This window comes from Clostridium sp. YIM B02569, from assembly GCF_022320765.1.
GTDB lineage: Bacteria > Bacillota > Clostridia > Clostridiales > Clostridiaceae > Clostridium > Clostridium beijerinckii.
The window spans coordinates 1-54,066 of record NZ_JAKJJX010000036.1; the positions used below are offsets into that span (position 1 = coordinate 1).

A 54,066-nucleotide genomic window follows, 5' to 3' on the forward strand; every position below is an offset into this window, starting at 1 on the left:
TTTTATTCTACCTCCAACCTTATAAAATAAACATATTACTTTTTGAAGTTTACACGAAAGTCTTGACAGACTCCTTTAAAGCTATATTTATGTGTCAACTTACCAGAATCATAAATATTTTGTTCCGAAAAGCTATGAAAATATATTCACATACTAATTCTAATTAATAATTTAGGCATCTATATATACTATTACTTTAGTTAAACTCTTACTTTTATTTGATAATATTATTTCAATATTGAAACTTATGAATTAAATCTATATCCTGTTCCCCAAAGGGTTTCAATATACTCTGGATTTCCTGGGTCTTTTTCTATCTTCTTTCTTAACTTTTGTATATGAACTGCTACAGTCGCTGTATCTCCGTAATAATCCTCTCCCCATATTCTATCGAATAATTGATCTTTAGTGAAAACTATATTTGGATTAGAAGCTAAAAATACCATAAGATCATACTCTTTTGTAGTAAGAATAACCTCTTTTCCATTTACAAATACTTTATGTGAATCTGTTCTTATCTCCAATGCTTTATGGCTAATAATATTGAGTTGGGGTCTATTTCCTGATAATCTCTCATATCTAATCATATGAGACTTTATTCTTGCTACTAATTCTGCAGGACTAAAAGGTTTTGTTAAATAATCATCTGCACCAAATCCTAACCCCTTTATTTTATCAATGTCCTCACTTCTTGCTGATACTATTATTATAGGTATTTCATATTTTTCTCTAACTTCTCTTACTATTTCATACCCGTCTTTACCTGGTAGCATTAAATCAACTATTATAAGATCATATGTACCAATAAGAGCTTTTTTTAATCCTTGAATACCATCCTGAATTATTTCCACTTTATAACCATTTAATTGAAGATACTCTTTTTCTAGTTCAGCGATATTTATATCATCTTCTATAATTAATATTTGTTTCATATGCTTCCTCCTCTTTATTATTTATGCCTTAAATGACACATGTCAGATATCTATGATTCGTATCACTATTTAATCACGAATAACATCTGCACACTCCTTAGCATTGTGCCCCTTCTTGGTATAAATTCAGCTATAGTTCTCTCCATCTGAAAAGCTTCACTTTATTGGTAGCTCTATAGTAAACGTACTTCCTTTCCCCATTATACTTGATGCATAAATTTTTCCTCCATGAGCTTCTACCATTTCCTTTGCAATTGCAAGTCCTAAACCTGTACTCATAAAGTCTTTTGTACGTTCTGTATCTATACGGTAAAATCTATTAAATATATTTGAAAGTTTATCTTCTGGAATCCCAGCACCATTATCTTTAATTTCTATCTTAATCCATTCATTATTATTACTTAATTCTACTTTAATTATTGAATCTTTTTGCCTTCCATATTTTATAGCATTCCCTATAACATTCCTAATAACTTGATATATTCTTTTTCCATCTATGTTAATTTCTAATTCTTCCGACAACCTATCTTCAAATTTAAATTCAATATCCTTTTCTTTAAGAACAAAATCAAACTCTTCCATAAGATCACTCATAAATGCCTTAAATTTAACTATCCCAAAATTAAAATCTAATTTTTGCATATCTAATTTTGAAAATAAAAACAAATCATCAATAAGGTTATTTATATAAGTAGTATTATTATGAATTATATTTAGATAATTGTTCACTTTATCTGGTGAAGTAACAACACCATCCACTAAGGCTTCAATATATCCATTAATTGAAGTAATTGGTGTTTTTAAGTCATGGGAAATATTAGCTATCAATGCTTTTCTATTTTCTTCATATTCAAGTTTCATCTCTTCAGATTTTTTTAAGGTTTCAGACATCTTATTAAAATCATATATTAAAATTCCTATTTCATTATATACGTCGTTATCAATTTTCACGTCATAGTTACCTCTGGCTATCTGTTCAACACCATCTTTTAACTTTTCTATAGGTTTCATAATTCTTTTTTCCATTCTCAAAGTTATATATATATGAGAGCTTTGATGAATAATAAAAATTATTGCAAAAAATATAGTAATTGCTTTTACATCTACAAATTTAAATATGGAAAAAACAAGTAACATGCTTATTAAAATTCCCGTTGGACGCATCCATCTTAAATATCTATGTATCCTATTAAATTCATTAAATTGTTTATGATGAGAATCATGATGTATTTTTTGATGCTCATAAACTAACTCGTAACGCATTTCATTTAACTCTTTGAGTTTTTCAAAAAATTCCCGATGTTCTTCATCAATTCTATTATGAAAATGAGAATAAACTCTTCCTCTAAACCTTCTAATGCTTTCCACCACCTTAAAATAAATTTCTACCATTGTAATGATTATAACATTACAAATTAACTTTTAATAAATTAAATTAAAACTGTCTATTAATAATTCTAATAAAATCATTCTATGAGATACTTAAATTTTGATTTGGAACAAAGTTCCTTATTTACTTATTTATTTATAAATGAAAATCTCTAAATAATTGAATTTTACATCAATAATTTAGAGATTTCTGAATTTCAACCCCTGTTTACATTAAGAAATACTCATTTTTCTTAATAGATTTTTCACATCAGTTGCATATATATATTTATCATCTTCTTTAATCATCACTCTAGTGCGACATTTAAAGCATTTATTATCACAATGCGTTGTCTCAAATTGAATTCCTCTATTATTTAGAGCTTCAACTAATTCATTATACTTTCTAGTGTTAGTACAAATAAGATATTTGGGCATTTACTACTATCTCCTAACTCAATTAATTTACCAGACTAAATCTAGTGATCCATTTACAGCATTTTCGCCTTTAGAAGAAATTTCTACTTTCTCAACTTCATTATTTTTATTTGCGTATATTTTTAATATAGCATCGCTGTTTTCAGAACATAATAGTTCTTTTATAAATTTATGATGCTTATGAAAACCTCTATCATCACTTTCCTTCATTTGTCTTATATGCTCCATTATCTTTTCTTCATCCATTCCTTTATGGAATTCTTTATGCATGTCCTTGATTTCTTTAAATACCTCTTTCAATTCTAAAGAAATAATAGCCTTTTCATCTTTTTCCTCTACTTGCACATTATTTAATAAATTTAATATAAAAGTAACTTTTGAAAGTCCTCCTTTTATTCCACCGTGACCATGCATTCCGTGCATATTCATTCCATGATTATGCATTCCTCTATGAAATCCATGATGCGGGCACTCCTTTATATTAAATTCAGAATTACTATCATGTTTTACTTTTTTGCCTTCAGCATCTAAATCAACACTTATGTTAGCTTTTGTTTCCCCACTTTTAGTATTAGTTTCAAATTCATTGGAAAATGATAATACTTTTACATCTCCTTTAGTTGCTTCCAATTTTACACTTCCTTTAAACACTTCTTTTTCCTTCATAGTTTTAAATACATCATATAATACTTTAATTTTATTCATTTATAACGCCTCCCAATATTTTCAAAGATTTATTTCCTTGCTTGTTATGAATTCATTATAAAATCTAATTTTAAAAATCTTTTAAAGCAATTATAAAAATTTTATAAAAAAATAGAAATCCCTCAAAAGGGATTTCTATTTATACTATCTAAGAAAAGCATCGAGGCTTCTCTTACCAGGTTGCTAATTCTAAATTAACATATATAAATTGACTTATTTAATTACATTTTGCGGAGTACCTTTTAACCATTTTTTTATATTATCAAAAACAATAACCGCTCTCTTTTCGAAAGCTTCAGCTGTTGCAAATGCAACATGAGGAGTAACTATTAAATTCTTTGCTCCAAACAATACATGATCTGTAGGAATTGGTGGCTCAATTTCAAATACATCTACTCCCGCACCAGCAATTTTGCCATTATTTAAAGCTTCCGCAAGTGCTGAACTATCTAAAACAGGACCTCGTGCTGTATTTATTAAAATTGCACTTTCTTTCATTAATGATAATTTTTCATTATTTATTAATCCTTTAGTGCTTTCATTTAGCGGAACATGAAGCGATACTATATCACAAGTAGCCATTAATGTATCTAAATCTACAAATTCGATTCCTTCAACATCTTTTTTAGTTCTGCTATAAGCGTATACATTACATCCAAATGCTTTAGCAATTGCGGCAGTTCTCATACCTATAGCTCCTGCCCCTACTACTCCAAACTTCTTTCCTGCGAGTTCAAATCCCACAAGCCCATTCTTTGTTCCACCTTCTCTAGTCACCTTATCACATGGTATAATATTTCTATATAGAGAAATAACCATACCAAATACCAAGTCTGCAACTGCAGCCGTTGAGTATCCAGCACAATTGCATACTAAAATATCTCTTTCCTTACAGTAATCCATTGCAACATGGTCTACTCCTGTAAACGCAACACAAATCATTTTCAAATTTGGACAGTTTTCTATTACCTCTTTTTTATATGGAAGATTGGATAGTACTACAGCATCAGCATCTTTGCTTCTTTCTATTAATGTTTCGGTATCTTCTACTCTTGTATCATAATATATTATGTCTACTTCATTTCCTAAACTATCCTTTGCCATTCCCAACAACTTATCCTTATTTACACCTAATGGCTCTAATATCACTAATTTCATTTTCTTCATTCTCCTTTATATATTAATTTATATTTAAAAATGATTTGTCAAAAGTGCTTTATATATATTTATATGATACATCCCCATCAGAATCTTTTGAATAGATATATGCGAAATTTTTTATTTTAATTATCCTCAGATAAAAAAAGATTCGGATATTTTCTTCTAGAGTATCTAAGAAAACATCCGAACCTTTTTTCATATTAACCAACATATAAGTGATATTTCTGAATGCAATTTCGGAAATAAAATTGAAATATCAGTATATGATGAATTACATGAATTTGCAAATAGTATTTACATATCTTATTTGTTGCTTCAACTTACTAACTCTTAATTTTATTATTATAAATAAGACTTAGTAAGTTGAGCATATTTACGAACTTAGTTTTAAAATAATAATGTATAGATTTTGAGCAATATAATTCATTCGTTATAAGAGTGCTTACCTTGCATTGACTGATGACTTAATGCAGATTTTGATACTTATAATTCTTAGAACGTATTGCTCATAAATACAACTATTTTTCAAAATCTTTATACATTAAACTTGGCTGTATTCCTTTATTATTCTGATATTTTCCACTGCTATATAAATCATATTCTCCATGGATATCATGATAATATATTTGACATATTTCTACGTTAGGATAAACTTTTATTGGCTGAACACAAAAAATTTCTAACGTCCAGTAGCCTGAAAATCCAATATCTCCGAATCCAGCTGTAACATGAATAAATAACCCTAATCTACCTGTTGAAGAGCGCCCTTCAAGCATAGGGACATATTTACTAGTACTGGTAAATTCATTTGTTCTTCCTAAATATAATTTACCTGGTTCTAATAATAATCCATCCTCTGGAATTTTTATAACTTTTGTTGGATTTGGAGTTTTCATATCTAAAATATCATTTTCATAAACTAATAATTCATTATGTAAAGACAAATTGTAACTATTAGGATTTATTTTTTTCTCATCAAAAGGTTCAATTATTATATTACTACCAATATTTTTTAATATTTCTTTTCCTGATAATATCATTAGTTCTCCTCCAAACTATATACTTTAATAAATAGTTCATAATGTATTGTTTTAATGTATTAAAGCTAATAAATTCTAAATACCTAACCAATAATATCACAATATATAAGAAAATTTATGCATTTAAGATTTCTTTAAACTCAAACAATACTTTTTTAACATTCTCTTCATCTAAAGGCTTATAGCTATTTAAATATCCTGAAGCATCTAGAGCTTCATATGCTTTCTTACTCATTGAAATCCAATTTTCAGGTATATAAATCCACACTATATCCTCATATTTACAACTTAACAAAAAATGTTCCAATCCTCTAAATGCATATTCTTCAATTTCGTGAAGTTCATTTAGAATTTTATAATCCTCAACTATTTTAGAACTTAACTCACATTTATATATATCTACATAGAAGAAATCAAATTTATTTTTTTTGGCTTTAAAGGCATCACCCTTTATTATTCGTATCTTTTCATTTTTAGGAAAATTATTATTATATAATTTTATTATTTCTTCACTAATTTCATATACTATTACTTCTTCTACTCTATCTTTTCTTGCAATTTCTTGAACTACATATCCAATACCAAGTCCAATTACGCCAACTTTTCCGTGGGCAAAAGAAATTGCTCCATATGAACTTTCAACTAGCTCTGGTGTTAGCTTCATTAAATCATTACCATTTTTATATAATTGAACTATATCTATATCATATTCTTCTTCATTTTCATACATATAACCTTGTAATTCTTGCTTTAATATGGTATCTTTAACTATTTTATAGTCGCCACAAGTTCCTTGATTAATTAAGTCACTATATCGCTTTATCTCTTGGAACACAAAACTTTTATTATATGGTTTCATAGTTAATTCCCCTTCTTACAATATTTAATGCAAAATCTTTAGTAGTCCTATTTATTATAGCACATTTTCCAATTTATGTATAATATTGTATAATTTATTTATTAACATTATATATTCAATAAACCATAATATAATAGCACATTCTTAGCCATAATATAACTATTAATATTAACTTTTTATTTTAATATATATATGCTATACTTACTTTAATGATTTAATATCATTAATATTTCATAAAGTAGGTGTTTATATATGAAAAATGTTAATATAAGTGAAGAAGCTTATAATGAATTTAAAGCTTTTTTAGACGAAAATAAAATAACTGATTTCAATATTAGAATAAATTTTGCTGGTTATGCATGTAGCGGTCCAGTTTTTAACATATCTGTCTCAGAAGCTACTGATGCTGACGAAGTTGAAAAAATGAATGATATTTCATTTATATACGAAAAATCCCTAATAGAACAATTTGGTGGATTTATAATACTTTCGTCTGATGAAAATGAAGGTAATGGCTTAAGCTTAAAGCCTGTTATAGCGCCTGAAGGCGGATGTGGTGGTTCTTGCTCAGGATGCCACTAAAATCATAATAAAAATGTAGAATAAATGAAGAATATTTATTCTACATTTTTTTGTTGTTATGAGTTTTTGTACTATCTAACATTTCCCTTACAAAAAGCTTGATTCTTACCCTACAGTTAATCACTTTACTTATTTGTACTATCCCCCGACTCTATTTTCCACTGCACATTCCCATAGTCATCACTTATTTTATATATACCTTCCAAAAGATCTATCCAATAATGATTTTTTATAACCTTACTTTCCTTATCTTCACCTGTAGCTCCCTTTAAATTTTCTTCATTAAATTCATTAAAATATTCATATGTTTTTGAAGAAATCTCATACATATATTTAAAAGATTGTAAATCTTCACTTTCTAGCCTTATTTTATTTGATTCATTTTTCATCTCTTTACTTAAAGTAGATAGCATATACTCCTTTATCTTTTCATTTATATTATTTTCCATTATCTTATCAGTTTTAATCACCTTTGAAAAAAACGGTATCGCATTTTGAGTATATGCTCTATACTGTTGCCATAATTCTATTATGTCATCAGACATTTCATCATAATTCTTATAAAGTTTTAATAAATCTTCATTTTTTAAACTATTCTCTTCAATTCCTTTAGACAATATATCCATATTACTTTCATTTCTTTGCTTAAAATCCTCTATCTTAGTATAGGATTCCTGACCTAGTTTATATTTGTAATTATTTAATTTAAATACTACATATATATTAAGTACTATACTTACTACAAGAAGTATAGATAAAAACCTTGTATAATCTGTAATTTTCATTCCTTGGGTCAAGAATATCACTCCTCTATACTGTAATTTATTTTAACATATTACCTTATATTTGCCTATTTAAAATTAGTTAATAATTTCCCTATCTAGCCCAGTCGTGTATAGCTTCATTTACCATTTTCAATCCAATATTTCCACCTGAGCTTTCCTTCTTTTCAGTATTTATTCTTTTAATCTCTCCATAAGGATTTTTTAATGATAATTCTTCATTTCCAGATACAACCCATATAGTTTTTTTGTTAATTGGCTTTACTTCAAGTTCTCTTTCTCCAACACCATCTGTAAAATATATTAATACAGCACTTCTTAAATTATTTTCATTTATATACTTAAATACAGGTGTAAATTTCGTAGATCCATTATCTTTGCTTCTCTTTCTTATGTCATTCTCATTTCTTAAGTCATATACTTTTCTAATTTCACTATCACATTCGATAATTGTGATTTTATTTTTAATATTTGAAGTTATTGACAATATCTCCACTAGTATCTTATGCATGTCACTGTCCTTCATGCTAGCACTTATATCTATTGCTACAATTAATTCAGTTTGACTTTTAGGTAGCCTCCCTCTTAAATCTAATCTTTCCGGCTGTCTTCTATCCCTTCTTGTTATTGTCCTCTTATATCCTGATTTCACACTTGGGAGTATATTTTTAAGAACAAGTTGCCAAGGTATTTCTGCCTTTTCTTTATACGCTAAAATTATGTTTTCTAATCCTTTTGGAGTGTTTTCATTATAAGCACTTAGAGCCGTTTTCTTAGTCAAATTGCTAATATCTTCATCACTTATTTGAGCACTTTCCCACAAATCATGGACTTTTGACATATCCACTTCATATTTCGAATCATCATCTTTATCAACTTTATCTTGCTTTATTCTAGACTTAATTGATTTATGAATTTCTTCTGCATATTCCTCGACACTTCTATTTTCCTCAAGTGATAAATTATATTCCATGTTAACTGCATAAAGTCTTTTGCTAAAGGGTGGTAAATCTTTTATATACTGATTAATTGAAATATCTAAAGCAACATTTACCGCTTCTTTACTAAATCTAGCCTTCAATTTTCTTTCTCTTTCAAAATGAGAATTCATTATATGATATATTTCATGTTTAAATAATGCTGCCATTTCTTTTCTATTACAATCCAAAAATAAAAATGGATTAAAATACATCTCAAATCTATCACGCTTTGGAATAGTTGTTATTGGCGCTGTTAATGTAGTATTTATTTTCCGTTGAACTCTAAGCATGAATTGCCCAAAAAAAACATCTTGAGTTTGCAACAAATATAATATAATATCCTCTACTAGCTCAAAGAAATTTCTTTTATAATTATCACTAAATTTATCATCTTCACTCAATTGATAGGCTTCTTTTAAAAGTTGCTGTCTTTTTTCTTCAAAATCCATACTCTCCTCCCCCTCTTTTATTGATTACTTGCAATAAAATTAATTTGTAATAGCAATTTTTAGATGTAACTTTACTTTTTAAAGGAAACTCGACTCACGTTCGTTCGCTGAGTAAGTTCGATAAGCCAAATCATAGATTTGGATTCTCACTTAAATATATTAAAAAATGCTTCTAAGAACTCTTCAGTACCTAGTAACTTTTCATATAGTCCACTTTCCTTATAATCTCTTTTTATTTCCTTCATAATACCAAGTCTCAAATCTCTTGGATATAAATTTAGAAGTTCTGAAAATAGCCTTAAATTCCTTTCTATCGGCATATTTTCCAAATACCTTAACGAATTTTTAGACAATATGTATAATCTAGAATGATTTTCTTTTTCTATTTTTTCCTTTAGATCAAAATTTAAAATATCACTGCTGAATATATCTTCAACCTTTACTAAAGGTGTTTTTAGGTTTATCAAAAAGTTTCCAAAATCATTTGCAATACTAATCCCAACATTTCCTTTTACAACATTCAGTAGAGTATCTAAAGAGTATTTCCCCTTATTTTTTACAAATACCTTATATGCTTTTGATACTCTCTCCCAGCTTCTTGGAGTAGCCTTTATTGTTTCTTCTGAATCAGGAGTATGAAGATATTCAGGAAATGTAGACAAAAATTCTATGATATGTTCATCTATATTTCCATCATTACTCATTCCCCACTTAATCCATTCTTTAATATCCGAGTCTAACTTTACCCAGACAAATCTATCTTCTTGAGCTGGGTCCATATCAACAACATCATATTGACTATTATTAAAGCCATCATTTTTATTAGAAGGATTCATTGCAGCTATTACTTTAACTCTCTCATCCAAAATATATCCATTAATCTCTCTATTTAAGATAAGATTCATAAGTTCTTGTGCTACGGCATGATCGCATCTATTCAATTCATCTATAAATAAAATAACATCTCTATTTATATCTTCATCTAATGCTTTTTTGATTTCAATTAGCTTACTATGTGTCGCATATATAGTCGTCCTATTTTCAACTACAGGTAGTCCTCCTATTTCCCCTTCCTTTAGCAAGTTTGCATCTATTGTAACAAGATAATATCCATTTTCTCCTGCTATACGCTTAACTAATGAAGTCTTTCCAACTCCACTTTCTCCTATAATTAAAGGCACATCATTTGATGCGACTACTAAATCTACTGTATTTAAACACTCTAAATAATTCAATCTTTTCGCCTCCATTCTTATATAGATAATTTATAATCTACTAGCAACTTTTTGGCATTCTTGCTTCCATATTCTCTTACAAAATTAATTTTATCCATTTCCAAAACCTCTAACTCTAAGAAATCTTCAATATACTTCTTACTAATATCTTCCTCTTTGATTTTTTCTTGAATCACATCAATTACAAGTTCTACATCTATGCTTTCATAAATATACTTGACTACATTTATATTTTCATATATAAATTTCTTTATTTCATCTAAATCATAGTTGGAAATATAATTTATAGCTTCTCCATTTAGCTCTATTGCCTTTATTTTCGCCTTAAGGCTTGGATTCTTTATAAATCTAATTGCTACATAGTAGTTTTCTATAGCCTTAAGCTGAATTTCTTCAGAAGGATTCTCTATATATTTAATTGCATCATAGTCCCTACTAACAGCTAATAATTGAAGTTCCTCGCTAGGATTCTCTATAAATTGTATAGCCCATCCTTTAGTCTTAATAGCTTCCTCTATCACCTTTTTAGTAGGATTATTTATTAACTCTAAAGAGTTCCACAAGCTTTTAACACACATTATAGCAACTTCTTCATTAATGTCTTTAATATATTTTGCTGACAGCGGGGTATTTGCAATAGCTTGTTTTTGCACTTCCTTACTCGGGTTTTTAATATATTTAATATTGTTACCATTATTCTTAACAATAAATAACTCTAATTCCTCATCAACTTTGTCTATTTCCTGAATATATTCAGGATTGTTTCTCAATCTCAATAATAGTTGATCTCTATCCATTTTTATCTCCTTATTACATATATTAATTTCATACTATATTATTTCTATATAAAACATTATACTTGATATTACTGACATATTCACTATGCTTGATTAATAAATACAATATCCCCTAGAAAATAAAAAAATCGCAGGCGACTGTGGTTAAGTTCAGTATTGTGCATATAAGAACATTTTATGAAGGCGAATAAGATTTCTTTTTATTCTTTTTAAAATACCAAAACTATTAAATCAACCTTTTTTAAGTTACACACATATTTTACTAGAATATAAATTCCTAAAGAATAAAAAACATAGCTGCAGATATTTCTTTTAAATATTGAAAATCTACAGCTATATTTTAAACTATTTGAACAACAAAGCATAATTTTCCTTATGAATTAAATATACAAAAACTCTTAATCTGTATATTTTTCAATTTCTCTTTTAACAGAAAACAATAAACTATTTAGCTCCCAAACTTCCCCATCTTCTATTAACTTATTTAAAGTTTTTTGGAATCTGGCTGCCTCTGTTTCCTTACCTAGTGAAATTAAAGTTAATAGTAAATTCATTATATTTGAAATTAAATGTGATTTAACCTCAAATAATTTTTGTGCATCCTTAATTTCATCTTTGATTTCTAACATTTCTTCATCTAATCTAAATGCTGCATCTGCAGATCTTTTAAGTTTTTCCTTTAATTGTTCTGGTATATGTTGCTTATATTTGTAATTAAGAGAATGTTCAATAGTTGCCCAGAAATTCATTGCTAATGTTCTTATTTGAAATTCAGCCAAAATTTCAACTAGTCCTTCTGCCATATTTACAGGATATTTTATTATCATATGATAACTTCTATAACCACTCTCTTTAACATTCCTTACATAATCCTTCTCATAAAGAATCTGCATATCTTTACGTTCTCTTAATATCTGCACTACTGTGTCTATATCATCAACAAACTGACACATTATTCTTATTCCTGCAATATCCTCAAGTTCATATCTAATCCTATCTATTGGTATTTCAAATTTGTTAGCTTTTTCTAACATACTTGATACTTCTTTTACTCTTCCTGTTACAAACTCTATAGGTGAATATTCATTTTTTTTTCTATATTCTTTTCTAATTGATTTTAACTTAACTTTCAGTTCATCTACTGCTTGCTCATAAGGCATTAAGAAAACCTTCCAATCATTCATTGCCATTATATCACCCTTTAATACATTACTATCATTTCTCAATTTCATCCTTATCTATTATATCAAAAACTTTAAATTAAGTGTAATTAATAATAAATAAACTATTTAAAAAATATTCATAGACTATTTATGAATGCTTTTAATATGTTATAATCAATGTATAATATAGAATTTTATTCTAGATTGCATTTTTAATGGGGTGACTGAAAATGAGTGATACGAGTATATTAAATCATCTTTTTGACAAACAGATAGTCTGTCCTGTTTGTAATTCACATTTTAAAGCTAAAACAGTTAAATCTAAGTCACCACGAGTTATTTCTAAGGATTCAGATTTCTTTATAAGATACTCTGTAGTAAATCCGTATTTTTATGATGTATTAATATGTAATTCATGCGGCTACGCTGCAATGAGATCAGATTTTGAAAAACTAAAATCACATAAAAAAGAACTTGTTTTAAGTAACGTAACACCAAAATGGAAACCAAGAGAATATCCACATATTTTAGATGAAAAATTAGCAATTGAGCGCTATAAATTGGCTTTATTAAATGCTATGCTTATTGATTTGCCAAATAGTACAAAAGGTATGATTTCTCTAAAAATCGCTTGGTTGAATAGATTATTGGATAATAATATTCAAGAAACTTTGTTTTTAAAGCAAGCTCTCGAAGGATTCAACACTGCTTATATGACTGAGATTTTTCCTATATATGGCTTACAAAGAGATTCTTTAATGTATCTTTTGGGAGAATTAAACCGAAGATTAGGAAATAATCAAGATGCATTACAATGGTACTCTAAAACTATTGTTAATACAAATTCTTCTTATAAAATTAAAGAGATGGCTCGCGTTGGAAAAGATTTAATTAAAACTGCCAACACATAAAAATATATTTTTATTTATCATTTCAAGGGGGAATATAACATGGGATTTTTTAACAAAAACAATAATAAAAATACTACTATGACAGAAACTATTGTATCAAATGTTTCTAACAGTGGGGAAAATAATACTAACGCTAGTCAAAAAAATTTAACTAACATCAATGATTTAAGAGAAAAAGCTGTTTTAATTGATAGTTCTATAAAAAACGCTTCGTCTACTGCATCAGAATTAGTATCTTCTGCTGAAGCTCAAAGCAGAGAAATAAGTAATGTTAAGAATATCTTATCAGGTTTTCGTGCTAATATGGAAGACTTAGCAATTAACATTACTAATGTTCACATTAAAGTGTTGGATACTGATAAATTGGCTGATACAGGATTAAATACAATAGGAAATTTAGATACATCTCTAAATGAGCTTGAAGACGCTTTCACAATATCAACTTCAACAGTAAATGCTTTAGTATCAAAACTTGAATCTGTAAACAGTATAACTGATTCTATAAGCCAAATCGCAAGCCAAACGAATCTTCTATCATTAAACGCAGCTATAGAGGCTGCAAGAGCTGGTGAAGCTGGTAAAGGCTTTTCTGTTGTCGCAGGTGAAGTTAGAAAACTTGCAGAAAACTCAAAACTTGCTGTTCAAAGTATAACTAGTATACTTGAAGAAATTAAAATAGACATATTAAAAGCTTCTAATGCAATGAATTCTGGTAATTCAGCATTAACAACTCAACATAACTCACTACAAGAAGCTAAAACTAGTTTTTCCGATATTAAAACTTCTATAGAAGATGCCACTGAAGAAATTAGCACTTGCATAGAAAATTTGACTACTGCTTCTGAGGCAAAAGATACTGTTATTAATTCAATTGATAACGTAAGCGTTCTTTTCAAAGAACATGAATCTTTATCAAAAGAAATTATTACAGATCTTAATAGCCAAGAAGATGCTATTAAAAAGATGAGCAATTCAATAGAACATTTATCATAGATTTTAAAATTTATTTATTAATAAACAATAGAAAGCTATCTAATATTTTCAATTAGATAGCTTTTATTATTTCAATTATACTATAATTTTTACTCTTCAATAGAAATTATATAGCTACAGTTAAATTCTTTTCCTTCTTCTAAGAACATTATTCCTTCTTTATCCTTAAAGTCTCCATTAAAATCGCCATAGTCAGCATGACCAAACCAAGGTTCTATACATACAAATGGAGCGCCATCAACTGGAGCCCATATTCCCATGTAAGGAAATCCATCAAACTCCACACTTAAAGACTTATTATGATTCTTTGATTTTATTGTAATTTTATTTGATTTTAAATCATCAAATACTAATGCATCATCTTTAAATATATCTTTTTTAAGTTCAATAATATCACTATTAGTTAAATAATCTTTTTTTTCATGGGTAAAATATGTATTCTTATCAAAACACATAATTGAGCTATTCTCTCTCTCATTAAACTTAAGATAATAATCCTCTAATATCTCTGTTTTTTCAATTGGACACATAAATGCCGGATGAGCTCCAATTGAAAAATAGATTTTTTTATCATCCAAGTTGATAACTTTATAACTTACCTTTACACTATTTTCTTTAATAGTATAAGTAACCTGGAAAGAAAACTTATATGGATATACTTCAAGACTTTTATCTGAGAACTTTAACTCAAAAGTAATAGATTCATTGCTTTGACTTAGCAATGTAAATTGAGAAATTCTTGCTAATCCATGAGATGGTAATTCATATTCCTTTCCATCAACTTTATACTTAGAATCCTTTAGCTTCCCTATTATAGGAAATAAATGTGGTGCATGGTATTTCCAATATTCCGGATTCCCATTCCAGAGATATTCAGTGCCTTCCTTCTTGCCTGTTATAGAGTGTAGTTCGCCTCCATGTTCACTAGCAGTAATTTTAATTTTTTTATTTTCTAAGGAATAAATCATAAAACGTCACTCCAAATCTTATTATAATTATGTAAAGAAATATAACCTACTTATTCCAGTTATATTTATAATAATATATAAATACAATTACCTAATTGCTTATTATTAATATCATTTAGATTGATTTTAGACTCCAACAATTTTCTGTTTATATTTGTTGAATTAAACTTCAATTCTATATTATCTGCTTCATAATATCTTTTTGGGATCAAAATTCAAATAATCTGCTGATGTTAATATATATTCTACTCCATCTAAATATCCATTTAATACTTTCCCAAGTAGTATTGGACCATGCAAATGTCCATATATAACTTTTTCTACTTTGTATTCTTTAATCATTCGTGTAAATTCAGATTCCTCAAATTTATCATTTGTAGGAGGATAATGAAGCATAACAATTATCTTTTCAAATCCACTATTTTTCGCAGCATCTAACGAAAGTTTCAACCTTATCTGTTCTCTGGTATATATTTTCTCATCCTTGCTAGTATATTTATCCCCACCAGGGCACATCCATCCCCTAGTCCCGCATATAGCATAATCTTCATAAGTATAAAAATTATTTTGGAGAAACTTAGTATTTTCATACATCTTATTTAATTTTGATATGCTCCCCCACCAATAATCATGGTTTCCTTTGCTTATAATCTTTTTGCCTGGTAATTCATTTATCCAGTCCAAATCATATTTACTATCAGTCTCTTTTAAAGACCAAGATATATCTCCAGCTATAAGCACCATATCTTTTTCAGTTATTTTTTCAAGCCAGTTTTCTTTTATTTTATCAGAATGCGCTTTCCACTTATCTCCAAAAATGTCCATTGGCTTTTCAACATTAAAACCTAAGTGTAAATCTGAAATAGTATAAAGTGCCATTTTCTCACCTTCCGTGTTTCTTCTATCTATAATCTCTTCTTATCCAAATCAGTAAGAAAAGCAATTACATGAGCTACTGCTTCATATAATTCCGTAGGAATTTCATCTCCAACATCTACATTACACAATAAATCAGTTAGCTCTTTATTGTATACTATTGGTACTTCGTTTTGCGTTGCTTTTTCTATTATTTTATCTGCAATATGCCCCATTCCAGCTGCTGTAACTACTGGTGCATCGCTATTAAATTCATACTTTAATGCCGCGGCTTTCTTCCTCTGATTCATATTCCTGTACACTCCTAACCAATATTTTCAATAGTGCTAAAATGTACAATTAAAGCTAAAATTCCTTACGATCTAAAAGCATTATAATTAAGACTCCTTTATTGCACATTAACTGCGTATTTTAAATGAATACACTAATTATTATACCTTAATATCGATAGCAGAAATAGTTAAATCGTTAAAGAAATTTCTACAACTTACTAAGTCCACAGGCTTTTCCTTCATGGATACACTTATATTAACAAACAACCCAAGTGTTGATAACCCATCTGCTAACTTAGATTTATTATTGTTTAAAATAGATGCAAAATAACTTTCACATTTTAAATTTACATCAATTCTGTTATCTCTTAATGTCAAATATCCATCGATCTCTCCTAAATTAGCTGTTTTAACACTAACAACCATTTTAGCATTAGTCTTATCTATTTTTTTACCATCTTTTCTATTATCCTTTATTATTAGTTTACATGGATATTCTTGGCTATTTGCATTTATAGGAATATTTAAATAATAATACTCATTGCTTATGGAATTGAATACCTTAATATCATTTATATTATTTTTTATTAAATGCATTATTTTTTCATATCCTGCATCCTTTAAATCCACATGCGCTATTAAGTTCTTAACTATATCCCTTACTCCATCTATCTTGAATTTCATATCAGCTTTTATAGCTTCTTTGCTATCTAAATTACTTCTTAATAGTAAATCCTCATTTTTTAGATCAGCAAAGTTTTCCTTAAATGATGTTGACAATTCCTTAGGCTGTATATTTCCACCTTTATCATTAGATACTGTTTCTTCATAGTGATCTTTTCCTTCAATTCTATTATTCAATAATTTGTTGAATTCTTTATATTCACTATCAGTAAGTTTAACTTCCCTGCCTTCAATATTACTTAATAATATTTCTAATTTATTTTTATTTGATGATTCTATAAGACTTTGTGCTTGTGTCTTGGGTTCACTATCAGTTGTGATGCTATTACCCATTGTTTCCTTTATTAGCTCAACTATTTCTTTATTATTTAATTTTTCAACTAACGAAGGTGGAAGATTTACTTTTTGAGTATTCAAGTTATTTTTCTCATTATCAGCAAACTTTTGAGCCATATTTAATTCACTATCTTCACTTCCTGCTAATGTTTTTAATACATCCAGAACATTTATTTTCCTATTTGAAGGATCATTCTCATTATACAACTTCGATGCTATTGCTTTAGTTGCATCTGTAGTATTCTTCATCAGGTCAATTTCTCTATCTATTGTTTTATTTTTAACTACAGTCTCAAAGTTATTATTTGGTGATTCTATAAAATTTAATGACTCATTCATCTTTTTTAATATTTGCTCTATTGATGAATTTCCTTTAAATAACTTGTTAAAACTATCTATACTTTCTTCCGAAAAATCCAAGTTATTTTCTATAAATGTAAGTATATCGTCTTGTGACATATTCTTAAATTCATTCAGGAACTTGGTAAGCATCTCTTTAACAGCTTGACCTTCCTCACTATTACCAGATATATTTTTACTTTGAAGATATGTTTGAATAAATGCATCTATTTCTTTTGGATTGGAACTTACCTTTCCATTAAATTGAATTAATCCTTTAATTAAATTAATATTATCTCTAGTTAGAGGAAGATTACGCTTAACCATCTGTTTTAAAATATCAATATCATCCTTTGAAAGGCCTTCTTTATCGATTATTTCCTGAAAGCTTTCATCGCCACTTGATTTTTCATCTACAGAATCTTCTACTAGTTTTAATTTTAACTTCCCATTTTCAAATCCGTTTACTTGGAACTTAACTAACTTAAGATCATCCAAATTGATATTTCCCTCAAGCTCAGCAATAAATTGCCATCCATCTGATAACTTGACTGTAATATCTTTTCCATCTCCCTTTGCAACTACTCTTCCTGTAAAGCGTTCCCCTACTTCAAAAGTTAACTTGCTAGAAATTTTTTTTGTATTTATATTATATCCATTATTTATATTCCAAATTCCTGGCATATTATCTTCTCCCCTACTAATTTCATTCGTACTTTCCCGATCACTCTATTATACTTATCGTATGAACATAGCATAAGTTAACTAAAAAATAAAATGTTATTAATTACAATCTAGATATTCAGCATGATTAATCTATTATAATATTATCCGAGTACACACATATTCGATATAACATTATATCATTTATACTTGCAAATTTTAAGGTTATAAAAAATAAGGTGAAGCTTCCTTTTTAAAGAACCCTCACCTCTATCATTATCTTATTAAATTCAATTAATAATCTAGTTATATTCTTTAACTTCTTCTTCTCCGTTAAGTACTCTAATTACGCCTTGTGCTAAAGCAAGCATTTCATCTTCACCAGGATAGATCACTATAGGTGCTATAAACCCTACTCGTTCTCTTATTAGATTGACCATAGGCTTACCATATGCCATTCCCCCAGTTAAAATTATAGCGTCAACATTACCGTTAAGTACTGTTGCTGCCGCACCTATCTCCTTTGAAACTTGATATCCCATAGCATCGTGTACCATCTTAGCCTTTGGATCTCCATCTAGTGCAGCACTTTCTACAACCCTAGCATCGTTTGTGTCAAGATAAGCTACAAAGCCACCTTTTCCTGTTATTTTCTTTAAGATTTCTTCCAGTGTATATTTTCCGCTAAAACACATTCTAGCCAAATCGCCTGATGGAACTCCACCACTTCTTTCTGGTGAAAAAGCCCCTTCTCCATCAAGTGCATTATTAACATCCACTATTTTTCCTTTTTTATGTGCTCCTACAGAAACGCCACCACCCATGTGTGCTACGATAACATTTACATCTTCATAATTTTTAGAGTTTTCTTTAGCGTATCTTTTAGCTACTGCCTTTTGATTTAGCGCATGAAAAATACTCTTCCTTGGAAGCTCTGGAACACCTGACAATCTAGCTATTTCTTCCATTTCATCTACTACTACTGGATCCACTATGAATGCAGATTTACCAATAGATTTCGAAATTTGATTTGCTATTATAGCACCTAGATTAGATGCATGCTCTCCTTTAATACTTTCTTTTAAATCATTTAACATATTATCATTTACATTATATGTGCCACTTAGGATTGGTTTTAAAAGCCCCCCCCTGCCTACTACTGCATCTAATTCCTTTATATCTATTTTATTATCTTTCAATATCTTCAATATAACTTCTGTTCTAAAGTTTTGTTGATCAGAGATATGCCTAAATTTTCCTATTTCTTCTGAAGAATGTCTTATAGTTTCTCCAAATACTTCCTTTTCATCCTCAAATACAGATATTTTTGTTGACGTAGAACCTGGGTTTATTATTAATAATTTATAGCTCACACTTTTTCCTCCCTTAAGATTTTATTTTCAATATTCCAATATGACCTGTAAAATTAAATTTTATAGTAATTCAAAAATATTAATTGCTACTGCCATTAATGAAAATTTTGTAGAAAATACAAATATGTTGGCGATAATATTATATACTGTATATTGGATTGTTACAAGAAATAATTACTATATAATTTAAACCTTTTCATCACCTTACTATTATAACCTGAAACTATGTAAATTAACAAATACTTTTTTTCATATAATTAGGATATTCATTAAGCTTTTAAATAAAAATCACTTGTGACTTATAAATAATTCACAAGTGATTTTTATTTTACACCTAGTAACTTAATATATTTGAATAAGGTATACTATATATTAATAATATACTTTATACTTTATTTTTTTGTTAAATGCTATTAAATTTATGCTTATTTCTTCTACTTATATCCTCTTTCTTTATCCAATGCTTCATCTCTAATTTCTTCTCTCATGCCTCGAAGCGCTTCTTCTCTTCTATCATTCTTCTCTTTTAATGTTTCTTGCATTTTAGGATCATCAGTTTTTTCTATCATTTCATCTGCAAGTTCGCAATTCAAGATGGTTCTATCAATGTTATATTGAATTCTATCTACATTATCTTTTCTGTTATCTAGTTTACTTTTCATAATTGTATCTCTCCTTTGTTTAAATATTAGAATTACTTATATTCAAGTAATTTTCATTTTTTATTATTTACAAGATAATAATTTATTATGTACAAACATATGATACCCGTAAAAAATATAAATACTAATCTGACTTGCCGATACATCATCATAAAATATTATTAATATGTTTGTATGTATTATAGATGAGACTGCCATATATATGATTTATACTTATTTGGCAACAATATTTGAAAGCTTTTATTAGTATTCAAAAAAACAAAAAGTTGTTAACTAAAAGTCTTTACACCTTCAATTAACAACATATTTTATATAATAAAATTATTTAATTTCCATCTTATTATAGTTTTTCTTTCCTCTTTTAATTAATACAGCACCATCTTGGAAGTCTTCTTCAGTTAAGATTCTATTAACTTCCTCAACTTTGACTCCATTGATAGACAAGCCACCTTGCTCAATTAATCTTCTACCTTCTTTTTTAGATGGAATAATTTTAGTACTTGCCATTACATCTAATATAGGTAAACCAATTTCTTCTTTGGCTATAGTAACAGTTGGAACATTTGACATATCAGCTCCACCAGCAAATAATGCTGTTGCAGCTTCTTCTGCCTTCTTAGCTTCTTCTTCTCCATGAACAAGTTTAGTTATCTCATACGCAAGAACTTTCTTAGCTCCATTTATCTCAGCTCCTTCAAGCGCACCTAATCTCCTCACTTCATCCATTGGTAAAAATGTTAATAATGCCAAGCATTTTTCAACATCTGCATCATCTACATTTCTCCAATATTGATAAAAATCATATGGTGAAGTTTTTGCTGGATCTAACCATAACGCGCCTCCAACAGTCTTACCCATTTTTTGTCCTTGACTATTTGTAAGTAAAGTACAAGTCATAGCCATAGCTTCCCCTTGAGCTTTTCTTCTTACAAGTTCAACTCCAGCTATCATATTAGACCATTGATCATCTCCGCCAAGCTGCATTTTACAGTTATATTTTTGATTTAATTCATAAAAATCATATCCTTGCATTAACATATAGTTAAATTCTAAGAATGATAATCCTTTTTCTAATCTTTGTTTAAAGCATTCTGCTGTTAACATTCTGTTTACAGAAAAGTGCACTCCTACTTCTCTTAAGAAATCAACATAATTAAGATTTAAAAGCCAATCAGCATTGTTTGCTAATATTGCCTTACCATCAGAAAAATCTATAAATCTCTCCATTTGTTTCTTAATAGACTCTACATTATGCTGAATATCTTCTTTAGTAAGCATTTTTCTCATGTCAGTTTTACCACTTGGATCTCCAACCATAGCAGTTCCACCACCAATTAAAGCTATCGGTCTATGTCCTGCTCTTTGCATATGAGCCATAAACATCATTGCTATAAAGTGTCCTACATGTAAGCTATCTGCTGTAGGATCAAACCCTATATAGAAGGTTATTTTTTCATTCTCCAATAATTTTCTTGTTTCTTCTTCATGTGTAAATTGTTTTATGTATCCTCTCTCTAATAGCTCATCTAATACATTTGCCATTATATAGTACCTCCTAAAATTTTCTTATTTAAGTTAATATAAACTAATTGCAGATTACAAGTCCAGATTATAAAAACTATACGTATTTCTCAAAAAATATATTTTAGCTTCATGAATTTATTAAACTTTTCATCATAACTTTTTGTTACCTAAGTTTTTAACTTATACTGCATTTCAGGTTAATAAAGTAAGATTATTCTAAATTTCATATTAGAATTACTTATTATAGTATATCCTCAACCTTAAATTTTGGCAATAATTCATATTTTATATACACTTATTTAGATTTAAACTCCATGTCATTTAATTTCAACGCCCGGCAATATCACCTTGAAACTATGTTCTGCTCGTGAATTAATAAATTTAACTCTGCCTTTCCCTTTAAAAGAATTTTTAATAATTGCAAATCCTCTTCCGCTATTTAAAAATCTTCTTTTCTCATCTAAAGAAATTAGTTTTTCATATAACCAAATATTTCTTTTATTATAATTAGTTCTTTGCCCTTTTACATTTTCATCTATGAACTCACCAGGACTTGAAATAATAATCTTATTCCTATCTATAATTATTTCGATTATTTTATTCAAATCAAAGTACTCTCTATATAGAACTGCATTCTTTATTGCTTCAATTATTGCTTGCATTGGATAATTCTTTGGTAATATCTCTTTTATTTTTTCTTCTGCATTATCTATCATAGATAAAAGATTTCCTTGAATTATGTGCAATTCTCCATTAGCTTTTTCTAACTTATTAATGATTTTTATCATATTGTTAGGAATATATATATAATTCTTATCAGAAAATACAAGCAATCCTCCATATGTGCATTTAAGAGGTGCGCCTTCTTTATGTTCAAAGGCTATTCCTGCACTTAACAGTAAAAATCTCTTATTTTCTTCATTAATTTCTATGCCTTTTTTACTGAAATATCTATTAACTAATTCCATATTTAAAATATCAATGCTACTTTTTATAAGAGGGCATGTTTCAATAGTTAAGCTTAGATTTTCCTCAAATAATACAATTAATTCTTGCTTTCTCATTACATCTGTAGTAGAACCTCTCCTTATATAAAAAGCTCCATTATCCCTAACTTGATATGGCTTTTGTCCCCCATCATAAATTGATATTACGCCTATTTTCTTATTTTTAATCTCTACAAAATCAACTTCTATTGGTATTGGAGGCTCACATCTTGTCGTTATTATTTGCTGTATCTGCTCTTCTTTAAACATGTCATTTTCTTGTATGCCTATAATATTCTTTGTTTTATCTTCAACTCCAACAATTATATATCCTCTTCCCCCACTAGAATTAGCTATGGCACATATATCTTTAGTTAATTCTTTCTTACCTGTCTCACAGAAAAGCTCTAGTTTCAATTTAAAATCTAACTTTGTTCCTTCTTCTCTTTTTATCAAAGATAGTAACTTTTTACTATCCATAATATACCCTCCTTATATATTTATTAATAAATACCACAAGTTACAAAATATTTTACCGGATGCTTTAAAGATAATATAAATTTAGCCAATAACTACTTTTTAATTTAATAATAATTTTTTTACTTATCCACTATAAAATATTATTAGCCTAAATAATAAAAAAGCATTCTTATTAATATAAATAAGTTTGCTTTATAATATTATTATTAGATTTTAAATATATTTCCACTCAGAACTCTATTCTTACCACTTTTTTTAGCTTTATATAATAAATCATCAGCCTTACTTATAAGTTCATTTAAGTCTGTACCATTTAAAGGGAAAAATGAAATTCCAAAACTTGCTGTTATAGACTCATCTCTACCGTTAAAATTTATTTTACTACCTTCAATTGTACGTCGTATAGCTTCAATTTTGCTATATACATTATCCTCACTAGTAAAATCCGAAATATATAGGATAAATTCTTCCCCTCCATATCTGGCGAAGATATCATTTTTGTCTATTCCACACTTAATAATATTAGCTGTGTTAACCAAAATCTTATCACCAAATTGATGACCATATGTATCATTTACCTTCTTAAAATCATCTATATCTATCATTACTATGGCAAATTTATCGTTTAATTTTCTATTCTCCTTCTTTTCTAAGAATTCAAAAAAGTATTTCCTATTATATATTCCAAGTAGAGGGTCTCTTTGATTTATTTTTTCTAATTCTTTATATAGCAAAGAATTTTCTATTGCAATTGCAATCTGGTTTGCAATTGATCTAAGGAAAAGTTTAAGCTCTATGTTCATAAATTTATAGAGATTATGTTCTACTACTATATATCCAATAAATTTCTCTCTCAGCTTTATTGGCGATCCCATAATTGAATGTATGTCTATTTTATGTTCTCCAGTCTGCTTCAAAGGCTTTCTGGAATTAACTAAGAATTCTTCGCCCTTGTTTATATGCACAAACTCCTTAGAAGTTAGATTTATATTCATATTCTCAATATTGCTTGCCTTAACTATTAACTCACCATTTTCTATCATAAATATGGTTGAATATGTAACTCCTAGTATTCCAAGAATCATGTCATTAATTAGAGATATTAAATTATCACTGCTAAAAAATGTATTTATATATTTACTTACTTCTATTATATTAGATAAAGAATCTATGCTCTTTTCTAGTCTTACGTTTTTCTCATTTAGTTCTTGTATATGTTGTTCTGAAAACTTCTGATATGTTTCATATTCTATCTTTAGCGATTTATACAGCTTCTCATAATCCTGCATTTGTCCCACCATCCTCTAATCATACGAACTCCATGATTATATAACAACTTAAATTTACCATTATTTTATACTTAATACAATTATACTACAAGTAATAAAATAATTGAATACAATTACTTCAAGCTGTTTGTAAATTTTACTATATCTTTAAATTGCATATGCCAGCATGTACACGCCACAAAAAATTATAATAAGGTTAATTATAATTAGTTCTTTTTATAACGATTTTTACTATATTCTTCATCTCTCTTCAATTACTAGGAAAATTTTCATGAATTGCATCTTTCAATTTAGGATAAACTAATATTACAAAATTAATTTTACGAGGAGACAAAATAATGAGATTTATACAATGGCTTTTAGGTGTATTTATATTTTTATTGATATGTACACTATTTATACAATTTGGTAATTCGGTATTAAATATTGTATTACTTATTTCACTAATTATATTTGGTATAAGATTTTTAATTCAAAAGTATACCAATCGTTATTAGTTTTTAAAAGTTCAACTTCTAACATTGGATTTTTATATACATATCAAAACTACTATCGTTATGTATATTTTATAAATTAATAAATCCTAAAATATACTTTAGGATTTATTAATTTAATTACTCTTAATTTATTTTCTAATAGTTATTTTCCCATGGCTTAGAACTTAAATAATCTATAAATTCATCTCTTAATTCATCTTTCTTTAAGGCAAATTCTATTGTTGCTTGCAAGAATCCAAGTTTATCTCCCACGTCATATCTTTTACCTTCAAAGTTATATGCATACATAGCCTCAGTTCCAATTAAAGTTTTCAATGCGTCTGTTAATTGAATCTCTCCACCTTTTCCTGGCTTAGTATTTTCTAATATATTAAATATTTCTGGTGTTATAATATATCTTCCAAGTATAGCAACATTACTTGGCGCTTCTTCGGTATTAGGCTTTTCAACTAAATCTTTTACCTTATAAACTCTATCTTCAACATGTATTCCATCTACTATACCGTACTTGGAAACATTTTCTTTAGCTACTGTTTGAACTCCTAGGATAGTAGTTTTATATTCGCTATAACAGTCTATTAATTGTTTTAAGCATGGTTTTTCGCTATCAACAATATCATCACCTAGTAAAACAGCAAATGGTTCATTTCCAACAAAAGTCTTTGCACAATGAATTGCATGACCTAATCCTCTTGGTTCCTTTTGTCTTATATAATGTATATCAACCATATCAGATATATCTCTTACTAATTCAAGTAATTCTGATTTTCCAGACTTCTCTAATTCTAATTCTAATTCTACTGATTTATCAAAATGATCTTCTATAGATTTTTTGTTTCTACCTGTAATGATTAAGATTTCTTCAATTCCAGAAGCGATTGCTTCTTCAACTATGTATTGAATTGTTGGTTTATCAACTACTGGAAGCATCTCCTTTGGTTGTGCCTTAGTTGCAGGTAAAAATCTTGTTCCAAGACCTGCGGCTGGTATAATAGCTTTTTTTACTTTCACGATATATCATCCTCTCATCTTATTATTGGTAATTTAAATATATTAAGCCATAATAAACAATTCTAATTAATTTTGCCCAACACATTTTTTAAGTATTCCTATTTTATATATACTTTTTACATATTTATGAAATAATAGTTTAAATGTATTCAACAACTTAATACATTTAAACTAAAATCTTTGCTAATTCTCTTTCATATCTAATGTTTTAAAATCTGTTAATGGAAATTTTACTGGCATTCCTGTTTTTCTTGATTTATATGCTGCAAGTATTATAGACATTGCCTTCTTACCTTCTTCTCCTGATACTAGTGGATCTCTATTTTCATTTATAGCATCTATTACATCCTTAAATAACGGTGTGTGACCTTCCCCATATACGTTGTCTATTTTAACATTTACAGACTTCTTAACCGCTTCTTCATCTTCGCCTTCAAATCTCCATGTTTCAAGCTCATTAACTGCAAGACCACCAATTGATACTGCTCCTGTTTCGCCAAATATACTTAATGTTTCTTCTAGATTTTTAGGATAAACACAAGCTGATCCCTCAACTATTCCAATAGCACCATTTTTGAATCTTATTATTACAGCCCCAAAATCTTCAGCTTCAATATCTCTTAGATAAGTATCACATTCAGCATAAACTCTTTCGATTTCTCCACCCATCATCCATTGAAGTAAATCTATATTATGTATACACTGATTCATAAGTGTACCACCATCTAATGCCCAAGTTCCTCTCCAAGGTGCTTGTTCATAATATCCCATATTCCTATTCCAAAGTATTCTAGCTGTACCATTAACTAATTTTCCAAACTTTTTGTCTTCTATAGCTTCTCTTAATTTCTGTATAGGCTTATTAAACCTATTTTGATGACAAACTCCAAGCTTAACATCGTTTTCTTTAGCCACCTTAATCATTTCATTAGCATCTTCAATGGACATAGCCATTGGCTTTTCTACTAATGCACTAGCCCCCTTTTTCATGCTATGAATAGCAATTTCAGCATGATAACCACTTTCTGTTGCTATTGTAACCACATCTATATCTTCTTTTTCTAACATTTCTTTATAATCTGTATAGACATGCACAGAATCTTCAGCTGCTCCAGTTTTTTCTATGTATTCAGATTTCTTTGCTTCCGCTTTTTCTAAAACCACATCACAAGTCGCTACAAGTTCCGCTTCTTCTACATTTTTAGCTAATGCTTCAACATGCTTATATGAGATTCTTCCGCAACCAATAATAGCAAATTTTAATTTTTTCATATTAATCTACCTCTCTCAAATTAAATACTTTTAGTCAAATTCAATAGTTCATAATTTCCTTTAAAGTTAGTTTTACCAATGCATTTAGAACAATATTTTAAATACATACGCTAAAATCAGAAGTTAAGACACTAATTTTAAATAATAGTATTTTAACTTCATTAGCTATCGAAACGATTTTCTTTGATTTTTTAATTTCGAATTCTGTCTGAGATAATTACAAATCTATATTTTTCTTTGATTAAATGCATTTTACTATTGTTTTAAGTATTATATAAATATCTAAAAATATATTATTTTTATTTATATATTCTAGATTTAATGCAAGTTTATCTGGCATAATTGTGTTTATGTAAAAATCATCAGGATTTTCTGCTTCTCCAAGTAAATCATTTTCATCTCTATATCTAATTGATGCCAAATCTGTTATCCCTGGTTTAACTTCTAAAACCCTTCTCTGTTCCTCATTATACATCTTTACATATCTAGGAACTTCTGGTCTCGGCCCTACTAGGCTCATGTCCCCTTTAAATACATTTATTAATTGTGGAAGTTCATCAAGTTTATATTTTCTTAAGAAAGCACCTATTTTAGTAATTCTGCTATCATTCCCTACAGTAATTTGTCTTCCTAACTTTTCCGCATCCACAACCATAGTTCTAAACTTTAAAATCTCAAATTCTTTATTTTTTTCACCAATTCTTATTTGTTTAAAAAATACAGGTCCATCAGAATCTGTTTTTATCCTAATGGCAATAACTATCAAAATCGGACTTAAAACTATAAGTCCTAAAGTAGAACATATCAAATCAAATATTCTTTTAACTACTTTATTGAATGTATTCATCTATTTACTCCTAATTCATTTATTTCAGAACATATAATATTATATTAACTATTTTACAACTTTTTAGTCAATTCAGCTCATATTATTGAATTTCTTCATAAATTTTTAAGTTATTTTAGTGCATCTAAAAATTTCTCTGCAAGCCCGCGATAAGTATGATTTTCCAACACATAATCCTTACCATTTTGGCCCAAGTTATTTTTTTCATCTTCGCTTAAGTTTCTAATATCCATAACTGCTTTCACAACAGCATCTGGATCTTCTGCTGGTACCGTAATACCACAATTCGAATCCTTCACTGGATCATTCGAAGCCTCAACTGCATATATTACTGGTCTTGCTGCCATCATATAGTCAAATAATTTATTTGGACTTACGCCATAATTAAATAAATTTTGCTTTTTTAGTCCTATATAACATATGTCTAATAATCTTAGTACATTATCCATATTATCTTTAAGTACAGGATCTAGAAATTCAACATTCGTTACATTACTAGTTTTAGCATATTGTATTAATTCATTTTTCACGTTTCCATTTCCAACTAATACATACTTTATTTTTTCATCTGTAGTTTTCTTTGCAGCATCAATCATCGTATCTAATACATTAGCTGGCGAGTGATTTCCTGTATATCCAACTAAGAAATAACCTTCATCTTTTAGTTCTTGTAATCTTTCAATAGTTTTTTCCATAGGAGCATTTTTTTTCTCTCCAACAATTATTCCATTTGGAACATGAACATAATTATCCGCACTAAATCCCCTATCTTTCATATGACTATCTGCATTAGGTAAAATTGAAATAATTTTATCACAATTTTTAAAAGCAAAATCCTCTGCTCTTTGAAGCATAACTATAGCTGGATTATTCTTAGAATACCCTCCTATTTCCATTGGCGTTAAAGGCCATAAGTCATGTATCTCAAAAAACAGTTTAGCATTACTCCTCTTTGCAATCCTATGAGCTGGATATATATCTAAAGGATAAGTCGAAGATGCTATTACTGCATCTGGTCTATATTTATCGGCAAGTTTCTTATAATTCATTCTCAATTTGAACATGAATGTTGATATATTTTTAATTCTTCCAACTCCATTCCCCTGATATTCTGGAGTTTTAACCCATACATATGTAATTCCATCTATAATTTCTTCTTCGAAATCCTCTTTTATTTGTGGGTTTTTCTTTCGTAAATGTGAAAAATCAGCACCAAGTATGATTACTTTATGTCCCATATCAACCCATTCTCGCCCCATATAATAAGGTCTAAATTCCATTCCATGATAATCAGACCCTGCGTAATGATTTATAAGTAAGATATTCATCTTAATTGCTCCTTTTTTGCATTATAATGTTAATTAACGCTATAGATTATAACATAAGTGAAGCTCAAAATCTATGATTTTGCTATGTGAACTTACTCAGCGAGCGTATGTGAGTCGAGTTTCCTCTGAAAAATATCTTAAGAATTGCCCAAAATACTCTTTTCATACTCTCTACCACAATTATCTATTTTATGATTTTGCTAGTCAAACTTATCCAGCGAACGAAGGTGAGTCTGGAAAGTGAATGCTAAAATCTAACCTATCCGCAATCATCTTAGATAAACTTTCTGCCGCATTCTTCTTAGATAATCTATAATTAATATATACCAAAAAGTTCTGATAAAAATAAATCAGAACTTTTTAATTGATTTTATTGGACTGCTCTAATTCCATGTGCAAATTTTCTAAAATTACTATCTGCACAAAAATTTTCAGTCCAAAGTGAACGGCATCTATCACGGAATTTTTGTTTTTCTTCCTCTGATATTTCCGCCATATATTTAATTTTATTTCCAAGCTCCTCAGGATCGAAATCTTTATCCAATAACAATCCAGTTTCGCCCTCTTTAACAATCTCAGCCGTACCGCCTACATTAGTCGCAATTGTTGGAATTGAAAAAGAACATGCTTCCATGATACTAACCGGTAATCCTTCTGAACTACTTGTGTTTATGAACAAATCGACTGATTCATTTTTATAATATTCCATTAACTCGGAATTTTTAACACTCCCAGGAAAATTTGTCTCCATAAAATCAAGATTTTCTCTTGCATACTCCTTAATTTGATCCAAACCATCTCCTGCTCCAAAATGTGTCCATTTTAGATTTAATCCCGAATCTTTCAATGTTGCCAGTGACTTTGCCAATAAATCTATACGCTTTACTGGTGAAACATGGCAGCAACTCACAATTCTATATGTTAAGTCTTTTGATCCTTGAGAAGTTCCATAATCTTTTGTCCCAAGATATGCAGTTTTAATTTTATCTGAGTAATCTGGATAAAGCTTCTTTAGATAATTACTTCCATCGTCAGAACATGGATATACCGCGTCTAAATTTCTTAGGAAATAATATCTAAGTGGTATATAATTCATCGAGTTTTCATTAGCATAAAGATCATATCTATGTGTTCTACTTACTACTCTTGTAATCTTTTTACCATAAAGTTCTTTAAGTTTTATTGCCACAAAAGCAATATCATATAACCAATAACTATATAAAGTTATCCCGCTATACTCATCCATATTATATTTTTTAATGATTTCCAAAACTTCTTTTAAAACACTGTTTGCTTTTGCCGTAAAATATGTTAAATAAGCTTTCTTTTTTATGGAACCACTAATAGCATTGCGTTCTTCTTTATCTACACATCCATTATAATTATAAAATGGAAATAGCTTCACAGCACTAATAGGTAAACTATGCTTTATTTTTGAAGCCTTAATTTTATGTACTTCAAAGTTACTAGGAATACTTCTTGTTTGTACCGCATCATCAGCTACACTAGTTGCTATCACTATTACTTTTTCAAAAGCTTCAGAAAGCATTTTTATTTCGCCTTCTATAAATTCTTCTCCTTTATCAAAAGGAAAAACTTTAGTTAAAAGTACTAAACAGTTTTTCATCTTTTTCCCTCCAGAGTTATAATCAGTATAAGAATAACATATGAAATACTTCATTTCAACAATATGAATATAAGCTTTTACTTTATAATATCACCCATATTATTTCATTTATGAATTTTATATGATAAAATAACGTTATCTGATGTCTAGCCTCTATAGCACTTACTCTTTATGAGAGAGCCTTCTTTCAAAAGTCAGCTGAGTGATTATATAGCAATAAGCCAAGTACTCACAGGGAGATGGCGAAGGACAGAACATAAAAACTCTAAATCGAAATCTTATGTTTCTAAAATGTAAACTTTAGGAATTCGCTTTTGAGTGGTTCGCTTAGACGAGTTACACTAAATCAATTTTTAATTCTGCGTAAGTGTAATATCATTCGCATACACCTAGACATTGTGGTGATTATTTTTTATAAGTTTAACTAATATTCAGGTTGAGATAATTCTAATCTCAAATAAACTTCACTTTATATTTATTTATACGTAAATATAAATAATTTACAAATAAATACCTAAAATTTAAGGAGGCCTATTATATGAAAGTATTAACTGTTATAGGTGCAAGACCACAGTTCATTAAAGCCGCGACAGTATCTAATAAAATTAGAAGAAATGGAAACAGTGAGATTTTAGTACACACAGGACAGCATTATGATAATAATATGTCTGACATATTCTTTGAAGAGCTTGGAATTCCAAAGCCAGATTATAATTTAAACATTGGTTCATCTAATCATGGACATCAAACTGGCAGCATGTTAATATCTCTTGAAGAAATATACTTAAAAGAAAAGCCAGATATGGTTTTAGTTTATGGAGATACAAATTCAACTCTTGCAGGTAGCCTATGTGCAAGCAAATTATTAATTCCTGTAGCGCACGTTGAAGCTGGTCTTAGAAGTTTCAATAAGGCTATGCCTGAAGAGCAAAATAGAATATTAACAGACCATATATCCGATTTACTTTTCACACCTACTTTAACTGCTTTAAATAACTTAAAGGATGAAAATATTACAAAAGGTGTTCATAATGTCGGTGATGTAATGTATGATGCAATAAATCTCTTTAAAGAAAGAGCTAAAGATATATCAACAATACTTAACAAACTTGATTTAGCACCAAATAGTTATATACTTTCAACAATACATCGTGCTGAAAACACTAACAGTATTGAAAGATTATCTTCAATCATTACCGCTTTAAATAACTCTGGCAAGAGAATCATACTTCCACTACATCCTAGAACGAAGAAATTTATTGAAACGTATGATTTGCATGTTGGAGAAAATATAAGAATTATTGATCCTGTAGGATATTTAGATATGATTTCTCTTCAGGAAAATTCTCAAAAGATAGTTACAGATAGTGGCGGAGTTCAAAAAGAAGCATACTTCCTAAAGAAACCATGTATAACTATGAGAGATGAAACTGAATGGGTTGAAACCGTAACTAACGGTTGGAACGTTATAGTTGGAAGCAATTCTGATAAGATAATGGATGCTATAGAAAACTTCAATCCAACAGGTACTCCTGCTTCTGCATTTGGAAATGGAGACAGTTCTTCAATAATTACAGAAATTATTGAGAAATATTTAGGATAAGTGTAAATAAACATATTCTAAACATTTGAAATATAAAACTTTAACAACTCAAAATAATCAAATAAAAAATGGAAGGCATTCCTTCCATTTTTTATTTGATAATATATTAATATCTGAATTATGCTATATTTTAACTTATAAATACTCGTGTTCTCTATTATCCTATTCTATATTCCTTCATTGAAGATGATGATGTTGGTCTATACTCATCACTTTCCTTTTTGTAAACTTGTATACACGCTACTGCAAACCCCATAAGCATCCAATATGAAAATACATACGTTATGGAACTAGGCCCAAAACTTGCTGGTGCAAACGCTATAAGCCCAGTTGCAGCTGCAAAGCACATGGCACTTTTTTTCTTTATCCCAATAATTATATTTTGAACCAATAAATATAAATAGTATATACCATAAATCGCTAACCCTGGTAATCCAAAATCACCAAGTATCTCTATTGGATAGCAATGTGGACTATATATATTTCCCGTATTTCCTTGATCCTTAATATATTGTTCAACATTTCCTACTCCATAGCCTAGATAATGTTTCTCTTTTATTGTTCCTCTTAATACATCGCTTACTATTGTCCATCTAACATTAAGAGATCCATCTCCGCCTTCTTGAATTTCTTGCTCCCCTAGAGCATCAAGCTTATCTGCAAGACCATTTTTCTTCTGCTCCTGACCAGATTCTGTTTGTGCAATATTCATTATCATATAACTATATTTAAAGGCCAGAAAAAGAGAAATCACTAAAATTAATGGGCATACTATCCCCTTCAATCCTATCCTTTTTATATTTATAATTGAGTAAATCAAATAAACTACAACTCCAAATATAGCTGCTGCAAAACCTGTTCTTGATGTTATTATTGAAATTAGCGAAAAAGCAATAATTGAAGCAATTATACAAACTATCTTGAAAAACATATTCTCAACTTTGTATATTGCATAAAACCCAATTGGTAACAACATTGCAAGTGTAGCAGATAAATTATTTGGATTAAATGAAAATACTATTGGTCTTGCATTTATTAGATTTTGTTGATCTTTTGGCAAGAACTCAATAAATGCGTCAGCGTAATGTTTAACTGGCAATTGTCTTCCAAGAATAACTTCTATAAAACCAATTAATACGATAAGTAAAAGTAGCGACAATAATATAGCAATTGTTTTTTTAATTCTTTCCCTATTAATGTTATATACCATCATATTTACAATAAACGCAAACATCATCAAGTAGATAGCTATATACTTTATTGACAGGCTTTTGTTTAACGACCATATTATACTAACACACATATATATAAACCAAAGTACATATATTGCTAATACTTTTCTATCCAAGTCCATTAAAATCTGTCTGTCTTTAAATATTCTAAACAATGACATAAGTGTAAATATTCCCAAAACTATATGAAATAAATATACACTTTGCACTCTTGGTACATACAATGTATAGTCATAAAATGCAGAAATTAAAAGTAGTGTATAGAACATATTATATAAATCTTTATCTTTAAGAATAAAAACTACTAATATTACTACTGTCAATATGTACATTATAGATACTATATAACTTCCATTTGCTATTCCTAAAAATCCACTAATAGCAAATATAATAGCTAAAAATATATTTCTAATTACATCTTCTCTCGTCATTATTACTCCTTATCTGCATTTTCTGCAGCCACTTCATCTTCGTTTTTATAATGATATGTTGGAACTATCTTTTGCATTTGATGCTTAATCTCTGATATATCGCTAAGCTCCAATAACTTTTGTAATTGCTCCAGCTTAATTGTTAAGCTATTCATATCTTCAAATGTTGGTTTACCTACATATATTTTATTGTGAACCGTATTTTCTAATCCTTCTTCACTCATTAAAAGTTCTTCGTATAGCTTTTCTCCTGGTCTAAGACCTGTAACTACAATTTTTATATCTCTATTGGGTTCAAGCCCTGAAAGCCTTATTAAATCACATGCCAAGTCATAAATTTTAACTGGTTTTCCCATATCTAATACAAAAACTTCTCCGCCTCTTGCAAAAGCACCGGCTTGAAGCACTAACTGCGCAGCTTCTGGAATTAGCATAAAGTATCTAATAATCTTTTTATGAGTTACAGTTACAGGGCCACCATTAGCAATTTGTCTTTTGAACAATGGTATTACTGATCCATTACTTCCAAGCACATTTCCAAATCTAACCGCAACAAATTCTGTCCTAGACTGCTTATCCATGGCTTGAATGATCATTTCACATAATCTTTTTGTTGCTCCCATAATATTAGTTGGGTTAACAGCTTTATCTGTTGAAATCATAACGAATCTTTCTACGTTAGCCTCACTTGCTTCTAATGCTAAATTCAAAGTTCCAAAAACATTGTTTTTTATAGCCTCTTTAGGACTATCTTCCATTAAAGGCACATGCTTATGTGCTGCTGCATGGAATACCACATTTACTCTATATTTTGTAAATATTTCATGAAGTCTCTTTCTATCCCTAACTGAACCTATTAATACAGTAAGATTCATGTCTGGAAACTCTTCTCTAAGTTCATTTTGTATATCATATACATTGTTTTCATAAATATCAAATATTATAAGTCTTTTAGGATTATATACAGAAATTTGTCTGCAAAGTTCCGAACCTATTGATCCTCCCCCTCCAGTTACTAATATAGTCTTTCCTTCTATATAATCTGAAATCCCTTTATTATCAAGTTGAATAGGATCTCTTCCAAGCAAATCTTCTAAATCAACATCTTTTATTCTACTAACTGTAGCGTCTCCACTTAGTATTTCGTACATTCCAGGTATTATTTGAAGTTTACAATTTGTATTCTTACAAATTTCAATTATTTCTGCCTTATTTTTCGCATCAAGAGATGGAATCGCAATTAATATTAAATCTATTTCCTGATCTCCAACTATATAAGGTATATCGTATCTGTTTCCTTCTATTTTTACACCTGATATTCTTTTTCCAAGCTTACTTTTATCATCATCTATAAGAACTATCGGATTATACTTTAGTTCTCTTCTTGCCATCATTTCATTAATAAGCATAGTTCCAGCAGAGCCGGCCCCGACTATCATTACTCTTCTTTGGTCTGATGAGTATTTAAATGGTATGTACAAAAGAGTTCTTCTATATACCCTATACAATATTCTATATCCTAATACAAAGAAAATACTTAAAAGTATTCCGACAACCGAAACATTTAACGGAATTGTATTACCTAGAATTCTAGTATACCCTATTGATATTATTCCTGCTAAAATATTTCCACCAACACCTAACAAAAACTCGTCAGTACCAGTTAAATGCCATAGACTTTCATACATTTTAAACAAGTAAAAACATACTAAATAAATTAAACTTAACGCTATACAATCATGAGTGTATATTTTCGCAATTAATGTAAAATCTCCACTATTGGTTATATTTATTGAGAAAAGATATGCCATATTAACCATAAACATATCGATTATCATAACTATAAAAGTCTTCCAATTCTTCACTATACTTCCCCTCCTACTTCAGAGATTCTCACTAAAATGTCCTAATTTAAACTATTATCTTACTTTATCTAAAACTTTTATTAACAATTTAGGACAAGACAGCATTCCCTTACATTGAATAGAATATCTAATATTATTCTTATCCAACTTTTGCATTTTATAATTCTTTAAATATTTTCTTACATCCTCTTTATTTAAAAACTTAAAAAGTTCCTCATGGAAATTTGAATCCTTACCTAATACCGAAAAAACATGTGATATTGAATAAGGTATCTTAAATTCAACTAAAAAACTTTTTATCTTCTTTAAGCTTTCATCACCTTTTATATCATTTAATAGGTCAATATATGAATAATAGCAATCCAAATGCTTCAATGATACATTTTGAGTCACAGAATTTCCCCATATAACATAAAAAGCCAATACTTCATTTACGCTTATAACTTTTTTTGCATATAACAATGCCTTTACAACAAAGACCATATCTTCTCCATATTTTCTTTTAGTATCAAATAAAAGATTATTATCTTGTATAATGGAAGATTTATATATAGCACTTCTCATTCCTATTGTTATATCATCTTTTAACTGCATAAGAGCAGCTTCTTTTCCGCTAATGAACTCATTTAAATAGTTAGTTCTATTTTGGACTAGTACATTTCCTTTAGCGTCAACCTCACTATAATCACAAAAAACTATCTCACATTTACTTTCTTCGGCTTTTTCATACATACGCTCAACAAATTTATGATCAATATAATCATCTGAATCTAAAAAAGTTATATACTCTCCACTAGCTTCTTTTATTCCTCTGTTTCTTGCCGCACTAACACCCGAATTTTTTTGAGTTATGATTTTATAATTTATACTTGAATTTTCAAGTAATCCTCTTGCTATATCGATACTTTTATCCTTCGATCCATCATCTATAAGTAAAAGTTCAAAATCTTTGCAAGTTTGATTCATAACAGATTTAATACTTCTTTCAATACATTCTTCTACATTATAAACAGGAGTAATGATAGATACTTTTACCAAAACTATTCGCTCCTTTTATTTAATTATATTCAGAAAACAATAAGTCAGCATACTGGCCTATTTAATGCCATAACTTACTATAATATTGGACTAATAGACATTATGAACATATATATTCTTTTGTTTTAAAGAATATATATGTTAAAATTATCATTTTTCACATCAATTGTGGATATCCCAATAACAAACTATACTTAGCCCATGAAATATATTCCAACCAGAGATGAGTGATATACTTTTATATTTAAATACTGTACCGTCAAATAACTTTAAACTTTTCAACACTACTTGAATTATACTAGTATTGATGCCCATATGCAATATTAAGCCATTTTCTTAAGTAAATTTTCATTTTCATTCATTATAGCTAAGTAAAAATACTCTCATTTAGAGAAATAGTTTTACTACTATAAATAAATCTACATTCTTTTATAATTAAAACGAACATGCCTATTGGGCATTTTTTAACTTTTTAATTATTCTGGCATGCCACACTCTGTCTTCTTCTTTCGGAAGTGTCATATAATCTCCATACAATTGTGTTAAAACAGCATCATAATTCCTAGGCGCATTAAAATAATCTCCTTCGAATTCAACTTTTATTAAATCAAAAAAGTCCTCTTTTTTATATATGTACTGACTCCATACTGTATCCAACCCATATCCCATATATTCTGAATTTTTATCATTCCATTTAACTAAAAGATCAAATAACTTTTGTCTTCTTTTTGTTGTAAAAATGCTTGATACAATATTATAAACAAAATATGTAATTTTATTTTTTAATGTAAGCTTTTCAGGTTTTTCTCTAATTCTTATGAAACTTCTTAATACAAAATTGCTTATTTTTCTTTGAATATTGTATACCCATCTTTTTTTAGGAAGACTATCATAAGGTATAATATCTATAAATAAACCATTATGCATCTTTTCATTTTCTGCAATCTTATCTTCAATAAAAAGTGTATTATTATATCTTATTTTGCATGGAACTTGATAGATATCATAATTAGGATCATTGTCGTGAGTCTGCAAAAACAAATGATCAGGTAATTCATTTTTAACTACACTTAAAAATTTATTATAATCTTCTCTAAGCATTCCAATATCAATATCGTCATCCCATGGTATAAATCCTTTATGTCTAACCGCTCCTATAAGCGTTCCAGCATCTAAAAAATATCTAATATTATACTTGTCACAAATTTTTTTCACATCTTTTAAAATGCTTGCCATTATTAACTGCGCATCTCTTAGCCCTAAGTCTTCATAATTTGAATAATTAGTATTATTGTTCATCTTTTTCTCCTTTAATACATATCTACCTTTTATTATATCAATGTAGTCATAAAACTCAATAATACATATTAAATATTGACTTTTAATTTTCTATTACAATACCTGCTACAGATTATTAATTCTAAATTATGCCTTAATATGTTATAATTTATTACAGCTTAACCATCTATAGAGCAAATTTTAACCTTAGTAAAAGATTGGAGAATATATTATGGAAAATACTAAAGATTTAATTAGTGTTATTGTGCCTGTTTATAATGTTGAGAAATATTTACCTCAATGTATAGATAGCATTTTAAATCAAACTGAAAAGAATCTTGAAATTATTTTAGTTGATGATGGTTCATTGGATAATTCCGGAAAGATATGTGATGAATTCTCTAAAAAGGATGATAGAATAGTTGTTATACATAAGAAAAATAATGGTCTAAGTTCTGCTAGAAATGCTGGTCTTGAGATAGCTAAAGGAAACTATATTGGCTTCGTAGATAGCGATGACTGGTTAGATAAAAGTATGTATGAAATTTTGTTAAAATTATTGAAAGAAAATAATTCTGATATTTCATGTTGCGATTTTTTTAAAACAGCTAATAGCGATGGCTCAATACCTCATATTGATAATGAGATCATTAACTCTTACAATAATATCGAAAGCCTAAATAACTTCTATAATGACTTATATACACAAACAGTAGTAGCTTGGAATAAACTCTATAAACGAGAACTCTTTAAAGATATTTCTTATCCTGTAGGCAAAATTCATGAAGATGAAGGCACTACATATAAATTATATTATAAAGCTAATAAAATTACTTATACTAATATGCCTTTATACTACTACAGAATCACCCCTAACAGTATAACTACAAGTAAGTTTAATAAAAAAAGGTTAGATATAATAGATGTTTACGATGAAAAAGTTAAGTTCATTAAAAATATAAATAATGAAGAAATATATTCAAAAACATTAAAATGGTATTTATTTAAGCTTATAAATTGTTATTTTGAATGTTCTAATAATATTGAAAATAATACTGAATATTTAACCTTGATTAACCATAAGGTATCAGAAACATATAAATCTTATATTCAAAGCAATAAAAAACAGCTTCACTGGATAATTTTATTTTCTATATTTAAAATCAATCCTAAATTATATAAAAAGCTATTGAGAAGTTAAAAGATAACAATATAATTATGTTATTTATATTTTGTTTTGTTCAATGATTATTAGAGAAAATAACAAGTCTAAAATGCCTTGTGTATTTTGCGTCATACACGGAAAGATATCTATCTCATAGAGAACTATTAGCTTAGTCTCCGTACTAAACATAATGCAAAATCCACTAACATATTGACTTGTTATTTTTCTATTACCTCTAAAAATTTTTTCTTGATTTTACATAATGCGGAATAAATCCCGAGACTTGGCTTAAAATTTGCTTGATTATATGCTATAATATTTTGTATTGAATTTAAGGAGTGTTAAAAGATAATGATGACAAAATATTTTAAAAGTTTTATACTATTCTTTCTAATCTGTTTATCTTTTCATCTTTTTACAGAAACAATAGTATATGCTGAACAGCAAACAAATGAAATTTCACAAAAAACAAATGAATCAACTTTACATAATTCAACAAACGAAGATTCTTCAAAAAATACTAACAAAGATATCAGTACAAGCGTTTCAAGTAACGAATCAGAAAAAGATTCAAAAAAAGACACAGATAATAATAATAATAATAACAACGCAACTGCTGTACCGAATAAGCAAGAAGAAGTATCTATTCCATATGGATGGAAAACTATTGATTCTAAAAAATACTATATAGTTAGTGATAAAGTCCTCGAAAAAACTGGATGGTTCATGGAGAAAGATGTTAATCCTGATATAACTTCTAAAGATAAAGGCTATGATGATAAATATTATCTAGATAGTGATTTTTCAGTAGTAATTGGCTGGAAGGAAATAGACGGAACCTGGTATTACTTCAATAAAGATGGAATACTGCAAACTGGATGGGTTTATGATAATAATATCTACTATACAGATAAGAACGGTGCTATGGAAACTGGATGGCAAAAAATCAATGGGGATACTTATTATTTTGATCAATACGGTCACATGGCTACTCATAAAACATTAATAGATGATAATTGGTATTTCTTTAGCGATGATGGGCAACTTCAAAAAGGCCTTTACTATTATAAAAATAAAGAATATTATTCTGATGACAAAGGAATAATGGTTGTAAATACTTGGGTTGATTCTAGAAATCACAAATATTACATAAAATCCGATGGTTCTGTTGCGACTGGAAAGCTTTATTTAAACGGAACTATGGAAGATTTTAATTCAAATGGTTACTACCAAGGTTCAGATAAAAACGATAAAGATTATCTATTTGTACGTCATTTAAATGTAGGTAATGCTGACTGTGCATTTATAAGATTACCTAGTGGAGAGACCGTTTTAATAGATACTGGTGATACAACAACTAGTAGTACATTAATAGATTTCTTAAATAGCCAGAACTTAAAGAAAGATTTCTTCCAATCTACTACTAGTAGTAGTGTACAAGCTGTTGAATCTAACACTAGCAAGACTTCTAATGGAAAAGGAGTTGTAGATTACGTAGTGCTTACACATCCTCACTCAGATCACATTGGTGGAGTGATTGATTTGCTTAAAAACTTTAATGTCGGAAAAATATTAGTTCCAAAATACTTTGAAATGAAAGATTTTGCAAGTATGAATGATACTACTTCTAGTGCCAGTGAAAAAGAAATTATGAAACATGATTACGAAGTATATACAGCAACAATGAATGCTATAAAGAAAAGCGGAGTACCTTTAGTTACAGCTGAACCAAAATCATATATTGATAGCGAAAATATTTTACAATTTGTTCATGCTGATAAGGATTATCCAAGCTTTGAAGCATCCAACCCTTACCAAGAATACACATTGCTAAACAATAACTCTGCACTTGTTTATTTGAATTATCATGATCTTCAAGAATTATTTGCTGCAGATATTGAATGGGGCGCAGAAAACGACTTTGTTAGTAGAAAAGCCTTAGATGGAAAAGAAGTTGATGTATTAAAGATTCCTCATCATGGAAATCCAACATCTTCATCGTATCCATTTATCGGATATGTTAACCCAATTGTAGGAATAATTTCTAGAGCTAAAGAATCTATTAGCACTACTAATGAATCTTACAATGTTCTAACTACATGTGGTGTTAACATATTTGAGACAAGCAGTGATCCTGCTGGAATTTCAGTATACTCTACTAAAGATAATTGGAATGTGGAACCAGCAAATAGTAAATATTAATATTAACTCAAATTTAAAAAAAGCTTATCATTTGTACTTTTTTACAAATGATAAGCTTAAATCTAATTACCTAAAGTTTTAATCTTTCCTTGTCATAATAATATTATTTAGTAATTCTTATGCCTGAATATTATCACCATGTTGAGCTGCCAATTCATTTTTTAAGTTTATACTATCTTGTCTCTTAAAGAATGGAAGGTAAACGAAGAATGACATCACTAATACTAATAACTGTAATATTGCTGTTCTAACTCCACCTGTCAAAAGTCCTGATATTGGTGCCGGAGTTGTCCACGGAACCATTACCCCGCCAAATGGTGGAACTATTCCTGTTAATATTGCAAAATAAAGTATTGTTCCTGATAGCATTGGAGTAATTATAAATGGAATTGCCATAAATGGATTCATTACTATTGGTGTTCCAAATGTAATTGGCTCATTTATATTAAATATCCCTGGTACTATTGCGAGTTTTCCTAATTGTTTGCATTGTGCCGATTTTGCAAAAAATAACATACATATTACTAAACCTATTGTCATACCAGATCCTGTTACTGTCATAAATTGATCAAGAAATTGCTGTGTTACTATATGAGCTCCATTTGCTATTGATAATTCTTTTCCGCTTGTAACTATAGCTGCATTGTCTAAAGTATTTGATTGTAATATTCCTGACATTACACCGCTTACTATTGTTGCTCCATGAACACCAAACCACCATAAGAATGGAATTAAAAATCCCATGACTAAAACTCCACCTAATGAGTCTGTCATACCTTGTAATGGTGTTTGAAGTACTTTATATATCCATTCAATAAATGTTGTTTGTAATCCCCATTTAAATATCATATAAACTATTGTTGCTCCAAGCACTATAACTGCTGCTGGTATTAATGCTGCAAACGAATTCACAACTCCCTGTGGTACGCCATCAGGCATCTTTATTGTAATCTTATTTGCCATAAACCATGAGTAAACTGCTCCAACTATTAATCCTATTATAATTGCGGTAACCATTCCCTTTCCACCACACCATGCTGTTGGTATGACATCACCTACTGTTTCTCCGCTCTTAGTAGTTACTGAAGAGCTAGTTGTTAATATAAATACTACAAATGATATTATTCCTGCTGATAAAGGTTCATGACCTTCATTTTTAGCATAAGTGTATGCTATTCCTATTGTTGCAACAAGTGCTATCATGTTAAATGTTGCTCCATTTGCTTTAAACAGTGGATCAGTCCATCCTGCACCTAATGTAACATTTAGCCAATCATTTAACGGTTGGTATGGCAATTGAGCTAGCAATAAAAATACCGATCCTACCAAAGTTAATGGTAAAGTGAATAAAATACCGTCTTTTAATGCAACAACTCCCTTTAAACCAACAAACTTCATAACTATTGGCAATACTTTTTCGTTTAAAGTTGTCCCAGATGATGACATAATAATTCCTCCTTAAAAATTAGTAAATATAAATTAACAAGGTTTATTAGATAATTTATAAAAAATGATATTGTAAAAACTTTTTAACTATTTTCCTGCTAACTTCAAGGCAAAGTCTAAAACTTTTTGCCCATTCATCATTCCATAGTCAACCATTGGTATAACATCCACAGGTATTCCTTTAGGTTCACATATCTTTTTTGCTTTGTTCAATGTATATCCAACTTGTGGACCCAATAATGCAACATCAACTCCCTCTATATTTTTATCCATCTGGCTTTCTGGAAAAGCTTCAATATCTACATCTATCCCCTTATTCTTAGCTGCCTCCTTCATTTTGTTTACTAAAAGACTTGTTGACATTCCTGCTGCGCAAAATAATCTAATTATTACCATGGTTCATTCCTCCTGAAATATAAATTTATTTATATAAACTTTTAATAAGTATCCTCATAAAATTTTAATCTATTTGTTAATTATTTAACCAACGTATTTACAACTTTTCTTAGTTCGATTATTTGTTCAATTAAGTTTTTCTCTGTTATTGCTGTCATTAGATGATCTTGTGCATGCACAAACAAAACTGACATATCAATCTTTTCACCATTTGCTTCTTTATGAAGGAACATTGTTTGCCCATCATGTGCTTTTGCTAATGCATCATTCGCTAATTGCATTTCCTTATCAGCTTCTTCGTATTTTCCTTCATTTACATTGTTAAGTGCCATATACGCATGATTTTTACAATCTCCAGCGTTTATTATAATGTTCATGATTGCCATTTCTAACTCTTCCACTCTACACTCCCCCATTCAACGTCTTTTAGAATATTTTTCCTTTTATCCTATTGCATAGCATAAATTGTGCCAAACACTATTCTGCTTTTTAGTAGACATTATTTTAAATATATTGATATTATCTATATTAATCCTAATCCCGGATTTATAAAACGTTTACAAAATTTTTATGTATCCAAATTGTCATTAATCTTTTATATGTTTACTTAATATAATCAATATCTAATATAAGAGTTTGATTATTCTTATTAGCGTTTTGGTAATATTGCCCAGTGTTTAGATGAAAGTATATAATTGTGATTAGTGTTTGAACACTTCCAAGAACTGTTTAATCACTAAATTTATTTTAATCATTAAAAAATAATTTCTACAACTAGAAATAAAGCAAATTACATAGGAATAATAAAAAGCATCTTCTTAACTATAAGAAAATGCTTTTTATTCACAATATAAATAATTAAATTATATCTAATTTTTATTGTACACTAACTCCAAAATATAATACTTTTCCAAGTTCAGTATCTTTTATTGATTGTTTTGCAATTGCAGCCGCATTTTGTTGATCACTAAGGCTACACTCAAAAAGTATCTTAATTCCTTCTTTTCTAACAAATTTAAATACTTTCTCATTCTCAACTTCAATATTTTCTACTATATTTATTATATCGTCTTGTCTTAATGCACAGTTTATTAATATCATCTTTCTACCTCACTCCTATTTAATCTTTTGAAAAAAACAACTTTATCTTAATTTGATTTTTAATAATTCTTTATTATACTTTGATTATTAACATATTATATCATTTATTTTTCAGAATTATACTGAGTAAACTCTAACATTTCAATTATTTTCTCATTGAGCTTCTGCTATTGCAGAAATCATAATTTCAATAATTAGAAATGTTAGAGTTTTTAAATTTATTTTAAATTGTTAATAATAGGGCTAATTAATCGTATTTACGCTTGAGCACTATTTTCGTGTTTTTGTGCTGCTAATTCATCAGCATATGACATAGCATCAACTTTCTTAAAGAATGGGAAGTATATTGCCATTCCAATAAGTAGGAATACTAATTGAGCTATAGCATAACTAGGACCACCAATTATTAATCCTGAGAATACAGCTGGAACTGTCCAAGGTGGTAATGCTCCACCCATTGGTGCAAGTATACCTGTTGCAATTGCTAAATAAAGTAATATTGCATTTACTACTGGAGTAAGTATAAATGGTACACCCATTATTGGGTTCATTACTACTGGAGTACCAAATAATACTGGTTCATTAATATTAAACAAGTTAGCTGGAAGTGCTAATCTACCTAATTGTTTATATTGAGCAGATTTTGCAAGTACTAATAATAATATAGTAAATCCAAGTGTTTGACCACTACCTGCCAAGTTAATAAAGTTATCATAGAATTGTTGAGTTACTATATGAGCTCCGTGAGCAAGATCTAAAGTCCCTGCTTCTTGTAATTTAGCATTAGCTGCAGTATTAGCAGTTAATAAAGCACCTACCATACCTGATACTGTCATACCTCCATGAATTCCGAAGAACCATAAGAATGGAACAGCAAAAGCAATAAGTATAGCTCCTGGAAGTGAATCTGATGCAGCTTGTAATGGTGTTTGAACAACTTTATATATAATTTCTACAAAAGAAGTATTGAATCCAAACTTACATACCGCATATACAACAGTTGCACCTATAAATATAACTGTAGCTGGAATTAATGCTGAGAATGCATTAACAACACCTTGAGGTACACCTTCTGGCATCTTGATTGTAATGTTTTTCTTTACCATTGCACAATAAACAAATGAAACAACTAAACTTACAATAATTGCAGTAATCATGCCTGATCCACCAGTCCAGTCTTGTGGAATAACTCCACCAACTTGAATTGGAGTTGCATCAGGTGTAGCTTTGAACATAACAAAATCATTTGTTACAGTTAAGAATACACTTAAAGCAATTACTGCTGGTGAAAAAGGTTCAAGACCTTCATTTTTACAGTATACATAAGTCATCCCTATAACAGCTACCACTGCCATAATACCCATTGTTGAATGCTGTAATTTAAATAATGGATCATTCCAACCTGGTCCAAAAGCGCTAGTCATACCATCTGTAAATGCTTTTACTGGAAAGCAAGCAATTAATAAGAATATAGATCCAACGATATTTAATGGTAAAGTAAATAACATACCATCTTTTAATGCTTGAACACCTTTAAGATTAACGAATTTCATTACCGCTGGCACTACTTTTTCGTTCAGTGTTTGATTGAGTGACATAATAAATTTCCCCCTTATAACTAAATTGTGATTATAATATGAATAATTACAAATAAAAATTTGCTATTATTACTTATAAACCTACATATTTATTTTGTTTTCTTATAATTGTTGTTAAAGGTTTTCTTTTCTCATATAAAATATGAATATAAGTTAACCGATTAGATATATCTTTATATGTGCATTTGTATTTTTACTTAATCATGTAAAACTACAAATGCTATTTATTTTTGCAAATTATTTCTTATTGGTTAAGTTTATAAAAATAATTAATTTTTCAATTATTTATTTTTTGCAAGATTTAATGCTAGATCTAAAACTTTAGCTCCATTCATCATTCCATAATCAACCATTGGTATTACTTCTACTGGAATGCCATGTGGTTCACAAAGTTTCTTTGCTTTTCCTAAAGTATATCCTACTTGTGGTCCAAGTAATGCAACATCCATACTATCTAAATGTCTATCCATTTGAGATTCTGGAAATGCTATAATTTCTGCATCAACACCTTTAGCTTTAGCTGCCTCCTTCATCTTATTAACTAAAACACTTGTTGACATTCCTGATGCACAGAATAATTTGATTGTAACCATATTTCTTCCTCCTTGATTTAACTTTTATAAATTTTAATATGTTTCATATTTTTTATACGGTTTTGTGTTAATTTTAAAGTTACTTACGAATTTTATTTTCATAGTATTTACAAAATAATGCTTGTCTTATTTGCTTTTCCAAGTTTCAATTTGTTATTTTACTAAAGTGTTTACAATTTTTCTTAACTCTATAATTTGTTCAATAAGATTCTTTTCTGATATAGATGTCATTAAATGATCTTGTGCATGAACAAACAAAACTGATAGTTCTATTTTTTCTCCAGAAGCTTCTTTTTGAAGCATTTCTGTTTGTGCATCATGCGCTTTTCCTAACGCATCATTTGCTAGTTGCATTTCATTTTCAGCTTCTTCATACTTACCTTCGTTTACCAAATTAAGAGCCATATAAGCATGATTTTTACAATCTCCTGCATTGATTATAATATTCATTATTGCCATTTCTAATTGATCCATTTGTACTCCTCCTCCAATTCATCCGGTAGCTGGCATCCGTAATACCTTCCATAATATAAATAACGACTACATGCTCCTGGATAAGTCAAACTAAAATTCAGAAGATATATTAAACTCCAACTGAATAAAGTTTTACTTGATGCTTTATTGCTTCATGCCAATATATATAGCAATACCTGTGCCAAACACTATTAAATATTTAAATTTTTTTCTAATTTTTTTGCTGTTTAAATTTTACATACTATCGGATCACTCCTATATATCAATACTTATAAGCAAAATAGATAATATAATTTCATTTAAAAGTTATATCATTTTTATAATAAAAGTTATATATTTTATTTATTTTATGATATGTGTTTACTTAATACACTTAGTGTTTTATAATTATATATAGTGTTTAATTAATTTCAAAACTGTATATAAACACTAAATAAACAATGTTTAATAATAAATAGTTTTACTATAATAGTCCATTTACCGTGGGATTTTCAGCATAGCGTATGAGAATACTTAATCTATTTATAGTAGCTATAATATTTTTATTTATATAGGAGGACATATAATGGCTAAAAAAGATTTGATTTACCAAAAACTTCTCCAGCTTAATTCTCCAGATGGGATAGACACAAAAACGCTAGCCCCTCTAGTTAATATGACTAGAGCTAACTTAAGCCATGAACTAAATGAACTTTGTAAAGAAGGTAAATTGTATAAATCCTCTGGCAGACCAGTATTATTTTTTCTTGCTGAAAATAAGATTCAAAGCAATGAATCTCAGTTAGATTTGTTAGCTAAAAATAATATTTCTCTTAAAGATTCTGTGGAACAGGCTAAAGCGGCTATACTATATCCACCTAAAGGTATGAATTGTTTAATATTAGGTGCTACTGGTGTAGGAAAGTCTATGTTCGCATCTCTTATGCACAATTATGCATTGGAAATGAAGGTGAAAACAGAAGATTCTCCTTTTATAGTGTTTAATTGTGCAGATTATACTAATAACCCACAACTATTAACTTCTCAACTTTTTGGTGTAAAAAAAGGTGCGTATACTGGAGCTGAATCTGACAAAGTCGGATTAATAGAACAGGCTGATGGTGGTATTTTATTTTTAGATGAGATTCACAGATTGCCACCTGAAGGGCAGGAAGCTCTATTCATATTTTTAGATACAGGTACTTTTAGACGTATTGGGGATTCAGAAACCAGAAAATCAGATGTATTAATAATTTCAGCTACAACAGAGGACCCAAATTCTGCTTTATTAAACACATTTACAAGAAGAATTCCTCTTGTTATTAATATTCCCTCTCTTAAAGAAAGAACTTTAGATGAAAGATTATTTTTAATTAAAAGTTTCTTCAAATATGAAAGTATCCGTTTAAATAAAGAGATTTATGTATCTTTAAACTCTCTTAGAGCATTACTTTCTTATGATTGTCCTAATAATATAGGTCAGTTGAAAAGTGACGTTCAGCTACTTTGTGCAAAAGCATACTCTGAATACTTAACTAATATACGACGTGACGTAAGAATCCATAGTAAAATATTGCCTCCTTATATTAAAGAAGGTCTTTATAAAGAAAAAGAACATAGAGTTTTATGGAATAAACTTATGAGTGAAGAAATTGAATATTTTAGATTTAATGGTTCTAATGAAGATACAAACACTATATTTAATAATGGAGATAATACTATTTACGATTTTATAGAAAGTAAACTTGAAAAGCTTAAGTCTCTAGAAATCTCAGATATTGATATTGAAAACATTCTTGAGAAAGATATAGCCAAACATTTCAATAAAAATAACTCTGAAGTTTCCGAAGAAACAAGTAAACAAAACTTATTAACCATTATTGATGAAGATACATTAAAATGTATTGATAGTATAGTAAGTCATATAACTCGAAAGCTTCCTGTAATTTTTGATAGTAATTTATATACGGCTTTTGCTCTGCATATCAACACATTAATTAATAGAATAAATAGTGACAAAATAATAATAAACACTAATTTAAATAGAATAAAAGATCTTTATCCTTCTGAATTTGCTGTTGCACTAGAGATTAAGGAAATCATAGAAAACACTATTAATAAATCAATTCCAATAGATGAAGCTGGATACTTAACATTATTCTTGATACCAGATAATACTTTTAACGATAAATCTCAAGATAAAGTAAAAGTTATCCTAATTGCCCATGGAGAATCAACTGCAACTTCAATGGCTGATGTTTCTAACAGACTACTTGGAGAAAACTATATAATTCCAATAAACGCTCCAATAGATGTTGCTCCATCAAAAGTATTAGAAAGCCTTAAGATTGGTATTCAGGACAATCCAACTTCTGCTGGCTATCTCTTATTAGTAGATATGGGGTCTTTAACAACTTTTGCAGATGTTATAAAAAAGGAATTTCAAGTAGATATTAAAGTGATATCTCTTGTTTCAACTTTACATGTTTTAGAAGCAGCACGAAAAGCACTAATTGGATCATCACTAGATGAAATATATAATGACGTTCTTATGGTAAATTCTTATGTAGAAATACATAAAAATATAAGTAATCCTTCTAGCGATTCAGATAAAGTTTTAATAGTAACTGCCTGCTTAACTGGTGAGGGCGCTGCCATTGCAATTAAAAACTTCTTACTAAGTAATCTTAGATTAGATAAAGATTATTTTGAAGTCGTTTGTCTAAACTGCTTAGACAAAAAATACTTCAAGCAAAAAATAATTAATCTTCAAGAAAAAAATGAGGTACTTTTTATTGTTTCATCTTTTCCTGTAGATTCACCTATAAAACAATATACAATGTACGAAGTATTTAATATGAATGTATTAAAAGAATTACAAAGTATAATTGATTCAAAATTAACTATGATTAATCTACCTAAAATTATAAAGGAAAATATATATAATATAGATGGTGTTGAACTTTATAAAGATGTAACCCTATTTTTAAATATATTACAAGAGAAACTCTTAATTAAATTATCTGATGAAAATATGGTTGGTGTTATTCTCCACTTGTCATTTGTAATAGGACGATTAAGAAATGAAGATAATCCAGCTGTTTATCCTGAAAAAGAGAAATATATAGAAGAAAATGTCAATCTATATAATATGATAAAAGAAAATCTAAACTTCATAACTAGCAAATATAAAGTAGAAATATCAGATGATGAAATATGCTATTTGATGAATCTTTTATCAAATTCAGCTCCTGAATTACAAAGTAAATTTTAATACAAATACATCCCTATAAAAGAATAAACACATTCTTTTATAGGGATGTTAAAGTTTTACTTAGAATAATCAGAAGAATCTACTGCAAACTTATTATGTAGCCTTTTTCCCATACTTTCAATAATATATAATACAGGTATTTGTGTTGTTATATCACTAATTCCTAGTCTTTCTTGTTGGACATAATACGATATATTAAGATCTGATATTTTAGATATTGTACAGTTTTCACTATTTGTTATGCTTACAAGCGTAGTATTTTCTCTTTTTATATTACTTATATAGTCAATAACAGTGCGCGTTTCACCTGAAACTGACATTGCTATTATTATAGAATCTTCATATAGCTTATAATTTCTTGGAAAATACGGATCATCTATATACATGGAAAACTTACCAATTGATGAAAAATATCTAGCTGCATATTTACACAGTATTCCAGATGTTCCTGTTCCTATAAATACTACATTACCTGCTTTCTTTATTAAATCGCAAAGTACATTTAATTTTCTATCAAGTTCACTATTATCTAATTTTTTGAAAAAATCAACTATTATCGATGTATCATTATTTACTTTATCACTTTCATTTTCTTCAAGATACAATTTTAATTTCACTTTAAATTCCGAATATCCTTCACAGTTCAACTTTTTACAGAATCTTAATATAGTAGTTGTTGAGACGTGTGCTTCATCAGATAATTCTCTAATTCTCATATAAACAACTTTTTGAATATTCTTCATTATATATCTGTATAGAGACAACTCTAAATCGTTTAAACTCTGGATAATTTCATAATTAAACATAATTTAATCAACCTCTTCCTTTATAACTAGCTTTTTTACATTCACACATACTTGAATATATTGTTGTCTTAAAATTTAAAACACTATACTAGTTAGCCTTTTACGACTTTGTAGATACTATGATTTATCTTCATTATACGATCTACCAAAGTTCTTTTAATTTAAGTATACATTATTTGAAAAAAACTTTTAAGGCTATGTTTGTAAAAATTCTTTTTAGCTATATTATAAAAGTAAAATATACCAAAGCGAAATTTCTTACACCTTGGTATATTTCATTTATATTAGTATCTATTTTTAAATACTATTATTCTAATATTATATTAATTATCTTTGACTAAATTTCTTCGCCATTAGTTTCGATGACTTTTTTATACCAGAAGAAACTCTTCTTTCTTATTCTTCTTAAATCCTTGAGATCAAATTCATCTCTATTTACATATATAAAGCCATATCTTTTCTTGAAACCTTGGTGAGTACTTATAAGATCTATAGCTGACCATGGACAATATCCAATCAAATCTACTCCATCAGTTATAGCAAGTCTAGCCTGTTCAATATGTTTTCTTAAATAATCAATTCTATAATCATCATTTATAGTATCATTTTCTTCAACATTATCATAAGCACCTAATCCATTTTCAGTAATTATTATAGGTAAATTATATCTTTCATAAACTTCTCTTAAAGTGTTTCTAAATCCTATAGGATCAATCTCCCATCCAAATTGAGTTTTCTCCAAGTTCGGATTAGAAGCTCCTTTGTAAACACCTAAATCTCCTACAGCAATCTGTTGATCTCCACCTTGAGTTGAAACTTCTTTATCATCAATCTTACTTTCCGCAGATGTTCCTGTGCAATAATAATTAAATGCTATGAAATCTGGATTTCCACCTTTTAATATTTCCATATCTCCATCTTCAATAATTGGCTCGATTCCTTTTTCAACCATATAGCTCCAAGCTATTGGATTATACCTACCGTGTACAGCCATATCTAAGTATAACCAATTCCTTATAGATGATTGGTTACTAGCAGCTAATATATCTTCTGGTCTTGAACTTGCTGGATATATTGAGCTTATATTAGGTGCAGGCCCTATTTTCGCTTTTGGACACATACTATGACATAACTTCATTGTTTGCGCTTGTGCAAGCATCATATGATGATTTTGTTTATATAATTCTTTTTCAACATTTTCTACTCCATCATTTACAGTTCCAATTGCCCCTCCATGAAGTATCATCATATTCTGTTCATTTATTGTAAGCCAATATTTAACCCTATCACCGAAGTTTTCAAACAATACTTTTGCATAATTTACAAATGCATTAGCAGTCTCTCTATTTGACCAACCACCTTCTCTTTGAAGCGCATCTGGTAAATCAAAATGATACATAGTAACTAGCGGTTCTATTCCGTATGATAATAGTTCATTTATTAAATTGTTATAAAATTCAATTCCTTTAAGATTTACATCTCCTACTCCATTTGGTATTATTCTAGTCCATGCAATTGAAAAACGATAAGTCTTAAATCCCATTTCTGCAAATAATGCTACATCTTCTTTGTAATGGTGATAGTGGTCACTAGATACCTTAAAATCTGGTGTTCCTGGGAATGGTTCCTTTGTATCTTGAACGGATAATCCCTTTCCATCTTCATTATAAGCACCTTCTACTTGATAAGCTGATGTTGAAGCTCCCCATAAAAAATTCTTTGGGAAATCTTTTAATTTCTTATGAAACATATAAAACCCTCCATTGCACATTATCTTTTTATTATTAACATAAATTTTTTAATCATAATAAGTTGATTCCTATGAATTCAATATATCATATACTGTAACCACTTTATATATTTTTTATAATTTAGGAACACATGCTACTTTTTAGGTATTTGTTTTTTTAGAAAACAAGTTGTTTTAAAAAAACTGCTACAGGCAAAAATTCTTTTTTTACCAGTAGCAGCTTCATTAATAATATCCTTAAATTTTCTTATATATTTCTAATAATATTTTTTACATTATAGTCTTATTTGAACGCTTAGCTTACACTGTATCGTAGATTTAATTACTGTAACTTCTATTTCTTTGCTACATTAATAGCCTTTTCAACAACATTTTCTACAGTGAATCCAAATTTCTCGAATAGGAT

The 54,066-nt window shown here is 28.7% G+C and carries 46 protein-coding genes; 7 read left to right on the plus strand and 39 right to left on the minus strand.

Going from position 1 to position 54,066, the window contains the following annotated elements; all coding sequences use genetic code 11:
* Positions 1-245: 245 nt before the first annotated feature.
* From L3B96_RS24295 to L3B96_RS24325, 7 genes are all read right to left on the minus strand, one after another.
* The gene (locus L3B96_RS24295) at positions 246-932 is read right to left on the minus strand and encodes a response regulator transcription factor (RefSeq protein WP_238948796.1); all 687 of its coding nucleotides are present in this window, start codon (positions 930-932) and stop codon (positions 246-248) included.
* 156 nt (positions 933-1,088) lie between these two features.
* A complete protein-coding gene (locus tag L3B96_RS24300; protein WP_238948797.1) occupies positions 1,089-2,324 on the minus strand; it encodes a HAMP domain-containing sensor histidine kinase in 1,236 nt (411 codons plus the stop codon).
* Positions 2,325-2,534: 210 nt separating this feature from the next.
* Entirely contained in the window at positions 2,535-2,738 is a 204-nt protein-coding gene (locus L3B96_RS24305) for a hypothetical protein (RefSeq protein ID WP_017211237.1), read from the minus strand.
* 27 nt (positions 2,739-2,765) lie between these two features.
* The gene (locus L3B96_RS24310) at positions 2,766-3,443 is read right to left on the minus strand and encodes a hypothetical protein (protein WP_238948798.1); all 678 of its coding nucleotides are present in this window, start codon (positions 3,441-3,443) and stop codon (positions 2,766-2,768) included.
* Between the two features lie 213 nt (positions 3,444-3,656).
* Positions 3,657-4,601, minus strand: coding sequence for a 2-hydroxyacid dehydrogenase (locus tag L3B96_RS24315; RefSeq protein ID WP_238948799.1), 945 nt, complete (start codon positions 4,599-4,601; stop codon positions 3,657-3,659).
* 521 nt (positions 4,602-5,122) lie between these two features.
* Positions 5,123-5,644 (minus strand): dCTP deaminase, encoded by a 522-nt coding sequence (dcd, locus tag L3B96_RS24320; protein ID WP_012060750.1) that lies wholly within the window; start codon positions 5,642-5,644, stop codon positions 5,123-5,125.
* Between the two features lie 115 nt (positions 5,645-5,759).
* The gene (locus L3B96_RS24325; protein ID WP_077855863.1) at positions 5,760-6,503 is read right to left on the minus strand and encodes a hypothetical protein; all 744 of its coding nucleotides are present in this window, start codon (positions 6,501-6,503) and stop codon (positions 5,760-5,762) included.
* 252 nt (positions 6,504-6,755) lie between these two features.
* Between L3B96_RS24325 and L3B96_RS24330 the strand changes: the two genes are divergently transcribed.
* The gene (locus tag L3B96_RS24330) at positions 6,756-7,085 is read left to right on the plus strand and encodes a HesB-like protein (RefSeq protein ID WP_012060752.1); all 330 of its coding nucleotides are present in this window, start codon (positions 6,756-6,758) and stop codon (positions 7,083-7,085) included.
* A gap of 125 nt (positions 7,086-7,210) precedes the next feature.
* Here L3B96_RS24330 and L3B96_RS24335 read toward each other — a convergent pair whose 3' ends face one another.
* The 5 genes from L3B96_RS24335 to L3B96_RS24355 form a co-directional block, all read right to left on the minus strand.
* Positions 7,211-7,882, minus strand: a complete 672-nt coding sequence (locus L3B96_RS24335) for a hypothetical protein (protein WP_012060753.1) — start codon at positions 7,880-7,882, stop codon at positions 7,211-7,213.
* 79 nt (positions 7,883-7,961) lie between these two features.
* Positions 7,962-9,296 carry a VWA-like domain-containing protein gene (locus tag L3B96_RS24340; protein ID WP_238948800.1) on the minus strand — a complete coding sequence of 445 codons (1,335 nt, stop codon included), beginning with the start codon at positions 9,294-9,296 and terminating at the stop codon, positions 7,962-7,964.
* Between the two features lie 146 nt (positions 9,297-9,442).
* On the minus strand, positions 9,443-10,531 hold the full coding sequence (locus L3B96_RS24345) for an ATP-binding protein (protein WP_238948801.1): 1,089 nt from the start codon (positions 10,529-10,531) through the stop codon (positions 9,443-9,445).
* Between the two features lie 17 nt (positions 10,532-10,548).
* Positions 10,549-11,328 carry a hypothetical protein gene (locus L3B96_RS24350; RefSeq protein WP_238948802.1) on the minus strand — a complete coding sequence of 260 codons (780 nt, stop codon included), beginning with the start codon at positions 11,326-11,328 and terminating at the stop codon, positions 10,549-10,551.
* 398 nt (positions 11,329-11,726) lie between these two features.
* Positions 11,727-12,518 carry a GTP pyrophosphokinase family protein gene (locus L3B96_RS24355; protein ID WP_023973943.1) on the minus strand — a complete coding sequence of 264 codons (792 nt, stop codon included), beginning with the start codon at positions 12,516-12,518 and terminating at the stop codon, positions 11,727-11,729.
* 203 nt (positions 12,519-12,721) lie between these two features.
* On the opposite strand from L3B96_RS24355, the gene L3B96_RS24360 reads away from it, so the two are divergent.
* Positions 12,722-13,402, plus strand: coding sequence for a DUF2225 domain-containing protein (locus L3B96_RS24360; RefSeq protein ID WP_017211247.1), 681 nt, complete (start codon positions 12,722-12,724; stop codon positions 13,400-13,402).
* 39 nt (positions 13,403-13,441) lie between these two features.
* Positions 13,442-14,395, plus strand: a complete 954-nt coding sequence (locus L3B96_RS24365) for a methyl-accepting chemotaxis protein (RefSeq protein ID WP_017211248.1) — start codon at positions 13,442-13,444, stop codon at positions 14,393-14,395.
* A gap of 89 nt (positions 14,396-14,484) precedes the next feature.
* Here L3B96_RS24365 and L3B96_RS24370 read toward each other — a convergent pair whose 3' ends face one another.
* The 14 genes from L3B96_RS24370 to L3B96_RS24435 all read right to left on the minus strand — a co-directional run bounded on the left by L3B96_RS24370 (position 14,485) and on the right by L3B96_RS24435 (position 31,429).
* Positions 14,485-15,363: an aldose 1-epimerase family protein gene (locus L3B96_RS24370; RefSeq protein ID WP_238948803.1), complete on the minus strand. Its 879-nt coding sequence runs from the start codon at positions 15,361-15,363 to the stop codon at positions 14,485-14,487.
* 189 nt (positions 15,364-15,552) lie between these two features.
* Positions 15,553-16,242, minus strand: coding sequence for a metallophosphoesterase (locus L3B96_RS24375; RefSeq protein ID WP_238948804.1), 690 nt, complete (start codon positions 16,240-16,242; stop codon positions 15,553-15,555).
* A gap of 26 nt (positions 16,243-16,268) precedes the next feature.
* Positions 16,269-16,529: an EscU/YscU/HrcU family type III secretion system export apparatus switch protein gene (locus L3B96_RS24380; RefSeq protein WP_012060762.1), complete on the minus strand. Its 261-nt coding sequence runs from the start codon at positions 16,527-16,529 to the stop codon at positions 16,269-16,271.
* Between the two features lie 141 nt (positions 16,530-16,670).
* Positions 16,671-18,554: a flagellar hook-length control protein FliK gene (locus tag L3B96_RS24385; protein WP_238948805.1), complete on the minus strand. Its 1,884-nt coding sequence runs from the start codon at positions 18,552-18,554 to the stop codon at positions 16,671-16,673.
* A gap of 281 nt (positions 18,555-18,835) precedes the next feature.
* The gene (gene buk, locus L3B96_RS24390; protein ID WP_238948806.1) at positions 18,836-19,906 is read right to left on the minus strand and encodes a butyrate kinase; all 1,071 of its coding nucleotides are present in this window, start codon (positions 19,904-19,906) and stop codon (positions 18,836-18,838) included.
* A gap of 434 nt (positions 19,907-20,340) precedes the next feature.
* Complete coding sequence (gene tlp / locus L3B96_RS24395; RefSeq protein WP_238948807.1) at positions 20,341-20,568, minus strand: small acid-soluble spore protein Tlp; 228 nt, start codon at positions 20,566-20,568, stop codon at positions 20,341-20,343.
* Positions 20,569-20,889: 321 nt separating this feature from the next.
* Positions 20,890-22,110 (minus strand): tyrosine--tRNA ligase, encoded by a 1,221-nt coding sequence (gene tyrS, locus L3B96_RS24400; RefSeq protein ID WP_238948808.1) that lies wholly within the window; start codon positions 22,108-22,110, stop codon positions 20,890-20,892.
* A 299-nt stretch (positions 22,111-22,409) separates the two neighbouring features.
* Entirely contained in the window at positions 22,410-23,558 is a 1,149-nt protein-coding gene (locus L3B96_RS24405; RefSeq protein WP_238948809.1) for an RNA-binding domain-containing protein, read from the minus strand.
* 206 nt (positions 23,559-23,764) lie between these two features.
* Positions 23,765-24,847, minus strand: coding sequence for a diguanylate cyclase (locus L3B96_RS24410; protein ID WP_012060772.1), 1,083 nt, complete (start codon positions 24,845-24,847; stop codon positions 23,765-23,767).
* Between the two features lie 632 nt (positions 24,848-25,479).
* Positions 25,480-26,355 (minus strand): UTP--glucose-1-phosphate uridylyltransferase GalU, encoded by an 876-nt coding sequence (gene galU / locus L3B96_RS24415; RefSeq protein ID WP_012060773.1) that lies wholly within the window; start codon positions 26,353-26,355, stop codon positions 25,480-25,482.
* Positions 26,356-26,538: 183 nt separating this feature from the next.
* Complete coding sequence (locus L3B96_RS24420; RefSeq protein ID WP_012060774.1) at positions 26,539-27,627, minus strand: Gfo/Idh/MocA family oxidoreductase; 1,089 nt, start codon at positions 27,625-27,627, stop codon at positions 26,539-26,541.
* A 241-nt stretch (positions 27,628-27,868) separates the two neighbouring features.
* Positions 27,869-28,474 carry a sugar transferase gene (locus L3B96_RS24425; RefSeq protein WP_012060775.1) on the minus strand — a complete coding sequence of 202 codons (606 nt, stop codon included), beginning with the start codon at positions 28,472-28,474 and terminating at the stop codon, positions 27,869-27,871.
* Positions 28,475-28,584: 110 nt separating this feature from the next.
* Complete coding sequence (locus L3B96_RS24430; RefSeq protein ID WP_238948810.1) at positions 28,585-29,802, minus strand: glycosyltransferase family 4 protein; 1,218 nt, start codon at positions 29,800-29,802, stop codon at positions 28,585-28,587.
* Between the two features lie 370 nt (positions 29,803-30,172).
* A complete protein-coding gene (locus L3B96_RS24435) occupies positions 30,173-31,429 on the minus strand; it encodes a glycosyltransferase (RefSeq protein WP_238948811.1) in 1,257 nt (418 codons plus the stop codon).
* Between the two features lie 538 nt (positions 31,430-31,967).
* Here L3B96_RS24435 and wecB point away from each other — a divergent pair.
* Positions 31,968-33,032 carry a UDP-N-acetylglucosamine 2-epimerase (non-hydrolyzing) gene (gene wecB, locus L3B96_RS24440; protein ID WP_077855247.1) on the plus strand — a complete coding sequence of 355 codons (1,065 nt, stop codon included), beginning with the start codon at positions 31,968-31,970 and terminating at the stop codon, positions 33,030-33,032.
* Between the two features lie 157 nt (positions 33,033-33,189).
* On the opposite strand, the gene L3B96_RS24445 is transcribed toward wecB, so the two are convergent.
* From L3B96_RS24445 to L3B96_RS24460, 4 genes are all read right to left on the minus strand, one after another.
* A complete protein-coding gene (locus tag L3B96_RS24445) occupies positions 33,190-34,695 on the minus strand; it encodes an O-antigen ligase family protein (RefSeq protein WP_238948812.1) in 1,506 nt (501 codons plus the stop codon).
* Between the two features lie 2 nt (positions 34,696-34,697).
* The gene (locus L3B96_RS24450; RefSeq protein ID WP_017211263.1) at positions 34,698-36,560 is read right to left on the minus strand and encodes a nucleoside-diphosphate sugar epimerase/dehydratase; all 1,863 of its coding nucleotides are present in this window, start codon (positions 36,558-36,560) and stop codon (positions 34,698-34,700) included.
* A gap of 54 nt (positions 36,561-36,614) precedes the next feature.
* Positions 36,615-37,598 carry a glycosyltransferase gene (locus L3B96_RS24455; RefSeq protein WP_017211264.1) on the minus strand — a complete coding sequence of 328 codons (984 nt, stop codon included), beginning with the start codon at positions 37,596-37,598 and terminating at the stop codon, positions 36,615-36,617.
* A gap of 450 nt (positions 37,599-38,048) precedes the next feature.
* Entirely contained in the window at positions 38,049-38,897 is an 849-nt protein-coding gene (locus L3B96_RS24460) for a LicD family protein (protein ID WP_238948813.1), read from the minus strand.
* A 211-nt stretch (positions 38,898-39,108) separates the two neighbouring features.
* Between L3B96_RS24460 and L3B96_RS24465 the strand changes: the two genes are divergently transcribed.
* Positions 39,109-40,077, plus strand: coding sequence for a glycosyltransferase (locus L3B96_RS24465; RefSeq protein WP_238948814.1), 969 nt, complete (start codon positions 39,109-39,111; stop codon positions 40,075-40,077).
* A gap of 315 nt (positions 40,078-40,392) precedes the next feature.
* On the plus strand, positions 40,393-42,243 hold the full coding sequence (locus L3B96_RS24470) for an MBL fold metallo-hydrolase (RefSeq protein ID WP_238948815.1): 1,851 nt from the start codon (positions 40,393-40,395) through the stop codon (positions 42,241-42,243).
* Between the two features lie 117 nt (positions 42,244-42,360).
* Here the strand turns inward: L3B96_RS24470 and L3B96_RS24475 are convergent, their stop codons facing one another.
* The 7 genes from L3B96_RS24475 to L3B96_RS24505 form a co-directional block, all read right to left on the minus strand.
* Entirely contained in the window at positions 42,361-43,689 is a 1,329-nt protein-coding gene (locus tag L3B96_RS24475) for a PTS sugar transporter subunit IIC (protein WP_012060789.1), read from the minus strand.
* 87 nt (positions 43,690-43,776) lie between these two features.
* Positions 43,777-44,085 (minus strand): PTS sugar transporter subunit IIB, encoded by a 309-nt coding sequence (locus tag L3B96_RS24480; protein WP_012060790.1) that lies wholly within the window; start codon positions 44,083-44,085, stop codon positions 43,777-43,779.
* Positions 44,086-44,165: 80 nt separating this feature from the next.
* Positions 44,166-44,486 carry a PTS lactose/cellobiose transporter subunit IIA gene (locus tag L3B96_RS24485; RefSeq protein WP_017211270.1) on the minus strand — a complete coding sequence of 107 codons (321 nt, stop codon included), beginning with the start codon at positions 44,484-44,486 and terminating at the stop codon, positions 44,166-44,168.
* Between the two features lie 475 nt (positions 44,487-44,961).
* A complete protein-coding gene (locus L3B96_RS24490) occupies positions 44,962-45,186 on the minus strand; it encodes a hypothetical protein (RefSeq protein WP_012060792.1) in 225 nt (74 codons plus the stop codon).
* Between the two features lie 257 nt (positions 45,187-45,443).
* Positions 45,444-46,784, minus strand: a complete 1,341-nt coding sequence (locus L3B96_RS24495; protein ID WP_238900961.1) for a PTS sugar transporter subunit IIC — start codon at positions 46,782-46,784, stop codon at positions 45,444-45,446.
* Between the two features lie 281 nt (positions 46,785-47,065).
* Positions 47,066-47,377: a PTS sugar transporter subunit IIB gene (locus tag L3B96_RS24500; RefSeq protein ID WP_012060794.1), complete on the minus strand. Its 312-nt coding sequence runs from the start codon at positions 47,375-47,377 to the stop codon at positions 47,066-47,068.
* A gap of 153 nt (positions 47,378-47,530) precedes the next feature.
* Positions 47,531-47,851, minus strand: a complete 321-nt coding sequence (locus L3B96_RS24505; RefSeq protein ID WP_238900962.1) for a PTS lactose/cellobiose transporter subunit IIA — start codon at positions 47,849-47,851, stop codon at positions 47,531-47,533.
* A 565-nt stretch (positions 47,852-48,416) separates the two neighbouring features.
* On the opposite strand from L3B96_RS24505, the gene L3B96_RS24510 reads away from it, so the two are divergent.
* Positions 48,417-51,104: a sigma-54-dependent transcriptional regulator gene (locus L3B96_RS24510; protein ID WP_238900963.1), complete on the plus strand. Its 2,688-nt coding sequence runs from the start codon at positions 48,417-48,419 to the stop codon at positions 51,102-51,104.
* A 56-nt stretch (positions 51,105-51,160) separates the two neighbouring features.
* On the opposite strand, the gene L3B96_RS24515 is transcribed toward L3B96_RS24510, so the two are convergent.
* Together L3B96_RS24515 and L3B96_RS24520 are read right to left on the minus strand one after the other, a co-directional pair.
* Positions 51,161-51,910: a MurR/RpiR family transcriptional regulator gene (locus tag L3B96_RS24515; RefSeq protein WP_238900964.1), complete on the minus strand. Its 750-nt coding sequence runs from the start codon at positions 51,908-51,910 to the stop codon at positions 51,161-51,163.
* A gap of 337 nt (positions 51,911-52,247) precedes the next feature.
* A complete protein-coding gene (locus L3B96_RS24520; RefSeq protein ID WP_238900965.1) occupies positions 52,248-53,660 on the minus strand; it encodes a glycoside hydrolase family 1 protein in 1,413 nt (470 codons plus the stop codon).
* Between the last annotated feature and the right edge of the window lie 406 nt (positions 53,661-54,066).

What these genes read in the sequence shown, in the direction of transcription:
- L3B96_RS24360 (WP_017211247.1), top strand. Translation starts at nt 12,722, where the DNA reads ATGAGTGATACGAGTATATTAAATCATCTTTTTGACAAACAGATAGTC.
- L3B96_RS24470 (WP_238948815.1), top strand. Translation starts at nt 40,393, where the DNA reads ATGATGACAAAATATTTTAAAAGTTTTATACTATTCTTTCTAATCTGT.
- L3B96_RS24305 (WP_017211237.1), bottom strand. Translation starts at nt 2,738, where the DNA reads ATGCCCAAATATCTTATTTGTACTAACACTAGAAAGTATAATGAATTA.
- L3B96_RS24445 (WP_238948812.1), bottom strand. Translation starts at nt 34,695, where the DNA reads ATGACGAGAGAAGATGTAATTAGAAATATATTTTTAGCTATTATATTT.
- L3B96_RS24435 (WP_238948811.1), bottom strand. Translation starts at nt 31,429, where the DNA reads ATGAAAAACTGTTTAGTACTTTTAACTAAAGTTTTTCCTTTTGATAAA.
- L3B96_RS24295 (WP_238948796.1), bottom strand. Translation starts at nt 932, where the DNA reads ATGAAACAAATATTAATTATAGAAGATGATATAAATATCGCTGAACTA.
- L3B96_RS24480 (WP_012060790.1), bottom strand. Translation starts at nt 44,085, where the DNA reads ATGGTAATAATTAGATTATTTTGCGCAGCAGGAATGTCAACAAGTCTT.
- L3B96_RS24520 (WP_238900965.1), bottom strand. Translation starts at nt 53,660, where the DNA reads ATGTTTCATAAGAAATTAAAAGATTTCCCAAAGAATTTTTTATGGGGA.
- dcd (WP_012060750.1), bottom strand. Translation starts at nt 5,644, where the DNA reads ATGATATTATCAGGAAAAGAAATATTAAAAAATATTGGTAGTAATATA.
- L3B96_RS24370 (WP_238948803.1), bottom strand. Translation starts at nt 15,363, where the DNA reads ATGATTTATTCCTTAGAAAATAAAAAAATTAAAATTACTGCTAGTGAA.
- L3B96_RS24315 (WP_238948799.1), bottom strand. Translation starts at nt 4,601, where the DNA reads ATGAAATTAGTGATATTAGAGCCATTAGGTGTAAATAAGGATAAGTTG.
- L3B96_RS24460 (WP_238948813.1), bottom strand. Translation starts at nt 38,897, where the DNA reads ATGAACAATAATACTAATTATTCAAATTATGAAGACTTAGGGCTAAGA.
- L3B96_RS24495 (WP_238900961.1), bottom strand. Translation starts at nt 46,784, where the DNA reads ATGTCACTCAATCAAACACTGAACGAAAAAGTAGTGCCAGCGGTAATG.
- L3B96_RS24300 (WP_238948797.1), bottom strand. Translation starts at nt 2,324, where the DNA reads ATGGTAGAAATTTATTTTAAGGTGGTGGAAAGCATTAGAAGGTTTAGA.
- L3B96_RS24375 (WP_238948804.1), bottom strand. Translation starts at nt 16,242, where the DNA reads ATGGCACTTTATACTATTTCAGATTTACACTTAGGTTTTAATGTTGAA.
- L3B96_RS24340 (WP_238948800.1), bottom strand. Translation starts at nt 9,296, where the DNA reads ATGGATTTTGAAGAAAAAAGACAGCAACTTTTAAAAGAAGCCTATCAA.
- L3B96_RS24410 (WP_012060772.1), bottom strand. Translation starts at nt 24,847, where the DNA reads ATGCAGGATTATGAGAAGCTGTATAAATCGCTAAAGATAGAATATGAA.
- L3B96_RS24310 (WP_238948798.1), bottom strand. Translation starts at nt 3,443, where the DNA reads ATGAATAAAATTAAAGTATTATATGATGTATTTAAAACTATGAAGGAA.
- L3B96_RS24475 (WP_012060789.1), bottom strand. Translation starts at nt 43,689, where the DNA reads ATGTCATCATCTGGGACAACTTTAAACGAAAAAGTATTGCCAATAGTT.
- L3B96_RS24490 (WP_012060792.1), bottom strand. Translation starts at nt 45,186, where the DNA reads ATGATATTAATAAACTGTGCATTAAGACAAGACGATATAATAAATATA.
- L3B96_RS24425 (WP_012060775.1), bottom strand. Translation starts at nt 28,474, where the DNA reads ATGAATACATTCAATAAAGTAGTTAAAAGAATATTTGATTTGATATGT.
- L3B96_RS24365 (WP_017211248.1), top strand. Translation starts at nt 13,442, where the DNA reads ATGGGATTTTTTAACAAAAACAATAATAAAAATACTACTATGACAGAA.
- L3B96_RS24420 (WP_012060774.1), bottom strand. Translation starts at nt 27,627, where the DNA reads ATGAAAAAATTAAAATTTGCTATTATTGGTTGCGGAAGAATCTCATAT.
- wecB (WP_077855247.1), top strand. Translation starts at nt 31,968, where the DNA reads ATGAAAGTATTAACTGTTATAGGTGCAAGACCACAGTTCATTAAAGCC.
- L3B96_RS24330 (WP_012060752.1), top strand. Translation starts at nt 6,756, where the DNA reads ATGAAAAATGTTAATATAAGTGAAGAAGCTTATAATGAATTTAAAGCT.
- L3B96_RS24405 (WP_238948809.1), bottom strand. Translation starts at nt 23,558, where the DNA reads ATGGATAGTAAAAAGTTACTATCTTTGATAAAAAGAGAAGAAGGAACA.
- tlp (WP_238948807.1), bottom strand. Translation starts at nt 20,568, where the DNA reads ATGAAAAGTAAACTAGATAACAGAAAAGATAATGTAGATAGAATTCAA.
- L3B96_RS24430 (WP_238948810.1), bottom strand. Translation starts at nt 29,802, where the DNA reads ATGAATATCTTACTTATAAATCATTACGCAGGGTCTGATTATCATGGA.
- L3B96_RS24505 (WP_238900962.1), bottom strand. Translation starts at nt 47,851, where the DNA reads ATGGATCAATTAGAAATGGCAATAATGAATATTATAATCAATGCAGGA.
- L3B96_RS24385 (WP_238948805.1), bottom strand. Translation starts at nt 18,554, where the DNA reads ATGCCAGGAATTTGGAATATAAATAATGGATATAATATAAATACAAAA.
- L3B96_RS24515 (WP_238900964.1), bottom strand. Translation starts at nt 51,910, where the DNA reads ATGTTTAATTATGAAATTATCCAGAGTTTAAACGATTTAGAGTTGTCT.
- L3B96_RS24325 (WP_077855863.1), bottom strand. Translation starts at nt 6,503, where the DNA reads ATGAAACCATATAATAAAAGTTTTGTGTTCCAAGAGATAAAGCGATAT.
- L3B96_RS24465 (WP_238948814.1), top strand. Translation starts at nt 39,109, where the DNA reads ATGGAAAATACTAAAGATTTAATTAGTGTTATTGTGCCTGTTTATAAT.
- L3B96_RS24510 (WP_238900963.1), top strand. Translation starts at nt 48,417, where the DNA reads ATGGCTAAAAAAGATTTGATTTACCAAAAACTTCTCCAGCTTAATTCT.
- L3B96_RS24500 (WP_012060794.1), bottom strand. Translation starts at nt 47,377, where the DNA reads ATGGTTACAATCAAATTATTCTGTGCATCAGGAATGTCAACAAGTGTT.
- L3B96_RS24355 (WP_023973943.1), bottom strand. Translation starts at nt 12,518, where the DNA reads ATGGCAATGAATGATTGGAAGGTTTTCTTAATGCCTTATGAGCAAGCA.
- L3B96_RS24380 (WP_012060762.1), bottom strand. Translation starts at nt 16,529, where the DNA reads ATGAATCAGAGGAAGAAAGCCGCGGCATTAAAGTATGAATTTAATAGC.
- tyrS (WP_238948808.1), bottom strand. Translation starts at nt 22,110, where the DNA reads ATGGCAAATGTATTAGATGAGCTATTAGAGAGAGGATACATAAAACAA.
- L3B96_RS24350 (WP_238948802.1), bottom strand. Translation starts at nt 11,328, where the DNA reads ATGGATAGAGATCAACTATTATTGAGATTGAGAAACAATCCTGAATAT.